This window comes from Pseudomonas fluorescens, assembly GCF_002022275.1.
GTDB lineage: Bacteria > Pseudomonadota > Gammaproteobacteria > Pseudomonadales > Pseudomonadaceae > Aquipseudomonas > Aquipseudomonas fluorescens_AJ.
Genome location: NZ_MSDF01000013.1, coordinates 1 through 57671, shown reverse-complemented (window position 1 = coordinate 57671; position 57671 = coordinate 1). Strand labels below are relative to the sequence as shown.

Annotated in this window: 50 protein-coding genes and 2 tRNA genes (1 of these 52 running past the window's edge); 33 read left to right on the top strand and 19 right to left on the bottom strand. The window is 58.9% G+C overall.

The genetic code is table 11. The features are described from left to right. The 3 genes in view from carB to BFW87_RS06750 are tightly spaced (at most 28 nt apart) and all read left to right on the top strand, a layout consistent with a single transcriptional unit that may run on beyond the window. On the top strand, positions 1 to 2070 hold the 3' portion of the coding sequence (gene carB / locus BFW87_RS06760) for a carbamoyl-phosphate synthase large subunit (RefSeq protein WP_078739152.1). The gene continues 1152 nt to the left of window position 1, outside the view; 2070 of the gene's 3222 nt are visible here — the last part of the coding sequence; the start codon falls outside the window, past its left edge; its stop codon occupies positions 2068 to 2070. Then, entirely contained in the window at positions 2067 to 2543 is a 477-nt protein-coding gene (gene greA, locus BFW87_RS06755) for a transcription elongation factor GreA (RefSeq protein ID WP_078739151.1), read from the top strand. The genes carB and greA overlap by 4 nt, the downstream gene beginning before the upstream one ends. Positions 2544 to 2571: 28 nt before the next feature. Beyond that, on the top strand, positions 2572 to 2976 hold the full coding sequence (locus tag BFW87_RS06750) for an MFS transporter (RefSeq protein ID WP_078739150.1): 405 nt from the start codon (positions 2572 to 2574) through the stop codon (positions 2974 to 2976). Positions 2977 to 2982: 6 nt separating this feature from the next. Here the strand turns inward: BFW87_RS06750 and yhbY are convergent, their stop codons facing one another. After that, positions 2983 to 3291: a ribosome assembly RNA-binding protein YhbY gene (yhbY, locus tag BFW87_RS06745; RefSeq protein WP_043048386.1), complete on the bottom strand. Its 309-nt coding sequence runs from the start codon at positions 3289 to 3291 to the stop codon at positions 2983 to 2985. 106 nt (positions 3292 to 3397) lie between these two features. On the opposite strand from yhbY, the gene rlmE reads away from it, so the two are divergent. The 16 genes from rlmE to BFW87_RS06665 all read left to right on the top strand — a co-directional run bounded on the left by rlmE (position 3398) and on the right by BFW87_RS06665 (position 19610). Further along, positions 3398 to 4051 (top strand): 23S rRNA (uridine(2552)-2'-O)-methyltransferase RlmE, encoded by a 654-nt coding sequence (rlmE, locus tag BFW87_RS06740; protein ID WP_078739149.1) that lies wholly within the window; start codon positions 3398 to 3400, stop codon positions 4049 to 4051. 200 nt (positions 4052 to 4251) lie between these two features. After that, positions 4252 to 6162, top strand: coding sequence for an ATP-dependent zinc metalloprotease FtsH (gene ftsH, locus BFW87_RS06735; protein WP_078739148.1), 1911 nt, complete (start codon positions 4252 to 4254; stop codon positions 6160 to 6162). A gap of 8 nt (positions 6163 to 6170) precedes the next feature. Further along, the gene (gene folP / locus BFW87_RS06730) at positions 6171 to 7022 is read left to right on the top strand and encodes a dihydropteroate synthase (RefSeq protein WP_078739147.1); all 852 of its coding nucleotides are present in this window, start codon (positions 6171 to 6173) and stop codon (positions 7020 to 7022) included. 16 nt (positions 7023 to 7038) lie between these two features. Beyond that, positions 7039 to 8376 (top strand): phosphoglucosamine mutase, encoded by a 1338-nt coding sequence (gene glmM / locus BFW87_RS06725; RefSeq protein ID WP_078739146.1) that lies wholly within the window; start codon positions 7039 to 7041, stop codon positions 8374 to 8376. A gap of 66 nt (positions 8377 to 8442) precedes the next feature. Further along, complete coding sequence (tpiA, locus tag BFW87_RS06720; protein WP_078739145.1) at positions 8443 to 9198, top strand: triose-phosphate isomerase; 756 nt, start codon at positions 8443 to 8445, stop codon at positions 9196 to 9198. Positions 9199 to 9202: 4 nt separating this feature from the next. Continuing rightward, the gene (gene secG / locus BFW87_RS06715) at positions 9203 to 9586 is read left to right on the top strand and encodes a preprotein translocase subunit SecG (RefSeq protein WP_010206600.1); all 384 of its coding nucleotides are present in this window, start codon (positions 9203 to 9205) and stop codon (positions 9584 to 9586) included. A 22-nt stretch (positions 9587 to 9608) separates the two neighbouring features. Further along, positions 9609 to 9694 (top strand) — tRNA-Leu (locus BFW87_RS06710). Positions 9695 to 9790: 96 nt separating this feature from the next. Beyond that, positions 9791 to 9867 (top strand) — tRNA-Met (locus BFW87_RS06705). A 139-nt stretch (positions 9868 to 10006) separates the two neighbouring features. Further along, the gene (rimP, locus tag BFW87_RS06700; protein ID WP_003235029.1) at positions 10007 to 10465 is read left to right on the top strand and encodes a ribosome maturation factor RimP; all 459 of its coding nucleotides are present in this window, start codon (positions 10007 to 10009) and stop codon (positions 10463 to 10465) included. Positions 10466 to 10512: 47 nt separating this feature from the next. After that, positions 10513 to 11994, top strand: a complete 1482-nt coding sequence (nusA, locus tag BFW87_RS06695) for a transcription termination factor NusA (protein ID WP_078739144.1) — start codon at positions 10513 to 10515, stop codon at positions 11992 to 11994. Between the two features lie 27 nt (positions 11995 to 12021). Beyond that, positions 12022 to 14553: a translation initiation factor IF-2 gene (infB, locus tag BFW87_RS06690; protein WP_078739143.1), complete on the top strand. Its 2532-nt coding sequence runs from the start codon at positions 12022 to 12024 to the stop codon at positions 14551 to 14553. 159 nt (positions 14554 to 14712) lie between these two features. Then, entirely contained in the window at positions 14713 to 15108 is a 396-nt protein-coding gene (gene rbfA, locus BFW87_RS06685; protein WP_029298974.1) for a 30S ribosome-binding factor RbfA, read from the top strand. Positions 15109 to 15111: 3 nt separating this feature from the next. After that, positions 15112 to 16029, top strand: a complete 918-nt coding sequence (gene truB, locus BFW87_RS06680) for a tRNA pseudouridine(55) synthase TruB (protein ID WP_078739142.1) — start codon at positions 15112 to 15114, stop codon at positions 16027 to 16029. Positions 16030 to 16144: 115 nt separating this feature from the next. Further along, entirely contained in the window at positions 16145 to 16414 is a 270-nt protein-coding gene (gene rpsO, locus BFW87_RS06675) for a 30S ribosomal protein S15 (RefSeq protein WP_049711494.1), read from the top strand. 194 nt (positions 16415 to 16608) lie between these two features. Beyond that, positions 16609 to 18714, top strand: a complete 2106-nt coding sequence (gene pnp / locus BFW87_RS06670; protein WP_078739141.1) for a polyribonucleotide nucleotidyltransferase — start codon at positions 16609 to 16611, stop codon at positions 18712 to 18714. A 296-nt stretch (positions 18715 to 19010) separates the two neighbouring features. After that, complete coding sequence (locus tag BFW87_RS06665; RefSeq protein ID WP_078739140.1) at positions 19011 to 19610, top strand: BON domain-containing protein; 600 nt, start codon at positions 19011 to 19013, stop codon at positions 19608 to 19610. Positions 19611 to 19917: 307 nt separating this feature from the next. Here the strand turns inward: BFW87_RS06665 and BFW87_RS06660 are convergent, their stop codons facing one another. From BFW87_RS06660 to dksA, 14 genes are all read right to left on the bottom strand, one after another. Continuing rightward, a complete protein-coding gene (locus BFW87_RS06660; RefSeq protein WP_078739139.1) occupies positions 19918 to 22851 on the bottom strand; it encodes a DUF748 domain-containing protein in 2934 nt (977 codons plus the stop codon). 87 nt (positions 22852 to 22938) lie between these two features. After that, complete coding sequence (locus BFW87_RS06655) at positions 22939 to 23955, bottom strand: class I SAM-dependent rRNA methyltransferase (protein ID WP_078739138.1); 1017 nt, start codon at positions 23953 to 23955, stop codon at positions 22939 to 22941. 57 nt (positions 23956 to 24012) lie between these two features. Continuing rightward, positions 24013 to 24882: an oxygenase MpaB family protein gene (locus BFW87_RS06650; protein WP_078739137.1), complete on the bottom strand. Its 870-nt coding sequence runs from the start codon at positions 24880 to 24882 to the stop codon at positions 24013 to 24015. Between the two features lie 16 nt (positions 24883 to 24898). Beyond that, on the bottom strand, positions 24899 to 26836 hold the full coding sequence (acs, locus tag BFW87_RS06645; protein WP_078739136.1) for an acetate--CoA ligase: 1938 nt from the start codon (positions 26834 to 26836) through the stop codon (positions 24899 to 24901). 105 nt (positions 26837 to 26941) lie between these two features. Beyond that, positions 26942 to 28606 carry a glucose-6-phosphate isomerase gene (gene pgi / locus BFW87_RS06640; protein WP_078739135.1) on the bottom strand — a complete coding sequence of 555 codons (1665 nt, stop codon included), beginning with the start codon at positions 28604 to 28606 and terminating at the stop codon, positions 26942 to 26944. Between the two features lie 240 nt (positions 28607 to 28846). After that, positions 28847 to 29698 (bottom strand): pantoate--beta-alanine ligase, encoded by an 852-nt coding sequence (gene panC / locus BFW87_RS06635; protein WP_078739134.1) that lies wholly within the window; start codon positions 29696 to 29698, stop codon positions 28847 to 28849. Continuing rightward, the gene (gene panB, locus BFW87_RS06630; protein ID WP_078739133.1) at positions 29695 to 30495 is read right to left on the bottom strand and encodes a 3-methyl-2-oxobutanoate hydroxymethyltransferase; all 801 of its coding nucleotides are present in this window, start codon (positions 30493 to 30495) and stop codon (positions 29695 to 29697) included. The genes panC and panB overlap by 4 nt, the downstream gene beginning before the upstream one ends. 367 nt (positions 30496 to 30862) lie before the next feature. Then, complete coding sequence (folK, locus tag BFW87_RS06625) at positions 30863 to 31348, bottom strand: 2-amino-4-hydroxy-6-hydroxymethyldihydropteridine diphosphokinase (protein ID WP_078739132.1); 486 nt, start codon at positions 31346 to 31348, stop codon at positions 30863 to 30865. 2 nt (positions 31349 to 31350) lie between these two features. After that, positions 31351 to 32754: a polynucleotide adenylyltransferase PcnB gene (locus tag BFW87_RS06620; RefSeq protein WP_078739131.1), complete on the bottom strand. Its 1404-nt coding sequence runs from the start codon at positions 32752 to 32754 to the stop codon at positions 31351 to 31353. A 710-nt stretch (positions 32755 to 33464) separates the two neighbouring features. Beyond that, complete coding sequence (locus tag BFW87_RS06610) at positions 33465 to 34895, bottom strand: sigma-54-dependent transcriptional regulator (RefSeq protein WP_078739129.1); 1431 nt, start codon at positions 34893 to 34895, stop codon at positions 33465 to 33467. 22 nt (positions 34896 to 34917) lie between these two features. Then, positions 34918 to 37872: a sensor histidine kinase gene (locus BFW87_RS06605; RefSeq protein WP_176159719.1), complete on the bottom strand. Its 2955-nt coding sequence runs from the start codon at positions 37870 to 37872 to the stop codon at positions 34918 to 34920. Continuing rightward, entirely contained in the window at positions 37856 to 38032 is a 177-nt protein-coding gene (locus BFW87_RS31415) for a hypothetical protein (protein WP_003176118.1), read from the bottom strand. Before BFW87_RS31415 ends, BFW87_RS06605 begins: the two co-directional genes overlap by 17 nt. Positions 38033 to 38094: 62 nt before the next feature. Next, positions 38095 to 38982: a tRNA glutamyl-Q(34) synthetase GluQRS gene (gluQRS, locus tag BFW87_RS06600; RefSeq protein WP_078739127.1), complete on the bottom strand. Its 888-nt coding sequence runs from the start codon at positions 38980 to 38982 to the stop codon at positions 38095 to 38097. An 84-nt stretch (positions 38983 to 39066) separates the two neighbouring features. Then, a complete protein-coding gene (gene dksA, locus BFW87_RS06595) occupies positions 39067 to 39507 on the bottom strand; it encodes an RNA polymerase-binding protein DksA (RefSeq protein WP_026083092.1) in 441 nt (146 codons plus the stop codon). A gap of 320 nt (positions 39508 to 39827) precedes the next feature. On the opposite strand from dksA, the gene BFW87_RS06590 reads away from it, so the two are divergent. Together BFW87_RS06590 and sfsA are read left to right on the top strand one after the other, a co-directional pair. Continuing rightward, the gene (locus BFW87_RS06590) at positions 39828 to 41000 is read left to right on the top strand and encodes a pyridoxal phosphate-dependent aminotransferase (protein WP_078739126.1); all 1173 of its coding nucleotides are present in this window, start codon (positions 39828 to 39830) and stop codon (positions 40998 to 41000) included. After that, entirely contained in the window at positions 41000 to 41713 is a 714-nt protein-coding gene (gene sfsA / locus BFW87_RS06585) for a DNA/RNA nuclease SfsA (protein WP_078739125.1), read from the top strand. Before BFW87_RS06590 ends, sfsA begins: the two co-directional genes overlap by 1 nt. Here the strand turns inward: sfsA and BFW87_RS06580 are convergent. After that, positions 41710 to 42027, bottom strand: a complete 318-nt coding sequence (locus BFW87_RS06580) for a Rieske (2Fe-2S) protein (RefSeq protein ID WP_078739124.1) — start codon at positions 42025 to 42027, stop codon at positions 41710 to 41712. The two genes, sfsA and BFW87_RS06580, sit on opposite strands and share 4 nt — an antisense overlap. Before the next feature lie 155 nt (positions 42028 to 42182). Between BFW87_RS06580 and BFW87_RS06575 the strand changes: the two genes are divergently transcribed. From BFW87_RS06575 to BFW87_RS06565, 3 genes are read left to right on the top strand one after another with little or no spacing between them, the layout of a single operon-like run. Next, the gene (locus BFW87_RS06575) at positions 42183 to 43061 is read left to right on the top strand and encodes a heme/hemin ABC transporter substrate-binding protein (RefSeq protein WP_078739123.1); all 879 of its coding nucleotides are present in this window, start codon (positions 42183 to 42185) and stop codon (positions 43059 to 43061) included. Next, the gene (locus BFW87_RS06570; protein WP_078739122.1) at positions 43058 to 44095 is read left to right on the top strand and encodes a FecCD family ABC transporter permease; all 1038 of its coding nucleotides are present in this window, start codon (positions 43058 to 43060) and stop codon (positions 44093 to 44095) included. The genes BFW87_RS06575 and BFW87_RS06570 overlap by 4 nt, the downstream gene beginning before the upstream one ends. Beyond that, positions 44095 to 44862: a heme ABC transporter ATP-binding protein gene (locus BFW87_RS06565; protein ID WP_078739121.1), complete on the top strand. Its 768-nt coding sequence runs from the start codon at positions 44095 to 44097 to the stop codon at positions 44860 to 44862. The genes BFW87_RS06570 and BFW87_RS06565 overlap by 1 nt, the downstream gene beginning before the upstream one ends. Before the next feature lie 244 nt (positions 44863 to 45106). On the opposite strand, the gene BFW87_RS06560 is transcribed toward BFW87_RS06565, so the two are convergent. The 3 genes from BFW87_RS06560 to BFW87_RS06550 all read right to left on the bottom strand — a co-directional run bounded on the left by BFW87_RS06560 (position 45107) and on the right by BFW87_RS06550 (position 47578). After that, on the bottom strand, positions 45107 to 45379 hold the full coding sequence (locus BFW87_RS06560; protein ID WP_078739120.1) for a TfoX/Sxy family protein: 273 nt from the start codon (positions 45377 to 45379) through the stop codon (positions 45107 to 45109). Between the two features lie 204 nt (positions 45380 to 45583). Further along, complete coding sequence (locus tag BFW87_RS06555; RefSeq protein ID WP_078739119.1) at positions 45584 to 45928, bottom strand: pentapeptide repeat-containing protein; 345 nt, start codon at positions 45926 to 45928, stop codon at positions 45584 to 45586. A 93-nt stretch (positions 45929 to 46021) separates the two neighbouring features. Further along, positions 46022 to 47578 carry an AAA family ATPase gene (locus BFW87_RS06550; protein WP_078739118.1) on the bottom strand — a complete coding sequence of 519 codons (1557 nt, stop codon included), beginning with the start codon at positions 47576 to 47578 and terminating at the stop codon, positions 46022 to 46024. Between the two features lie 118 nt (positions 47579 to 47696). Here BFW87_RS06550 and mrcB point away from each other — a divergent pair, with 118 nt between their 5' ends. The 9 genes from mrcB (at position 47697) to msrQ (ending at position 57518) form a co-directional block, all read left to right on the top strand. After that, positions 47697 to 50021 (top strand): penicillin-binding protein 1B, encoded by a 2325-nt coding sequence (mrcB, locus tag BFW87_RS06545; protein WP_078739117.1) that lies wholly within the window; start codon positions 47697 to 47699, stop codon positions 50019 to 50021. A 21-nt stretch (positions 50022 to 50042) separates the two neighbouring features. Beyond that, positions 50043 to 50777: a tetratricopeptide repeat protein gene (locus BFW87_RS06540; protein WP_078739116.1), complete on the top strand. Its 735-nt coding sequence runs from the start codon at positions 50043 to 50045 to the stop codon at positions 50775 to 50777. Further along, complete coding sequence (locus BFW87_RS06535) at positions 50777 to 51106, top strand: YqcC family protein (RefSeq protein ID WP_078739115.1); 330 nt, start codon at positions 50777 to 50779, stop codon at positions 51104 to 51106. The genes BFW87_RS06540 and BFW87_RS06535 overlap by 1 nt, the downstream gene beginning before the upstream one ends. 431 nt (positions 51107 to 51537) lie before the next feature. After that, positions 51538 to 53262 carry an acetolactate synthase 3 large subunit gene (locus BFW87_RS06530; RefSeq protein WP_078739366.1) on the top strand — a complete coding sequence of 575 codons (1725 nt, stop codon included), beginning with the start codon at positions 51538 to 51540 and terminating at the stop codon, positions 53260 to 53262. A gap of 2 nt (positions 53263 to 53264) precedes the next feature. Further along, on the top strand, positions 53265 to 53756 hold the full coding sequence (ilvN, locus tag BFW87_RS06525; RefSeq protein ID WP_003176102.1) for an acetolactate synthase small subunit: 492 nt from the start codon (positions 53265 to 53267) through the stop codon (positions 53754 to 53756). A 46-nt stretch (positions 53757 to 53802) separates the two neighbouring features. After that, positions 53803 to 54819: a ketol-acid reductoisomerase gene (gene ilvC / locus BFW87_RS06520; protein WP_078739114.1), complete on the top strand. Its 1017-nt coding sequence runs from the start codon at positions 53803 to 53805 to the stop codon at positions 54817 to 54819. A 144-nt stretch (positions 54820 to 54963) separates the two neighbouring features. After that, a complete protein-coding gene (pssA, locus tag BFW87_RS06515; protein WP_078739113.1) occupies positions 54964 to 55821 on the top strand; it encodes a CDP-diacylglycerol--serine O-phosphatidyltransferase in 858 nt (285 codons plus the stop codon). A 63-nt stretch (positions 55822 to 55884) separates the two neighbouring features. Next, positions 55885 to 56898 (top strand): protein-methionine-sulfoxide reductase catalytic subunit MsrP, encoded by a 1014-nt coding sequence (gene msrP / locus BFW87_RS06510; RefSeq protein ID WP_078739112.1) that lies wholly within the window; start codon positions 55885 to 55887, stop codon positions 56896 to 56898. Next, positions 56898 to 57518 (top strand): protein-methionine-sulfoxide reductase heme-binding subunit MsrQ, encoded by a 621-nt coding sequence (gene msrQ, locus BFW87_RS06505; RefSeq protein ID WP_078739111.1) that lies wholly within the window; start codon positions 56898 to 56900, stop codon positions 57516 to 57518. Before msrP ends, msrQ begins: the two co-directional genes overlap by 1 nt. Positions 57519 to 57671: the final 153 nt, after the last annotated feature.

The following is a 57671-nucleotide window of genomic DNA, read 5'->3' as shown; positions in this document are numbered from 1 at the left end:
ATGGCCATCGGCCGGACTTTCCAGGAATCCCTGCAGAAAGCCCTGCGTGGCCTGGAAGTGGGCGTTTGTGGTCTGGACGAGAAGCTCGACCTGAGCAACCCGGAAAGCATGAGCATCCTCAAGCGTGAGCTGACCGTGCCGGGCGCCGAGCGTATCTGGTACGTGGCTGACGCCTTCCGCGCCGGACTGTCGGTCGAAGACATCTTCGGCATGAACATGATCGACCCGTGGTTCCTGGTGCAGATCGAAGACCTGATCAAGGAAGAAGAGAAGGTCAAGACCCTTGGTCTGTCCTCTATCGACCGCGACCTGATGTTCCGCCTCAAGCGCAAAGGTTTCTCCGACCAGCGCCTGGCCAAACTGCTGGGTGTGACCGAGAAGAACCTGCGGACTCACCGCCACAAGCTCGACATCTTCCCGGTCTACAAACGTGTTGATACGTGCGCCGCTGAATTCGCTACCGACACCGCCTACATGTACTCGACATATGAGGAAGAGTGCGAAGCTGCTCCGTCCGGTCGCGACAAGATCATGATTCTGGGCGGCGGTCCGAACCGTATCGGCCAAGGCATCGAGTTCGACTACTGCTGCGTACACGCCGCCCTCGCTCTGCGCGAAGACGGGTACGAGACCATCATGGTCAACTGCAACCCGGAAACCGTTTCCACTGACTACGATACCTCCGATCGTCTGTACTTCGAGCCGGTAACCCTGGAAGACGTGCTGGAAATCTGCCGCGTCGAGAAGCCTAAAGGCGTGATCGTTCAGTACGGCGGCCAAACCCCGTTGAAACTGGCTCGTGCACTGGAAGCCGCCGGCGTGCCGATCATCGGCACCAGCCCGGATGCCATCGACCGTGCCGAAGATCGTGAGCGCTTCCAGCAAATGGTTGAGCGCCTGAACTTGCGTCAGCCGCCAAACGCCACCGTGCGCAGCGAAGACGAAGCCATCCGTGCCGCCAGCAAGATCGGCTACCCGCTGGTGGTGCGTCCGTCCTACGTATTGGGCGGCCGCGCGATGGAAATCGTCTACGAAGAAGAAGAGCTCAAGCGTTACCTGCGTGACGCGGTGAAAGTATCCAACGACAGCCCGGTGCTGCTGGATCACTTCCTCAACTGCGCCATCGAAATGGATGTGGACGCAGTCTGCGACGGTACCGACGTGGTGATCGGCGCGATCATGCAGCACATCGAGCAGGCGGGTGTTCACTCCGGTGACTCCGCGTGCTCGCTGCCGCCTTACTCGCTGCCGGCGCACATCCAGGACGAGATGCGCGAACAGGTCAAGAAAATGGCCCTGGAACTGGGCGTGGTCGGCCTGATGAACGTTCAGTTGGCGCTGCAAGGCGAAGACATCTACGTCATCGAAGTCAACCCGCGCGCCTCGCGTACCGTGCCATTTGTTTCCAAGTGCATCGGTGTGTCCCTGGCCATGATCGCGGCCCGCGTGATGGCCGGTAAGACCTTGAAAGAAATCGGCTTCACCAAGGAAATCATTCCGAACTTCTACAGCGTGAAAGAGGCGGTGTTCCCATTCGCCAAATTCCCTGGCGTGGACCCGATCCTGGGTCCGGAAATGAAGTCCACCGGCGAAGTGATGGGCGTGGGCGACACCTTCGGTGAAGCATTCGCCAAGGCCCAGATGGGTGCCAGTGAAGTGCTGCCGACCGGCGGTACCGCGTTCATCAGCGTGCGTGACGATGACAAGCCATTGGTTGCAGGCGTGGCCCGTGATCTGATCAACTTGGGTTTTGAAGTCGTGGCCACCGCCGGGACCGCCAAGCTGATCGAAGCTGCCGGCCTGAAAGTGCGTCGCGTGAACAAGGTGACGGAAGGCCGTCCGCATGTGGTCGACATGATCAAGAATGACGAAGTCACCCTGATCATCAACACCACCGAAGGTCGCCAGTCGATCGCGGATTCGTACTCCATTCGTCGTAACGCCTTGCAGCACAAGATCTACTGCACCACCACCATTGCTGCTGGCGAAGCCATCTGTGAAGCGCTCAAGTTCGGTCCGGAAAAGACCGTGCGTCGCTTGCAGGATCTACACGCAGGATTGAAGGCATGATCAAATACCCAATGACGGTCCAGGGCGCCAAGGCCCTGGAAGAGGAGCACACCCATCTGACCAAGGTCGTCCGTCCGAAGCTGAGCCAGGACATCGGTACGGCCCGCGAGCTGGGTGACTTGAAGGAAAACGCCGAATACCACGCTGCTCGCGAGCAGCAGGGTATGGTCGAGGCGCGGATTCGTGACATCGAAGGCCGGATTCAGAACCAGGTCATCATTGATGTCACGTCCATCCCGCACACCGGCAAAGTGATTTTCGGCACCACCGTGGAAATCGCCAACGTCGAGACCGATGAGCGCGTTGTCTACCACATCGTGGGCGAAGACGAAGCTGACTTCAAACTCGGTAAAATCTCCGTCGGTTCGCCACTGGCCCGTGCCTTGATTGCCAAGGAAGAGGGTGATGTGGTGGCTGTGAAGACGCCCGGCGGCGTGATCGAGTATGAGATTGTTGAAGTACGTCACGTCTGAAAGGCGGCGCCCGCTTCGTGCGGGCGCCATGCTGTGGCAGCTCGCTCAGATGCTCTGGGTGGGCGGCCTGTGGCTGTTGCACATTGGCGTTTTACCGGCGCTGGGCCTGATTGGCCTGGCACCGTTGCTGATCGATGAGATCGATGGTTTGCTCAGTGCGTTGCTGGTGGGATTTGCAGCGGCGTGCGTAGTGCTCCAGGTGCTGGTGCTGGTCAAGGCCGAAGGCTTGGGGAGTTTGTTGAGGGATATTCGCGGCCAACTGCTGTTGATGGCGCTGTATGCATGCGCAATGTTTTGCGTGGTGCATGTGTGGCTGCCGGAAGCGTTGCGCTGGCAGCTATTCAGCTATCTTGTGCTAGGGTTCTCCGGTCTGGTGCTGGTTCTACAGCCGGCGCCCGGGTGGAGTGGCGGGGCGCGCGAAGCACGCCCGTGACCCTTGTTACTTGAAGCGGTGTACGTTCGACAGTTGCTTGTTGACGCTGAAGTTCTTGCGATACAGCAGCGCCATCTTGCCGATGACCTGAACCAGGTCCGCTTTGCCTGCCTTGCACAATTCTGCAACGGCAGCCAGGCGCGCCTCACGGTCAAGGATGTTGACCTTGATCTTGATCAGTTCGTGATCGTTCAGTGCGCGTTCGAATTCGGCTAACACACCTTCAGTCAAACCGTTGTCTGCCACAATCAGAACTGGTTTCAGATGGTGGCCAATGGATTTGTACTGTTTCTTCTGCTCTTGAGTGAGCGGCATAATCTGACCCCTGCGTCTGATCTTGTAAAAAGCGGCGGCCAGTTTACCCGAGCGAGTCCGGGACCGCCCAGTTAATCACGACCCGTTTTATTTTTCGAGGTGGCCCGTGGCCCGTTCCAAAACCAGTCTTAAGTGGCTACAAGAACATTTCAACGACCCTTACGTCAAAAAGGCGCAAAAGGACGGCTACCGTTCCCGGGCCAGTTACAAGCTGCTGGAGATCCAGGACAAGGACAAGTTGATCCGTCCTGGCATGAGCGTTATTGATCTGGGTGCGGCCCCCGGTGGTTGGTCCCAGGTGACCAGTCGTCTGATTGGTGGGCAGGGCCGCTTGATCGCTTCCGACATCCTGGAAATGGACAGTATCCCGGATGTGACCTTTGTTCATGGTGACTTCACCCAGGACACCGTGCTTGCCCAGATCCTTGAGGCCGTGGGAAATTCGCAGGTAGACCTTGTGATTTCCGACATGGCCCCCAATATGAGTGGATTACCGGCCGTTGATATGCCGCGCGCAATGTTCCTCTGTGAGCTGGCGCTGGATTTGGCGGGTCGGGTTTTGCGTCCTGGTGGTGATTTTCTGGTGAAAGTCTTCCAGGGCGAAGGTTTTGACGAGTACCACAAGAACATCCGCAAGTTGTTCGATAAGGTGCAAACGCGCAAGCCTGACTCTTCCCGGGACAGGTCTCGGGAGCAGTACCTGCTGTGCCGCGGCTTTCGCGGCGCTGAAGGCGCAGCGAGCAGTGAAGAGCGCTTTTGAGGAATTCGAAGCGGGCGATAGGTTTTTTTATATCGCTTTCGTCACGAAGCTCTACGAATATTGTGTAGTCAAAGTTTCACAAAGGGTTACAGACGGCGCCTGCCAGAGTTGTAGGTAATGTAGTAAGTTAGGCCGGTGAATATCATGCGAAGCGCGCGCCAGTAGCGGAGCTTGCTTCAGAGGGTAGTTAATTGAACGATATGGCAAAGAATCTGATCCTGTGGTTGATCATCGCGGCTGTCCTGGTGACGGTGATGAACAACTTCTCCAGCCCTAACGAGCCGCAGACCCTCAACTATTCCGACTTCATCCAGCAAGTTAAGGATGGCAAGGTCGAGCGCGTAGCGGTTGATGGCTACGTGATTACCGGCAAACGCAACGATGGCGACAGCTTCAAGACCATTCGTCCGGCAATTCAGGACAACGGTCTGATCGGCGATCTGGTGGATAACCACGTGGTCGTTGAAGGCAAGCAGCCTGAACAGCAGAGCATCTGGACCCAGCTTTTGGTCGCGAGCTTCCCGATCCTGGTGATCATCGCCGTGTTCATGTTCTTCATGCGCCAGATGCAAGGTGGTGCGGGGGGCAAGGGCGGTCCGATGAGCTTCGGCAAGAGCAAGGCGCGCCTGCTCTCCGAGGATCAGGTGAAAACCACGTTGGCTGACGTTGCAGGTTGCGACGAAGCCAAGGAGGAAGTTGGCGAACTGGTCGAGTTCCTGCGTGATCCGGGCAAGTTCCAGCGTCTGGGCGGCCGAATTCCTCGCGGTGTGCTGATGGTCGGTCCTCCGGGTACCGGTAAAACCTTGCTGGCCAAGGCGATTGCCGGCGAAGCCAAGGTGCCGTTCTTCACCATTTCCGGTTCTGACTTCGTGGAAATGTTCGTTGGTGTCGGTGCCAGCCGTGTTCGCGACATGTTCGAGCAAGCCAAGAAACATGCGCCATGCATCATCTTCATCGATGAAATCGACGCCGTCGGCCGCCATCGTGGCGCTGGCATGGGCGGCGGTCATGACGAGCGTGAGCAGACCCTCAACCAGTTGCTGGTAGAGATGGACGGCTTTGAAATGAATGACGGCATCATCGTCATTGCTGCAACTAACCGTCCGGACGTGCTGGACCCTGCGTTGCTGCGTCCAGGCCGTTTCGACCGTCAGGTTGTTGTAGGGCTTCCGGACATCCGTGGTCGTGAGCAGATCCTGAAAGTGCACATGCGCAAAGTGCCAATGGGCGACGATGTGGCTCCTGCCGTGATTGCCCGTGGTACGCCTGGCTTCTCCGGTGCTGACCTGGCCAACCTGGTCAACGAGGCTTCGTTGTTCGCGGCCCGTACCGGCAAGCGCATCGTTGAAATGAAGGAGTTCGAGCTGGCAAAAGACAAGATCATGATGGGTGCCGAGCGCAAATCCATGGTCATGTCCGAGAAAGAGAAGCAGAACACGGCTTATCACGAAGCTGGCCACGCCATTGTGGGCCGCGTCGTGCCTGAGCATGACCCGGTTTACAAAGTGTCGATCATTCCGCGTGGTCGTGCGCTGGGCGTCACCATGTTCCTGCCGGAAGAGGATCGCTACAGCCTCTCCAAACGGGCGCTGATCAGCCAGATCTGCTCGCTGTACGGCGGCCGTATTGCTGAAGAGATGACCCTCGGTTTCGACGGTGTGACCACCGGCGCTTCGAACGACATCATGCGTGCCAGCCAGATTGCGCGGAACATGGTCACCAAGTGGGGCTTGTCGGAAAAACTTGGTCCGTTGATGTATGCCGAGGATGAAGGCGAAGTGTTCCTGGGGCGTGGCGGCGGCGGTCAAAGTGCCAGCTTCTCCGGTGAGACAGCCAAGCTGATCGACTCCGAAGTGCGCAGCATCATTGATCAGTGCTACGGCACGGCCAAGCAGATCCTGACTGACAACCGCGACAAGCTGGACGCCATGGCTGATGCGCTGATGAAGTACGAGACCATTGATGCCGACCAGATCGACGACATCATGGCTGGTCGCGCACCGCGTGAGCCACGCGATTGGGAAGGTGGCTCGGGTACTTCAGGCACTCCGCCTGTTGTTCAGAATGAGCGTCCTGAAACCCCGATTGGCGGCCCGGCAGCTGACATCTAAGGTTTGAAATGACTTCTGTGTTGTCCTCCACCCGGTTGCCTTGCGGCAATCGGGTTCTTGATTTGGCCCATACGCACGTGATGGGCATTCTTAATGTAACCCCTGACTCCTTTTCCGATGGTGGCCGCTTCAGCCAGCAGGATGCCGCGCTGCGTCATGCCGAAGCGATGGTGCTGGCGGGCGCGACCTTGATCGATGTCGGTGGTGAATCGACCCGGCCAGGTGCTCGCGTTGTCTCTCCTCTGGAGGAGTTGGAACGGGTTGCGCCGATAGTCGAGCTAATCGCGCGCGAGTTGGACGTGATCATTTCAGTGGATACCTCCACTCCGGCGGTAATGCGCGAAACGGCGCGTCTCGGTGCGGGTTTGATCAATGATGTGCGCTCCCTGCAGCGCGATGGCGCGCTCGATGCTGCTGCGGCTACCGGCCTGCCGGTCTGTTTGATGCACATGTTGGGAGAGCCTGGCAATATGCAGGATAGCCCGCACTACGACGATCTCGTGGGTGAGGTGAGCGGGTTTCTCGCCGAGCGGATCGCTCAATGTGCTGCGGTGGGCATTGCGCCCGAGCGAATCGTCCTTGATCCCGGTTTTGGCTTTGCCAAGACTCTGCAACACAATTTGAGCTTGTTCAAACATATGGAGGCTTTACATGCCCTTGGTCGGCCCCTGTTGGTCGGGGTTTCGCGCAAGAGCATGATAGGGCTGGCCTTGAATCGCCCTGTGGGTGAGCGGCTGTACGGTGGTCTCGCGCTGGCCGCGCTCGCGGTGACAAAGGGTGCACGTATTTTGCGTGTGCATGACGTTGCGCAGACCGTTGATGTAGTTCGCATGATCGCAGCTGTAGAATCTGCCGAATAAGAATGATGGAGCACTTATGACTAAAAAATACTTTGGCACCGACGGTATCCGTGGTCGGGTTGGCGAGTTTCCAATCACTCCTGATTTCATGCTGAAACTGGGTTGGGCGGCAGGTATGGCGTTCCGTAGCATGGGCGCGTGCCGCATCCTGGTGGGCAAGGACACCCGAATTTCCGGGTACATGTTCGAGTCCGCACTGGAGGCGGGCTTGTCCGCGGCCGGTGCTGATGTGATGTTGCTGGGCCCGATGCCTACGCCTGCAATCGCCTACCTGACGCGTACGTTTCACGCTGAAGCCGGTATTGTGATCAGTGCTTCGCACAACCCCCATGATGACAACGGCATTAAATTCTTCTCGGGTCAGGGCACCAAGCTGCCGGACGAAATCGAGCTGATGATCGAAGAGTTGCTGGATGCGCCGATGACGGTGGTTGAGTCCAGTAAGCTGGGTAAAGTGTCGCGTATCAACGACGCGTCTGGCCGTTACATCGAATTTTGCAAAAGCAGCGTCCCGACCAGTACCAATTTCGCCGGGCTGAAGATTGTTGTCGACTGTGCTCATGGCGCGACCTACAAAGTCGCTCCGAGTGTGTTCAAAGAACTCGGCGCCGATGTGACAGTGCTGTCGGCGCAGCCGAATGGTTTGAATATCAATGATAACTGCGGCTCCACCCACATGGAGCAGCTGCAAGCCGCTGTCCTGGCTGAACATGCGGACCTGGGCATTGCTTTCGACGGTGACGGCGATCGCGTCCTGATGGTGGATCACACGGGGGCCGTGGTGGATGGGGATGACCTGTTGTTCATCATCGCTCGCGACCTGCATGAGCGTGACAAACTGCAAGGCGGCGTCGTCGGCACGCTGATGAGTAACCTGGGACTGGAGTTGGCTCTGGCCGATCTGGGCATTCCTTTCGTTCGCGCGAACGTGGGCGACCGGTATGTGATCGCCGACCTGCTGGAGCGTAACTGGCAGGTGGGTGGTGAAAACTCCGGGCATATCGTGTGCTTCCAGCACACCACCACGGGTGATGCGATTATCGCGGCGCTGCAGGTGTTGCTCTCACTGCGTCGTCGTAGTGAAAGCCTTGCTCAGGCGCGCCAGGCGCTGCGTAAGTGCCCGCAGGTACTGCTCAATGTGCGGTTTGCCGGCGGCGAAAACCCGATTGATCACCCGGCTGTCAAAGAAGCCTGCGAGCGCGTGACCCTGGCAATGGCGGGGCGTGGTCGCGTGTTGTTACGCAAGTCCGGCACAGAGCCATTGGTGCGCGTCATGGTCGAAGGTGATGACGAAATGCAGGTTCGTGGTCATGCCGAACACCTGGCAAAACTGGTAACTGAAGTTTGCTCCTGAATTCGGCTTGCCAGTGATGATGTGGTTGGGTAACATCTGCGCCCACTTTGACCGACGAGGTACAGCATGCGTCGCACTATGGTAGCTGGTAACTGGAAGATGCACGGTACCCGCGCCAGTGTCGCTGAGCTGATCAATGGCCTTCGTCACTTGGCCTTGCCGAGCGGTGTTGATGTTGCAGTGTTCCCGCCTTGCTTGCATATCAACCAAGTGGTTGATGGCTTGAAAGGCAAGTCGATCCAGGTCGGCGCGCAGAACTCTGCGGTGGAGCCGATGCAAGGTGCGTTGACCGGTGAGATTTCGCCGAGTCAGTTGGTAGATGCGGGTTGTTCCTATGTGCTTGTCGGGCACTCCGAGCGTCGTCAGATGATGGGCGAGCGTGATGGGACACTCAATCGCAAATTCGCAGCGGCACAGGCTTGTGGCCTGATTCCCGTGTTGTGCATAGGGGAAACCCTTGAGCAGCGGGAAGCCGGCAAAACCCTTGAAGTTGTCTCGCGTCAGCTGGGCAGCATCATCGAGGAGCTGGGTGTTGGTGCGTTTGCAAAGGCAGTAATTGCTTACGAGCCGGTCTGGGCCATTGGTACCGGGCTGACTGCTACACCGCAACAGGCGCAGGATGTGCACGCAGCCATTCGCGCTCAGTTGGCGGCAGAGAATTCTGAGGTCGCACAAGGTGTGCGGCTTCTATACGGCGGCAGCGTGAAGGCGGCCAATGCGGTCGAACTGTTCGGCATGCCGGATATCGATGGGGGGCTCATTGGTGGAGCTTCCCTGAATGCAGATGAGTTCGGTGCGATTTGTCGCGCCGCGGGAAACTGAAAAAATGCTGGAAACAGTCGTAGTCGTTTTTCATCTGTTGGCTGCCCTGGGCGTAGTTGCCCTGGTTTTGTTGCAACAGGGTAAAGGTGCGGATGCTGGTGCGTCTTTCGGTGCAGGTGCTTCAAATACTGTGTTCGGAAGCCAAGGTTCCTCTACCTTTCTTAGTAAGTTTACTGCTATACTTGCCGCAGGTTTCTTCATAACCAGCTTAGGGTTAGGTTACTTTGCTAAAGAGAAAGCTCATGTGCTGACTCAAGTAGGTTTGCCAAACCCAGCGGTGTTGGAAGTACCAAAAGCAAAACCGGCTTCTGATGATGTCCCGGTGCTTCAAGAGCAAAAGTCGGCTACTCCAGCGACTGACGTACCTCCAGCTCAAGAGCAGAAGTAAGAAGGGTTGTAAGCGCTGTATTGCCGAGGTGGTGGAATTGGTAGACACGCAACCTTGAGGTGGTTGTGCCCATAGGGTGTAGGGGTTCGAGTCCCCTTCTCGGTACCAATTATCAGGAGAGCCCGCTGTTGCGGGCTTTCTTGTAGGTGGAAGGTTACATTGACCCTGTAAGGGATCGGTCGTATACTTCCGCCCCAGCTTTGTCGCGGGGTGGAGCAGTCTGGTAGCTCGTCGGGCTCATAACCCGAAGGTCGTCGGTTCAAATCCGGCCCCCGCAACCAGTTTTACGGAGCCCCTTTTAAGGGGCTTTTTGTTAGCTGGACACTTTCAACGCCGCTGTTCGACGGCGTTTCAAGGATGGGCGTTTCGCCCATTTTTTTATTTTGCACAGCATGCACATACATGCACGAGGGGGTTCAGGTGTCGAGCAAGCTAGAAGAGTTGCAGGCCTTGCTGGCCCCGGTGGTCGTGGCCCTAGGCTATGAATGCTGGGGTATTGAGTTTTCGGCTCAAGGTCGCCACTCAATGTTGCGCGTTTATATCGATAAAGAGGGCGGCGTGCTGGTGGACGATTGTGCCATTGTCAGCCGTCAGATCAGCGGTGTCCTGGATGTTGAAGATCCAATCTCCGTTGAATACACCCTCGAAGTTTCCTCGCCAGGCATGGAACGCCCACTGTTCACTATTGATCAGTTTGCAAAATTTGCCGGTGAACAAGTGAAGATCAAGCTGCGATCCCCGTTCGAAGGGCGACGCAACTTTCAGGGCCTTCTGCGCGGTGTAGAAGAACAGGATGTCGTGGTGCAGGTAGAAGACCATGAGTTCCTGTTGCCGATCGATATGATCGACAAGGCCAACATTATTCCCAGTTTTGACTGAGACGCGGATCCCGCGGATCCAATGGCTTGCGAAAGGCGAGGCGTACGATGAGCAAAGAAGTACTGCTGGTTGTTGAGTCGGTATCCAATGAAAAGGGCGTACCGGCAAACGTGATTTTTGAAGCGCTGGAGCTGGCCCTGGCCACTGCTACCAAAAAGCGTTTTGAAGACGAAGTTGATCTGCGTGTGGAAATCAACCGCCACACCGGTGCCTATGAGACTTTCCGTCGCTGGACGGTCGTCGAAGAAGCCGATCTTGATGATCCGGCCATCGAAACCTGGCCGAGCAAGGTTGCCGAAACGCACCCGGGCGCCAACGTCGGTGATGTTGTCGAAGAAAAGATCGAGTCGATCGAGTTCGGCCGTATTGCTGCACAGACCGCCAAGCAGGTCATCGTGCAGAAGGTTCGCGAAGCTGAACGCGCTCAAGTCGTTGACGCCTATCGCGAACGTCTGGGTGAAATCATCTCCGGCACCGTGAAAAAAGTCACCCGCGACAACGTGATCGTTGACCTGGGCAACAACGCCGAAGCGTTGCTGGCCCGCGAAGACATCATTTCTCGCGAAACCTTCCGTGTTGGCGTGCGTTTGCGTGCGCTGCTCAAGGAAATCCGCACCGAGAACCGCGGCCCTCAGTTGATCCTGTCGCGTACTGCGCCGGAAATGCTGATCGAGCTGTTCCGTATCGAAGTGCCGGAAATCGCTGAAGGCCTGATCGAAGTCATGGCTGCGTCCCGCGACCCGGGTTCGCGCGCCAAGATCGCGGTCCGCTCCAAAGACAAACGCATCGACCCGCAAGGCGCTTGCATTGGCATGCGCGGTTCGCGCGTCCAGGCAGTGTCTGGCGAATTGGGCGGTGAGCGTGTGGATATCGTCCTGTGGGACGACAACCCGGCGCAGTTCGTGATCAACGCCATGTCGCCGGCTGAAGTGGCGGCAATTATCGTTGACGAAGATGCCCATGCAATGGACATCGCCGTTGGCGCAGACAATCTGGCTCAGGCCATTGGTCGTGGTGGTCAGAACGTGCGTCTGGCCAGCCAACTGACCGGCTGGACCCTGAACGTGATGACCGAATCGGACATCCAGGCTAAGCAGCAAGCTGAAACCGGTGACATCCTGCGCAACTTCATCGACGAGCTGGAAGTCGACGAAGACCTGGCGCAGGTGCTGGTAGATGAAGGCTTCACCAGCCTGGAAGAGATTGCCTACGTACCGTTGGAAGAAATGCTCAACATCGACGGCTTTGACGAAGACACCGTCAACGAGCTTCGCGCTCGGGCCAAGGATCGTTTGTTGACTAAAGCCATCGCTACTGAGGAAAAGCTGGCAGACGCCCATCCGGCCGAAGACCTGCTCTCGCTTGAGGGTATGGACAAGGATTTGGCGATGGAACTGGCGGTGCGCGGCGTAATTACCCGCGAAGACCTGGCCGAGCAGTCTATTGACGATCTGCTCGACATCGACGGCATTGACGATGATCGTGCCGGCAAGTTGATCATGGCCGCCCGAGCCCATTGGTTCGAGTAACTAGGCGCGGCCTGAGGAGAGAAGTGCATGACGCAAGTCACGGTGAAACAACTGGCCGATGAGGTCAAAACACCGGTAGAGCGCCTGTTGCAGCAGATGCGTGAGGCAGGTCTGCCGCACACCGCCGCCGATGAAGGTGTGAGCGACAGTGAGAAGCAGTCTTTGCTGACTCACTTGAAGAGCAGCCACAAGGCGAAAGTGGAAGAACCGCGCAAGATTACATTGCAGCGCAAAACCACCAGCACCCTGCGTGTTGCGGGTAGCAAAAGCATCAGCGTTGAAGTACGCAAGAAGAAAGTCTTCGTACAGCGCAGCCCGGAAGAAATCGAAGCCGAGCGCAAACGCGAACTGGAAGAACGTCGCGCAGTAGAAAATGCTGCTCGTCAGAAGGCTGAAGAAGAAGCCAAGCGTCGCGCCGAAGAAGAAGCGCGGAGCCAGCCTGCAACAACGCAAACTGCTGCTTCTGAAGCCGTCGCTGCGCCTAGCGCGCCTGTTGAAGCTGTGCGTGAGGCCGCTCCGGTTGCCGCTGCTCCTGCTCCTGCAGCTGACGCCCGTAAACGCGACGAACCTCGTCGTCCGGACAAGCCACGTGCTGACGATAACAATCGTCGCGGTGGTGGCGGTAGCGGCGATGGCGAGCGTAAAAACGCTCCGCATCGTGCTTCGGTTAAAGAGAAAGCGCCTGCTCCACGCGTTGCCCCACGTACTACCGACGAAGAAAGCGATAGCTTCCGTCGTGGTGGTCGCGGCAAGGCCAAGCTGAAAAAACGCAACGCCCACGGTTTCCAGAGCCCAACCGGCCCTGTCGTGCGTGATGTGCAGATCGGCGAGACCATCTCTGTTGGCGATCTGGCCAATCAGATGTCGGTCAAGGCAGCTGAAATCATCAAGTTCATGTTCAAACTGGGTACCCCAGCGACCATCAACCAGGTGCTTGATCAGGAAACTGCTCAGCTGGTAGCCGAAGAACTGGGCCACAAAGTGACCCTGGTCAGCGACACCGCTCTGGAAGATTCCCTGGCCGAGTCCCTGAAGTTTGAAGGTGAGACGTTCTCTCGTGCGCCAGTTGTGACCGTAATGGGCCACGTTGACCATGGTAAAACGTCGCTGCTCGACTACATCCGTCGTGCCAAGGTAGCTGCTGGCGAAGCCGGCGGTATTACTCAGCACATCGGTGCGTACCACGTTGAAACCGAACGCGGCATGGTCACCTTCCTCGATACCCCTGGCCACGCCGCGTTTACCGCAATGCGTGCCCGTGGTGCCAAGGCGACTGACATCGTGATTCTGGTAGTTGCAGCGGACGACGGCGTGATGCCGCAGACCATTGAAGCTGTCCAGCACGCCAAGGCCGCTGGTGTTCCACTGGTTGTTGCAGTGAACAAAATCGACAAGCCGGGCGCTGATCTTGATCGCATCCGTAGCGAACTGTCGGTTCACGGCGTCACCTCCGAAGAGTGGGGCGGTGATACGCCATTCGTCTCGGTGTCGGCGAAAGTCGGTACTGGTGTAGACGAACTGCTCGAAGCCGTTCTGCTGCAAGCTGAAGTACTCGAACTGAAAGCAACCCCGTCGGCCCCAGGTCGTGGTGTTGTGGTTGAGTCGCGTCTCGACAAAGGTCGTGGCCCGGTTGCAACCGTTCTGGTTCAAGACGGTACCCTGCGCCAAGGCGACATGGTGCTGGTCGGTTCGAACTATGGCCGTGTACGTGCCATGCTTGACGAGAACGGCAAGCCAATCAAGGAAGCCGGTCCTTCCATCCCTGTCGAGATCCTCGGCCTGGACGGTACTCCGGACGCTGGCGACGAGATGAGCGTGCTGTCGGACGAGAAGAAAGCCCGTGAAGTGGCTCTGTTCCGTCAAGGCAAGTTCCGCGAAGTCAAACTGGCTCGCGCTCATGCTGGCAAGCTGGAAAACATCTTCGAGAACATGGGCCAGGCAGAGAAGAAGACGCTTAACATCGTCCTCAAATCTGACGTACGTGGTTCCCTCGAAGCGTTGAACGGCGCCTTGAACGGCCTGGGTAACGACGAAGTGCAAGTGCGTGTTGTCGGTGGCGGTGTCGGTGGTATCACCGAGTCCGACGCCAACCTGGCACTGGCTTCCAACGCTGTACTGTTCGGCTTCAACGTGCGTGCCGATGCTGGCGCACGGAAGATCGTCGAGCAGGAAGGCCTGGACATGCGTTACTACAACGTCATTTACGACATCATCGAAGACGTCAAGAAAGCCCTTACCGGCATGCTTGGCAGCGACGTTCGGGAGAATATCCTGGGTGTGGCCGAGGTGCGTGACGTGTTCCGCTCGCCGAAATTCGGCGCGATCGCCGGTTGCATGGTTATCGAAGGTGTTGTGCACCGTAACCGTCCAATCCGTGTACTGCGCGAAGACATCGTTATCTTCGAAGGCGAGCTGGAATCCCTGCGCCGCTTCAAGGATGACGCTTCCGAAGTACGTGCCGGCATGGAATGCGGTATCGGCGTCAAGAGCTACAACGACGTCAAGGCTGGCGACAAGATCGAAGTTTACGAGAAGGTTCAGGTTGCTCGCAGCCTCTAACTCGCGCACTTCAGGAGCCACACAGCGTGTGGGCATGCAAATGCCCCGCGCCGTGTCAGGACTCTAAACGCAACGCCCGGTCTGGCTTTTGTCAGGCCGGGCGTTTGCCGCTTTCAGACCCCACGGGTTTCACCGTGCGGCAGTAACAGGTAACAAGACATGGCAAAAGAATACAGCCGTACCCAGCGTATCGGCGATCAGATGCAGCGCGAGCTGGCCCAACTGATCCGTCGCGAAGTCAAAGATCCTCGTGTTGGCCTGGTGACTATTACCGCCGTTGAAGTGAGTCGTGACGTGGGTCACGCCAAGATCTTCATCACCGTGATGGGGCAGGACAACAGCGAAGAAATCGCGCAAAGCATCAAGGTGCTCAACTCGGCGGCAGGTTTCCTGCGCATGCAGTTGGCCCGCGAAATGAAGCTGCGCAGTGTTCCCCAGTTGCACTTCCACTATGACGAAAGCGTTGTGCGAGGTGCACACCTGTCGGCACTGATCGAACGCGCCGTGGCTGAAGACAACCAGCACCCGTCCACACCTGAAGACGCCAAGGAGTAAGCGGTGGCTCAGGTCAAACGTATCCGTCGTAATGTCAGCGGCATCATTCTGCTCGACAAGCCCATTGGCTTTACCTCCAATGCCGCGTTGCAGAAGGTTCGCTGGCTGCTCAACGCCGAGAAGGCAGGGCACACCGGCAGCCTCGATCCACTGGCTACCGGCGTCCTGCCGTTGTGCTTTGGCGAGGCCACCAAGTTCTCGCAATACCTGCTCGATTCCGACAAGGGTTACGAAACCCTGATGCAATTGGGCAAGACCACCACCACGGCGGACGCCGAAGGTGATGTTTTGCAGGTTCGCGATGTGACCGTTGGTCGTGCTGATATAGAAGCCGTTTTACCCTCTTTTCGTGGGCAAATCAGTCAGATACCGCCGATGTACTCGGCGCTCAAGCGTGATGGCCAGCCTCTTTACAAGCTGGCACGTGCGGGCGAAGTAGTGGAGCGTGAACCGCGTTCTGTTACTATTGCGCGGCTTGAATTGCTCGCCAGTGAGGGCGACACCGCTCGATTGTCGGTGGACTGCAGCAAAGGCACCTATATTCGTACCCTGGTGGAAGATATCGGTGAGCAACTGGGCTGTGGTGCATACGTTGCAGAGTTGCGACGTACTCAAGCCGGACCTTTCACCCTGGCCCAGACGGTCACGCTGGAAGAGTTGGAAGCCGTACACGCCGAAGGCGGCAATGAAGCGGTTGACCGCTTCCTGATGCCATCGGACAGCGGTTTGCTGGATTGGCCATTGCTGCACTTCTCGGAGCACAGCGCGTTCTACTGGCTTAACGGCCAGCCGGTACGTGCCCCGGATGCCCCGAAGTTCGGCATGGTGCGGGTACAGGATCACAACGGTCGCTTTATCGGTATCGGTGAAGTGAGCGAAGACGGGCGTATAGCGCCGCGTCGACTGATTCGGTCGGAATGACCGAACGAGTGTGGCTGTTAACAGGCACGGTCAACACTCATTTTTAGATACAGGGATTTGTCCCTGGCCTGTTGAAACTGCCCTTTGGGTGGTTTCCTGAAAAAAGGATTGCCTCATGGCTCTCGACGTTCAAGAAAAAGCACAAATCGTAACTGACTATCAGCAAGCTGTTGGTGACACTGGTTCGCCAGAAGTGCAAGTTGCACTGCTGACCCACAACATCAACAAGCTGCAAGGTCACTTCAAGGCCAACGGTAAAGATCACCACTCCCGTCGTGGTCTGATCCGCATGGTAAACCAGCGCCGTAAGCTGCTGGACTACCTGAAAGGCAAGGATCTGGGTCGTTATCAGACTCTGATCGGTCGCCTGGGTCTGCGTCGCTAATAAGCGATTGCGCTAGAGGTTGGTTGTCTGCCGTGTGTCAGTGGGATTCCCGCTGGCCCATGGCAGGCTCCCAGCCTCAAGTTTTATCTGGATACACGTTTTACCCTGGACGAGCGTCGGGCCGATTCCCGGCATTGCCCAAGAATTTCGCAAGAAGACAAGTTCCCCAAGAGCCACAAAGAAGGTAGGACACCGTGAACCCGGTTATCAAAAAATTTCAGTTCGGTCAGTCGACCGTTACCCTCGAGACAGGCCGTATCGCCCGTCAAGCCTCCGGCGCAGTGCTGGTTACCGTTGATGATGACGTCACCGTACTGGTGACCATTGTTGGCGCCAAGACCGCTGACCCAAGCAAAGGCTTCTTCCCTCTTTCCGTTCACTACCAGGAAAAAACTTACGCTGCCGGTAAGATCCCTGGCGGTTTCTTCAAGCGTGAAGGCCGTCCTTCCGAGAAAGAAACCCTGACTTCCCGACTGATCGACCGTCCGATCCGTCCGCTGTTCCCGGAAGGCTTCATGAACGAAGTGCAGGTTGTCTGCACCGTCGTTTCCACCAGCAAGAAAACCGATCCGGACATCGCTGCGATGATCGGTACTTCGGCTGCCCTGGCTATCTCCGGCATTCCTTTTGATGGCCCGATCGGCGCAGCTCGCGTTGCTTTCCACGAAAGCACCGGCTACCTGCTGAACCCGACTTACGAGCAACAGAAAGCATCGAGCCTGGACATGGTCGTTGCCGGTACCTCGGAAGCCGTATTGATGGTTGAATCGGAAGCCAAAGAGCTGACCGAAGACCAGATGCTGGGCGCGGTACTGTTTGCTCACGACGAGTTCCAGGTCGTGATCAACGCTGTTAAAGAACTGGCTGCCGAAGCTGCCAAGCCTACCTGGGCCTGGGCTCCAAAAGCTGAAGCGACTGAACTGCTGGGCGCTATCCGCTCCGAGTTCGGCGCTGCGATCTCCGACGCCTACACCATCACCGTCAAGGCCGACCGTTACGCTCGCCTGGGCGAGCTGAAGGATCAGGTTGTGGCCAAGCTGTCCGGTGAAGAAGGCCAGCCTTCCTCCAGCGACGTCAAAGCTGCCTTCGGTGAAATCGAATACCGCACCGTTCGCGAAAACATCGTTAACGGCAAGCCACGTATCGACGGTCGCGACACTCGCACTGTGCGCCCACTGAACATCGAAGTTGGCGTTCTGCCTAAGACTCACGGTTCGGCGCTGTTCACCCGTGGTGAAACTCAGGCTCTGGTAGTCGCGACCCTGGGTACTGCCCGTGACGCACAACTGCTGGACACCCTGGAAGGCGAGAAAAAAGACCCGTTCATGCTGCACTACAACTTCCCTCCGTTCTCGGTAGGTGAGTGTGGTCGCATGGGTGGCGCTGGTCGTCGCGAAATCGGCCACGGCCGTCTGGCTCGTCGTTCGGTTGCCGCGATGCTGCCTGCCGCTGACGTGTTCCCGTACACCATCCGTGTTGTGTCGGAAATCACCGAGTCCAACGGTTCCAGCTCCATGGCTTCCGTTTGCGGAGCTTCCCTGGCACTGATGGACGCCGGTGTGCCGATGAAGGCGCCGGTTGCCGGTATCGCCATGGGCCTGGTTAAAGAAGGCGAAAAGTTCGCCATCCTGACCGACATCCTGGGTGACGAAGACCACCTGGGCGACATGGACTTCAAAGTAGCCGGTACCTCGAAAGGTGTTACCGCGCTGCAGATGGACATCAAGATCAAGGGCATCACCGAAGAAATCATGGAGATCGCTCTGGGCCAAGCCCTGGAAGCGCGCCTGAACATCCTCGGTCAGATGAACCAGATCATTGGTCAGTCCCGCACTGAACTGTCGGAAAATGCTCCGACCATGATCGCGATGAAAATCGACACCGACAAAATCCGTGATGTTATCGGTAAAGGCGGCGCGACCATCCGTGCGATCTGTGAAGAGACCAAGGCGTCGATCGACATCGAAGACGACGGCTCGATCAAGATCTTCGGCGAAACCAAGGAAGCTGCAGAAGCTGCGCGTCAGCGCGTTCTGGGCATCACCGCTGAAGCCGAGATCGGCAAGATCTACGTCGGTAAAGTTGAGCGCATCGTCGACTTCGGCGCATTCGTCAACATCCTGCCAGGCAAAGACGGTCTGGTGCACATCTCCATGCTGAGCGACGCTCGCGTTGAGAAAGTCACCGACATTCTGAAAGAAGGCCAGGAAGTGGAAGTGCTGGTACTGGACGTGGACAACCGCGGCCGTATCAAGCTGTCCATCAAGGACGTAGCAGCAGCCAAGGCTTCGGGCGTTTAATCACCCGCACGCTGTACGCTGAAAGAGAGGACCCTTCGGGGTCCTTTTTTTATGGGCGCAGGAAAGTGAAGAGAAATCAGGCGTTTAGCCAGCTACAAAAGCCGCAAGTTGCATGCAGGCACGATGGCCTTCATGCAAGTTGCACGATTCCGAAAATCCGCTTAATTTATAAGTTGTTGTTTTATAAGGATAAAACTGTGTTTATGAAATTGGCACAGCACCTGCAATATCCCTGTTAACGCTGCAGCATTCAGGTACACACGCTGCAGACTTTTAATAAAACAGGAGTTACTCGTATGAAGAAGTTCGCTCTCGCTACTGCTACCGCTCTGACTCTGGCCATGGGTGCTAACGTAGCCTTTGCTCAGACTTCCCAAGCCCCTATGACTCTGGCGGCTGGTGAAGCTACCAAGGCTAAGGAAAGCGTTTCGGATACTTGGATCACCACCAAAGTTAAATCCGACCTGCTGACCGAGAAAGGCATTCCTGGTTCGGACATCAAGGTTGAAACCAACAAAGGTGTGGTTTCCCTGTCCTCTACAGTTGCTATCTCTGACTCGCAGAAGGCGACCGCCGTAGCGATCACCAAAAAAATCAAAGGCGTAACTGCTGTTTCCGCTGATGGCCTGCTGGCCGGTGGCGCAGTTAAAGCTGACAACATCGACAAATCCAAGGATGCGACCTCCGACACCTGGATCACCACCAAAGTGAAGGCTGATCTGGTAACCGAAAAAGGCATTCCTGGTACCGACATCAAAGTCGAAACCAACAAAGGTGTAGTGTCCCTGTCGTCTTCGGTTGCTGTAACCGAAGCTCAGAAAACCACCGCGGTGAACATCACCAAGAAAATCAAAGGCGTTAAAGCTGTATCGGCTGATGGCCTGAAAGCACAGTAACGCTGAAGAATTCGTCTGAACGAGACGGCGGCGGCTTAGGGTGAGCTAGATATCCACCCAATGCACCTCTGGAGTTCATGCGACCGACCACACGGATGTGGTCATTACAGGCCCCGGCACTTGTGTCGGGGCCTGTTCTATTGTGGGTTGGAATACATTTGCCGGGCAGATGGAGATTCAATGTGGGAGCTGGCTTGCCTGCGATACAGGCACCTCGGTCTGCCAGACTAACTGCGGTGATGCTTTCGCAGGCAAGCCAGCTCCCACACAAGCCAGCTCACACATTTGGACAGGTGCCGCTCAGGCGTCACTCCGCATCCAGATGCATCGGTGTCACCACCCGACCATCCTTCTCCGCCTGCCCCAGGTTGGCATCAATGAAGTACACCCGGTCATCCTCCAGCTGCCCTTTGTCCACCAGGTAATCCTTGATACCGCTGGCGCGGTCCTGACCCAGTTGACGCAGCAAAACGTCACTGGCCCCCCAGAACTTGATCAACCCATCACGCAGCTTCGCAGTGCGATCATCGCTGTTCAGATCCTTCCACTCTGCCGGGGGCTGTTGTTTCAGGCGGGTGCGGTAGATGCCTTCCAGCAAGGGTGCTTTTTCCTTCTCAGGTACCACGAGCAACGACGCTTGGGCCGGCACCTTGTCGCCACGGCGCTGAAGAATTTTGTAATAGTTGTATTGGTATTCACGTTCGAGGCGTTCTGCGGCGATAAACGGGCCATCGCTGCTGGCCGCCGCCGTGCCTTCGATTTCCAGGCGCAGGGTAGGTCGCTCTTTCAACGCCTTCGCCAGGGTGTTCAGAGCGCCTTCGGCGTCTTTGCTCAGGTCGCTGGACCCCGCGGCGAAGGACACGGTACCCAGATCTTCCGAACCTCCCCCGGTCACGAGCCCGCCAATAAACTTGAACGGCGCCGTGGCTGCGCGCACCACCAAATTGCGCAGGGTCTGCCAGACAATCGGCATGACGCTGAATTGCGGGTTGTTCAGGTCACCCGTCACCGGCAGTTCGATGGAGATCTTGCCGTCGCTGTCTTTGAGCAACGCAATCGCCAGGCGAATCGGCAAGTCGAGTGCATCGGCGCTGTCGACTTTCTCACCCAGTTGCAACTGCTCAACCACCACTTTGTTTTCGGCTTTCAGCTGACCCTTGATAATCACGTAATGCAGGTCGAGGTTGAGACGCCCCTTGCGGATACGGAAGCCGGCAAATTTGCCCGAATACGGCGTCAAGTTTGTCAGCTCGACCCGCTTGAAGCTGGTGGCGATATCCAGGGCGGCCATCGGATCGAACGGGTTCACGCTGCCTTTGATGGTCACTGGCGCATAGCGATCCACCTTGCCCTTGATGTCGACACTGGCGGGTTTTGCCTGGCGACTGTCAATGGTGCCGATCTGCCCGTTGAGCTGTTGAATGGCGGTGGCGAAGTTGGGTGTCAGGCTGAAGTCGGCAAAGTTGGCCGAGCCGTCGTTGATCGCTATCTGCCCGATATGAATGCCCAAGGGCTTGTCTTTGCTCGCCGCTGGCTTGGCTGCCGACTTGGCGCCACTGTCTGCGGGTTGCGGAATCAGCAGGTCGTCGATATTGGTGGTGCGGTCGTCGTTGATCATGAAACGCGCATACGGCTGCAGCAGGTTGACCTTGTCGATCGACAGGCTGTCGCCATGCTGATAGTTCACGCCTTCCAGCACCAGGCGCTGCCATTTGAGGAAGTCGCGGGTCTTGAGCGTGTCCAGCGTATGTAACTGGTCGACCTGAGCACGGCCGGTCACCTGCAGCGCCAGGGGTTCGGTGCTTTTGAGGTTTACATCGAGGTTGCTGCCGAGCATGCCGCTGCGCAGTTCCAGGCGAATAAAGGGGCTGATATAGGACTGAGCGACGCGCAGGTCGATGTCCTGGGTGTTCACTTTGAGTTTGGCGCTGACCGGGTTGAGGTTAACTTCGCCGGTTGCCTGAATCTTGCCCTGCTTGCCCAGGCCGGTATCGACTTTCAGGGTAAAGGGGCTGCCGTTGAGGCTGTCGAAGTTCTGCACGTCGACGTTCAATGGGCCCAGTTCCAGTGCCACGGCGGGTTTGGCCTGACGGTCGGCCAGGTGCACCTGATAGTTGCGCAGTTGCACATCCTTGAGCAGCACTTGCCAAGGCTTACTCGGTGCCGCGGGTTGCGCTTTCGGCGAGTCAGCAGTGGCGGGGGCGGTAGCCGGCTCTGGAGTCTTGGCCGATTTGCTCGGCTGGCTGGCGAACAGTTTCTGCCAGTCCAACTGGCCGTCGGCTTCGCGGGCGGCCCAGGTTTCCAGCTTGTTGCTGCGAATCTTGCCGATCACTACCTGCTGCTTGGCAAGGTCCACGGTGGTTTCGCTGACGTCCAGCCGTTCCAGGCGCACCAGGGGGCGGCCATCCGGCGCCTTGATGGCGAAGGGCGCGATGCTGGCGGCGGTATTGGTCAGGTTCAGCTCGGTTTCTTTGGCCAGGCTGAATTTATAGTCGGTGCTGAAATTCAGCACACCGTCTTCAAGTACCAGCGGCAGGGCGTCGCGTACATAGGGCCACCAGGCTTTCATCTTGCCGTCGGTGACTTTCAGCGTGCCCTCGGACGTGATCGGTACCAGGCTGAAATTGCCTTTCCAGTCGATCTGCCCACCGGCAGGGCCAGCGGCCACCAGGGTCATGTCGGCGTTGTCTTCGGGCAAGGTGCTGAGGTTTTTCAGCTCGAAGTCGAGCTTGTCGTAAAGAAATTCGATGGGTTCGCTGGGGCGCAGATCCTGGAAGTGCACATAACCGCCGGCCAGCTTGATGCTGTCGATGCGCAGCGGGAACGGCTTGGCATTCGGGTCGGCCGGGGTCGGCTCACTGGGCGGCAGCTTGAACAGTTGCGCGAGGTTCAGTTGGCCGGATTTGTCGAACAGCACCTCGGTTTTCGGCTGATCCAGTTGTACGTCGGCGAGGTGCAGCGCACGGGTCCAGAGGCTGTCGATCTGCAGGTTGGCATAGAGGCGCTCAAAACCCACTTGCTCCTTGCCGGGGTCGCCGATTTTCAGGCCCCACACCGTCACTTCCAGGCTGAATGGGTTGAGCTCGATCCGCTCAATGCGCGCAGGTGTGGTGGCGTAATTGGCCAACTGTTGGTTGGCAATGCGAAGGGCGATGCCGGGCAAAATCAGAAAGCCCAGCAAGCTGTACAGGGCAAGCGCAGTCAACAAGGCGCCGATGGCGCGAATCAATCCTTTGGGCATGGGTGACGCCATCTATGTCGAACGAGAGTGCCTTGGAGTATGGCACGGGTTTTCGGTTCCGAAGAACCCGGCCTTTCGAGACAAGTCCTACAGTTGCAGGATCAGGGTCTTCAACGGTGGCTGTTGGTCCTGAGAAGGGAAGTCCGCCCCCGGCGTCATGATTTGCCAATCGCGCACCGGGCGCCCGGCTTTCTCGGCGCAACGCAGCACCTGTTCGCGCCAGTCATCCATGCCTACTTTTGCCAGATTGTTGCAACAGATCAGCACCCCATTGTCGGCGGTGGTGAGCAGCGCTGGCTTGAGCAGGCTCTGATAATCGCGCAGCAAGTCGACGGTGCCGAAGGCACTCTTGGCCCAGGCAGGCGGGTCGAGCAATACCAGGTCATATTGGCGCTGCTCAAGGCGTGGATAGCTTGGCAGCTTTTGGCCACGGCGCTGGGTGATCGGCAGGCCCGCCAATTGGCGAATCGCCGGGAAGTAGTCCGATTGCACGAACTCCATGACCGGCAATTGCGGGTTCAGCAAGCCGTTTTCACGGCCGACGGCCAGGTTGCCCTCGGCGAAGTCCAGGTTGCACACCTCGCTGGCGCCACCGGCTGCCGCGCTCAGGCCGACGCCGCAGGTGTAGGCAAACAGGTTGAGTACACTTTTGCCGGCGCTGTGCTCCTTGACCCAGCCGCGTGTGTTGCGCAGGTCGAGAAACAGCAGCGGGTCTTGCCCGGCATGCCGCCCGCGTACCCGGTAGTTGAGGCCCCACTCATGGCCGACCAGGTCTTCCAGCGCCGCAGGTTCGGCGCGGTACACCGTGTCGTCACGGTCGATACGCGAGTTGCCGCGGGAACGGTCGTTGTACACCAGCAACAATTCCAGGCCGATGAACTGGTTGATCAGTTGATGCAGGTCCAGTAAATCCGCCGTTTCCAGCGATTGGTGAAAGCTCTGCACCAGCAACTGCGGGCCGTAGCGGTCGATGGTCAGGCCGCCGGCGCCTTCCTGGCTGCCATGGAACAGCCGGTAGCAGTCGGTGCCTTGGGCGTGCAGCTCGTTGATCAAATCCTGGCGATGATCGAGGGCGGCGCGCAGCGCCTGATTCAGGGGAGACATGGAGCGCGCCTTGGTAAGTAAATCGGGGCGCGGAGTTTAACAGCTATGGGCGACCGTCTACATCAACCCCATCCGTCGGTGGGCGCGTTGCACCGAACCATTACGCATCGCCCAACGCAGCAGCGGCGCGCTGCGTTTGACCCCGGCGCGGATCAATTGGCGCTGCAGCGGGCTTTGGTATTGTTCGAGCATGGCGCTGGCCCAGTCGGGCAGCAGGTCAATCCCGGCCCTCATCATCAAACTGCCAAAGGGCTTGGCCAACGTGCTGGGTGCGGGCGCCTCGAGCAGCAGGCGCAACACCTCGCGGCTACGGACGTCGCACAACAGTTGCGGACGAATACGCGCCAGATAATCCGAAATTTCCTGCCTTGAACGCGGAACATGCCGCGCGCCCAACTGCTCAGCGACCAACGCGATTTCGCTGTAATAACGGTCCTGATCCCGGCCCGAGAGGTACGGGTTGCAATAGCGCAGATGGGCAGCGAGAAAATTGCTGACTTCCGCTACATGCACCCACGTCAGCAGCTCCGGATCACTCGCCGCATACGGTCGGCCATCCGGCGCATGGCCAACCACTTGCAGGTGAATGGTGCGCACCTTTTCGATCAGCCACTCGGCATCTTTGCGCGAACCGAAAGTGGTGCCGGAAATAAACTGCGAGGTGCGCCGCAAGCGCCCGAGCATGTCCTGGCGAAAGTTCGAGTGGTCCCACACGCCGGCCAGGGCGAGCGGGTGCAAGGCTTGCAGCATCAAGGCACTGATGCCGCCAATGAGCATGCTGCTGAAGTCGCCATGGACTTTCCAACTGACCGAATCCGGCCCGAACAGGCCCGGGTCGCCCTTGGGGTTTTCCAGGTCCAGCTGGCCCAGCGACAAGCCGGTCAGGCTCATCAGCTGGGTTTCGATACGGCTGCGGATAAATTCCATGGCGACGCGGGGTTTCCTATCGGTTCAGGCGTTTGTCGATCAGGCCGTCTACCACGCTCGGGTCAGCCAGGGTCGAGGTATCGCCCAGGCTGTCCAGTTCGTTGCAGGCGATCTTGCGCAAAATCCGCCGCATGATTTTGCCCGAGCGGGTTTTCGGCAGGGCCGGCGCCCATTGGATCAGTTCCGGCTTGGCAAAGCTGCCGATTTCCTTGCTGACCAAGTCCAACAGGTGTTTTTTCAGTTCATCGCTGGGTTCGACGCCGTTCATGGGCGTGACGAAGGCGTAAATACCCTGGCCTTTGACGTCATGGGGGTAACCGACCACGGCAGCTTCGGCGACCTGATCGTGCAGCACCAGGGCGCTTTCCACTTCGGCGGTGCCGATGCGGTGGCCGGACACGTTGATCACGTCATCAATACGCCCGGTGATCCAGTAGTCGCCGTCTTCATCGCGGCGTGCGCCATCCCCGGTGAAGTAGTAGCCGGGGTAGGGTTTGAAATAGGTGTCGATCATCCGTTGCGGGTCGCCATACACGCTGCGAATCTGTCCCGGCCAGCTGGCCTTGATCGCCAGCACGCCGCTGCCGGCGCCCTCCAGCACTTTGCCTTGTTCATCCAGCAACACGGGCTGTACGCCAAACATGGGCTGGGTCGCGCAGCCGGGTTTGATGCGCTGGGCGCTGACCAAGGGGCTGAGCATGATGCCGCCGGTTTCGGTCTGCCACCAGGTGTCCACAATCGGGCAGCGCTGTTCGCCCACCGCGTTGAAGTACCAGTCCCAGGCTTCCGGGTTGATCGGCTCGCCGACGCTGCCGAGCAAGCGCAGGCTGGCGCGGGAGGTGTTCTCCAGCGGGCCGTGACCTTCGCGCATCAAGGCACGCAAAGCGGTGGGCGCGGTGTAGAAAATATTCACCTGATGTTTATCGATGACCTGCCAGAAGCGCGAGCTGTCCGGGTAGCTCGGCACGCCTTCGAACATGAGCGAGGTGGCGCCATTGGCCAGCGGGCCGTAAACGATGTAGCTGTGGCCGGTGACCCAGCCCACGTCAGCGGTGCACCAGAACACTTCACCGTCACGGTAGTCGAGCACGTACTTGAAGGTCATCGCCGCCTGCAGCAGGTAACCGCCGGTGGTGTGCAGCACGCCCTTGGGTTTGCCGGTGCTGCCGGAGGTGTAGAGGATAAACAGCGGGTCTTCGGCGTCCATCGGCTCGGGCGGGCAGTCGTCGCTGGCGGCGTCCACGACCTGTTGATACTTGAGGTCGCGGCCTTCGCTCCAGTTCACCTTGGCGCCCGTGCGCTCAACCACCACAACAGTGCTGACGTTCGGGCAACTGGCCAGCGCCTTGTCGACATTCTGTTTCAACGCCACCGGCTTGCCGCCGCGCACGCCTTCATCGGCAGTGATCACGGTGCGGCAGTCGGCGTCGAGAATGCGATCGCGCAAGGCGTCCGGGGAGAAGCCACCAAACACCACCGAATGCACCGCGCCAATCCGTGTGCAGGCCAGCATCGCGTAGGCAGCCTCCGGGATCATCGGCATGTAGATGCACACGCGATCGCCTTTCTTCACGCCACGGCTTTTCAGCACGTTGGCCAGGCGGCTGACGTTTTGATGAAGTTGGCGGTAGGAGATTTTGGAAGATGTTGAAGGATCATCGCCTTCCCAGATAAAGGCCGGCTGGTCAGCACGCTTTGCCAGATGACGATCGATGCAGTTGTAGCTGACGTTAAGCTGACCACCGGCAAACCATTCGGCGGCGCCTGTGGTGATGTCCGAGTGTTGGACCGTGTGCCAGGGTTTTATCCAGTCCAGAAAATGCTTGGCTTGTTCGGCCCAGAAGGTGTCGGGTTGTTCGATGGACTGGCGATAGAGGCGCCTGTAGTCCTCTTGGCTGAGTTGCGCAGCCCGGCGCACGGCGTCGGCGGTGGGGAAAGTGCTGATATCGAACATGAGCGGTCCTTATTCTTGTGTGGGCGACAAGTCATAAAGATGCACGCAGTGGGGGGAGGGTTCAAGGCCAACGTCCAAACGGACGTTGGCCTTGAGCTACCGGCTTCAGCCGCGGTGACGACCGCGGAAGTAGTTGATCAGGCCCTGGGTCGACGCATCGTCAGCCAAGGTTTCTTCGGCGCCGGTCAGGCGGTTGTACACGCCTTTGCCCAGCTCCTTGCCCAGCTCCACGCCCCATTGGTCGAAGGCGTTGATGCCCCAGATCACGCTCTGCACAAACACTTTGTGTTCATACATCGCAACCAGTGCACCCAGGCGACGCGGGCTGATGCGTTCAACCACAATGGTGTTGCTCGGACGGTTGCCCGGGATCACCTTGTGCGGCGCGAGCTTTTGCACCTCGGCTTCCGCCATGCCCTTCTCGCGCAGCTCGGCTTCGGCTTCGCTGCGGGTCTTGCCGAGCATCAGCGCCTGGCTTTGCGACAGGCAGTTGGCGTACAGCCACTGGTGGTGGTCGGACACCGGGTTGAAGCTGACGATCGGCACAATAAAGTCGGCCGGGATCAGTTGGGTCCCTTGGTGCAGCAATTGGTGGTAGGCGTGCTGACCGTTGCAGCCCACGCCGCCCCAGATCACTGGCCCGGTGTCGGTGGACACGGGTGTACCGTCCTGGCGCACGCTCTTGCCGTTGGATTCCATGTCCAGCTGTTGCAAGTGTTTGGTGATGTTACGCAGGTAGTGGTCGTACGGCAGGATCGCGTGGCTCTGCGCGCCCCAGAAGTTGCCATACCACACGCCCAGCAGGCCCAGCAGCACCGGCATGTTCTGTTCGAACGGGGCGTTCTGGAAATGCTGGTCCATGGTGTAGGCACCGGACAGCAGTTCCTTGAAGTTGGACATGCCGATCGCGAGGGCAATCGGCAAACCGATGGCCGACCACAGCGAGTAACGGCCACCGACCCAGTCCCACATCGGGAAAATGTTTTCTTCGCGGATACCGAAGGCCACAGCCGCCGCGTTGTTACTCGATACGGCGATGAAATGACGGTACAGCTCGGCTTCCGAGCCACCCTGGGCCAGGTACCAGGCGCGGGCGGCCTGGGCGTTTTTCAGGGTTTCGAGGGTGTTGAACGATTTCGACGAGACGATGAACAGCGTGGTCTCGGCGCGCAGTTTCATGGTCAGCTCGTGGAACTCACTGCCGTCGATATTCGCCAGGTAGTGGCAGCGCACGCCTTTGTGGGCGTAGGACAACAGCGCTTCGGAGACCAGCTCCGGGCCGAGGAAGGAGCCACCGATGCCGATGTTCACCACGTCGGTGATCGGCTTCTCGGTGTAGCCGCGCCACAGGCCGTCGTGGATGCGGCCAACCAGGTCAGTGATCTGGTTCAGCACCTTGTGCACGTCCGGCATGATGTTCACGCCGTTCACCGACAGCTTGTCACCCACCGGGCGACGCAAGGCGGTGTGCAGGGCAGGGCGGCCTTCGGACGAGTTGACCGGCTCGCCGGCGTACAGCGAGTTGATCGCGTCTTTAAGCCCGACTTCGTTGGCGAGGCCCACGAGCAAATCGCGGGTTTCGCTGGTGATCAGGTTTTTCGAGTAATCGAGGAAAAGCCCGCAGCTGCTCAACGTGAATTGGGAAAAGCGCTGGGGGTCGGCATTAAAGGCTTCGCGCATGCTGAAATCCTGCATGGCTTGGCGGTGTTGATCGAGCGCTTGCCAGGCGGGCAGAGCGGTAACGTCATGAGGAGTGCGGTAGTACGCCATCGCTGCGGGTTTCCTTTTATTACGGGGACTGCCTTTAGGACACTTTAAAGTCCGGAACGTCCAGTCTTTCATCAAGGGCTGGGTTCCAGACAGCGCTAACCATAGCGCAGGGCAATTACATTAAACCTAGCGTGTCGATATGTCTTGGCTTTGTCTGCGCTGTAGCCGGTACTTTTTTATACCGGCACAGCAGGCGGGGCAACAAGCGCGCTGTTTTAAAGCAGCAAAAGGCGGGAATGGTCAGGCCAGGTTCAGGTGCAGGTTGTCGATCAGGCGGGTTGCGCCCAGGTAGGCGGCCACCAGAATCACTACATCACGATCCTCGGCCGTAGCCGGGCGCAGGTGCACGCCTTGGCGCACTTCCAGATAGTCCATGCGCAAGCCGGCGGCTTCGATGTGTTGGATGTGCTCGGCGCGCAGCTTGGCGAAGTCATGCTCGCCACCTTTGATGGCGCCTGCTATCTGGCTGAGGCTGCGGTACAGCACCGGCGCAATGGCGCGCTGTTCCTCGGTGAGGTAACCGTTGCGCGATGACAGCGCGAGGCCGTCGTCGGCACGCACGGTCGGCTCGCCGATGATCTGGATCGGCATGTTCAGGTCATGCACCATGGCGCGAATCACCGCCAGTTGCTGGTAGTCCTTCTGGCCAAATACGGCCATGTCCGGCTGGACCATGTTGAACAGCTTGCTGACCACCGTGGCCACACCTTCGAAGTGCCCGGGACGGCTGGCGCCGCACAGGCCTTCGGACAGTTGCGGGACCGTGACACGGGTCTGGCCGGTCATGCCGCCGGGGTACATTTCATCGACAGTGGGCGCAAACAACAGGTTGCAACCGGCTTGCAGGAGTTTTTCCTGGTCGGCCGCCAGGGTGCGCGGGTATTTGTCCAGGTCTTCACCGGCGCCGAATTGCAGCGGGTTGACGAAGATGCTCGCCACCACGAAGTCCGATTGCTGGGCAGCCTTGGTCACCAGGGTGGCATGACCGCTGTGCAGGTTGCCCATGGTGGGCACAAAGCCAATACGCTTGCCGGCGCTGCGGGCGTGCGTCACGGCAGCCCGCAGTTCACGTAGGGTTTTTACCGTGTTCATGCAGAAAATCCGTGTTCAGCGCCAGGGAAGGTCACGGCTTTGACTTCAGTGACGTAAGCGCTCAACGCGGCCTGGATGCTGTCCTGGCCTGCCATGAAGTTCTTGACGAATTTCGGTGCGCGCCCGGTCAGCGACAGGCCGAGCATGTCATGGACCACCAGCACTTGACCGTCGGTGTCTGCACCTGCACCAATGCCAATCACCGGCACTTTGACCGCTTGGGTGATTTCGGCCGCCAGCTCGCTCGGCACGCATTCCAGCAGAATCATCGCTGCACCGGCTTGTTCCAGGGCGATGGCATCGGCACGCATCTGACGCGCCTGGGCTTCGTTGCGGCCTTGAACCTTGTAGCCGCCGAGGATGTTCACCGATTGCGGGGTCAGGCCCATGTGTACACACACGGGTACGCCGCGCTCAGCCAGCAAGCGGATCGACTCGGCCAGCCACACGGCGCCTTCGACCTTGATCATGTGCGCACCGGCTTGCATCAGCTTGCCGGCGTTCTGGAAAGTCTGTTCGAGGGTGGCATAACCCATGAACGGCAGGTCAGCAATGATGAACGCGCCGTCGTTGCCGCGCTTGACGCTGGCGGTGTGGTAAGCGAGTTCATCCGTGGTAACAGGCAGGGTGCTGTCATTCCCTTGAAGAACCATGCCCAGGGAGTCGCCTACCAGCAACACTTCGACACCGGCCTGGCAACTGGCGTGGGCGAAAGTGGCGTCGTAGCAGGTCAGCATGGTGATTTTTTCACCTTTGAGCTTGAGGCTCTGCAAGGTGGTCAGGGTAATGTCTGGCATTTAAAGGGTCCTCGTTCAGGCGCTTGGAAACAGCGAGTAACGCGCGTGAGTCTTCGTTTATACAGGCGCACCGTCTTGATAGCAGTGCTTATAAGGCCTGGATTGCGCCCTTTAGCGCCGGGTTGGCGGCAGCGGGACGCCTATAGTCGTGATGAGGACGAGGGAAGTCAATTGGATGTGTTACCGCATTGTTACGAGGGGGGTGTTACCGCTGTTACTGATGCGATTCAGCCGTATTTGATCAGCTATTCACGACAGGATTATTCATCTGTGGGAGCTGGCTTGCCTGCGATGCCGGCGACTCGGTCTATCAGGCAAACCGGGGTGATGCTATCGCGGGCAAGCCCGCTCCCACAGGGGAATTGCGTCAGGCAATGGGCAGGCGTTCCAGGCCGACAAACGGGCACGCGTCCAACTGTTCGCTGAGCGTCTGGCCGTTGGGCAATTTCAGGCTGGCAGGCGCCAGTTCTGCAAGGGGATAAAGCACAAACGCCCGCAGGTGCATTTGATAGTGCGGCACCTTGAGGCGCGGCTCGTCGATCAGGCGATCGCCAAACAGCAGGATATCCAGGTCCAGAGTACGTGGCCCCCAGCGCTCCAGGCGTTCGCGGCCCTGATCGTTCTCAATGGCTTGCAGCGCATCCAGCAGGTCGAGTGGCGCCAGGCTGCTGTCCAGTGCCGCCACCGCGTTGGTGTAACGCGGCTGGCCGGGGAGCAGGGAGTCACTTTGATAAAACGCAGACACCCCGGTGAGGGTGGTGCCCGGCAATTGCGCCAGCGCCTCGACGGCCTTGCGCAATTGCCTGTCCGGGGCAGCCAGGTTGCTGCCCATGCCGATGTAGATACGTTCCACGTTTACTCGCCCACTGCGCCCGAGGCATCGGCGCTGCGCTTACGCTTGCTGCCGGAGCTGCGACGACGTTTTTTCGGGCCGGCACTTTCGCCATCACCTTTGCTGCCGAGGTCGCGAATCATGTCGCGGCGCTGGCTGTCATTGGCGTCCTGGTAATCGGTCCACCACTCGCCCAGGCCGTCGGTCTGCTCGCCGGCGCTTTCGCGCAGCAGCAGGAAGTCGTAGCCGGCACGGAAGCGCGGGTTGTCCAGCAGCAGGTCGGCGCGTTTGCCGCTGCGGCGTGGTAGGCGCTCCTGCATGTCCCAGATCTCGCGAATCGGCATCGTGAAGCGTTTTGGAATGGCGATGCGCTGGCACTGTTCGGCGATCAGCTCGTGCGCTGCTTCCTGCATGGCCGGAATCGGCGGCATGCCGCGGTCTTGCAGGCGCAGTACGCGTTTTGGCAGGGCTGGCCACAACAGGGCGGCAAACAAGAACGCCGGGGTCACCGGTTTGTTCTGTTTGATGCGCAGGTCGGTATTGATCAACGCTTCGCTGATCAGGGTGTGGGTGTACGTCGGGTTGTATTCCAGTGCCTCGGCGCTGGCCGGGAACAGGGGGTCGAACAACTGCAGGTCGACGAGCATTTCGAAGGTATCGGCGGCGTAGCCCGAGAGGAACAGCTTGAGCACTTCTTCGAACAGGCGTGCCGACGGGATTTCCCGCAGCATCGGTGCCAGCTCGCGGATCGGTGCGGCGGTGTGCTTCTCGATGCCGAAATTCAGCTTGGCGGCAAACCGCACGGCTCGCAGCATGCGCACCGGGTCTTCCTGGTAGCGCTGCGTCGGGTCGCCGATAAGACGAATCAGGTTGTTGCGAATATCGTGTACGCCATTGGCGTAGTCGAGGATGCGCTCGCTGACCGGGTCGTAATACAAGGCGTTGATGGTGAAGTCGCGGCGTTGCGCGTCTTCTTCCAGGGTGCCGTAAACGTTGTCACGCAGGATGCGGCCGCTCTCGTTGCGGGAAGACTGATTGGTGTCTTCCTCTTCATCGTTTTGCGGATGGCCGGCGCGGAAGGTCGCGACCTCGATGATTTCGCGACCAAAGTGAATGTGTACCAGCTTGAAGCGACGGCCGATGATCCGCGCGTTGCGGAATTCGGCACGCACTTGCTCAGGCGTGGCACTGGTGGCGACGTCGAAATCCTTCGGCGTAATGTTGAGCAGCATGTCACGTACACAGCCGCCCACCAGATAAGCCTGGTAGCCGGCGTTCTGCAAACGTTCGACGATGTTCACCGCATAACGGCTGAATTGAGCGCGCTGCAATGAATGCTGATTGCTGTTAAGCACTTCAGGCGTGCTGCGAATGTGTTGCGTACGACGCAAGGGGGAACGGAATGACTGGAACAACTTCTTCAGCATGGGATGCACTGTTTGAAGGAATGTTCGGCCATAACGAAGAATGACCGCATGATGGGCGGGGATTCTAGCATTTAGTCAGGGGATGGTGTAGGAACAAGCTGCAGGCCTTGCGCCATAAGCTTAAAACGATGAATTGTTGTTGCCAAATCGCAGAAACTACAAGGGGAGCCGAAGCTCCCCCAGAAGTAGTTGCGTGCTCTTTTTTTATTATTAATTGCGGGCTTCTTGTTTTTGTTGATCGCCCTCGCCATGAAGCTTCACCTTCATGACACTCCCAATCGGGAGCCAAGAGCAAACGGATTGCTTTGGTCGCTGTGTTGCTGATCTACGATCCAACCAGTTCAGGCTCTGCCTTAGGGCAGTTTTTGTTGTTCTCGGCCTGGTTGCGGGGCAAGCCCCAAATGCAACGCCTCTCCAAAAGAATCAGTTAGCTGCGCCTCCGCCGTGTTGTTTTTGTTATGCGTGAGTCGATTCGTCTTATTTTTATTGTCTGGTACAAAGCTTGTTATTGTTTTTGTACTAAGCATATAGCAGGGTGCGTGCCAACTTTTGTGCCGACCAGCAAAAGCGGGGGTTTGGAGGGTTTTCGGCTTTTCGCAAGGCGAAAAAAAGCCGGGGCTTCGTTACCGTAAGCCCCGGCTTTTGTTACGCGAAAATTGCGCGGTAACAGTTTTTTCACATCTGGGGGAGTTACCTGTGGGGGCGCACCCTCAACTCTCGCTGGCAACCCCGGTCTTGCGCCGTGGAATGCCCAGGCGCTGACGCCGTTCCCACAGGCATTTACGGCTCACGCCCAGCTTGCGAGCCAGCTCGGTTTCGGTCATGTGGTCCTGATGCTCCAGGACGAAATGCTGGAAGTAATCTTCCAGTGACAAATCTTCCGTCGGCTCATGGCTGGTATTGCTACCGCCGCCCTGCTGTGGGGCCAGGCCAATGAAGTCATCGTCGTCCAGATCGCTCAGCTCAATGTCGATACCCAGCAGCTCGGCGGAAATCTCCGGGCTCTCCGACAGAATGACCGCACGTTCAACCGCATTCTCAAGCTCGCGCACGTTACCTGGCCACGAGTAATGCCGAATGGCTTGCTCGGCGTCCGGGGCAAATTTCAGGTCGGTGCGGTTGATACGCGCGCTCTGGCGCAGCAGGAACGCGCTCGCGATCTCGTTGACGTCAGCGCCACGCTCACGCAGGGCAGGCAACTTGAGGGCGATCACGTGCAAGCGGTAATACAAGTCTTCACGGAACTGGCCGATCTTGGCCAGGCTCTTCAAGTCCCGGTGGGTGGCCGCGATCAGGCGCACATCGACCTTTTGCGACTGCACCGAGCCGACACGGCGAATCTCGCCTTCCTGAAGCACGCGCAGCAACCGCGCCTGGGCTTCCAGAGGCAGCTCGCCGATTTCGTCGAGGAACAAGGTGCCACCGTCTGCGGCTTCCACCAAACCCGCACGCCCGGCGCTGGCACCGGTAAACGCGCCTTTCTCGTGGCCGAACAGCTCGGACTCGATCAGGGATTCAGGGATGGCCGCGCAGTTCACCGAAATCATCGGTGCCTTGGCGCGCTTGGACAGGTTGTGCAGGGCACGGGCCACCAGTTCTTTACCGGTGCCGGACTCGCCCTGGATCAACACATTGGAGTCAGTCGGTGCGACCTTGCGGATCTTGCTGTACAGGTCCTGCATCGGCGGGCAGGAGCCGATGATGCCGATCTCGCCATTGCTGTTGTCAGCGCCCGGCTTGTCGGCGGCCTTGCCGGCAGGACGCTGCTCGGCAGGCGCAGTGCCGGCCGACTGACGGTCACGCAGGATGCGCGCCACGGCCTGGAGCATCTCGTCGTGGTCGAAAGGCTTGGCGATGTAGTCCACCGCGCCCATCTTCATCGAGTCCACGGCCGAGCGCAGGCTGGCGTAGCTGGTCATGATCAGCACCGGAGTGCCCTGGCCAAGCTTGATCAGCTCGGTGCCGGGTGCGCCAGGCAGGCGCAAGTCACTGACAATCAGGTCGAACGTGGGAATGCTGAATCGCTCTTGGGCTTCCTGCACCGAGCCGGCTTCGCTGACTTGGTACTGATTCCGTTCAAGCAGGCGACGCAAGGCAGAGCGGATAATTGTTTCGTCTTCGACGATCAAAATGTGCGGCATTGATTCAATTCTCTCGACGGTCTCAGTTCACAGCGGACGTCGCTTCGACATGACGCGGCAAGGTCACCCGAATACGGGTGCCGCGTTGGCTTTCGGTGTCAGCCGGGCTGTCGATGGTGATTTGTCCATAATGCTCTTCAACGATGGAATAGACCAGTGCAAGGCCCAGACCGGTACCTTCACCCGGATCCTTGGTGGTGAAGAAGGGTTCGAACAATCGGTCCATGATGTTCTGTGGAATGCCGCTGCCTTCATCCTCAACAATCAGGTCGACCGTGTGCTCGAAAGCCTCGGTCTTGACCCGTACCGCGCCGCCGGCGGGCGTTGCGTCGCGGGAGTTGGACAGCAGGTTGATCAATACCTGGGCCAGGCGTTGTGAGTCGCCGTCCACCCAATGGTCCGGGTCGCACAGGTTGAAGAACTGTACTTCGAAATTGCGCCGGTTCAACGCCAGCAGCCCAATGGCATCCTGCGCCACTTCGGCCAGGCACACTGCTTCGTCCTGATTCTGATGGGCGCCCGCGTGGGCAAAGCTCATCAGCGACTGCACGATGCGCGAAACGCGCTTGGTCTGCTCGAGGATCTGCCCGCTGATTTCGGTGATTTCGCCGTCCTCTTCGCGCTCTTCCCGCAGGTTTTGCGCGAGGCAGGCGATACCGGTGATCGGATTGCCGATTTCATGGGCCACACCCGCTGCCAGGCGGCCAATGCTTGCCAGTCGCTCGGAGTGCACCAGCTTGTCTTCGAGCATCTGGGTTTCGGTCAGGTCTTCCACCAGCAGCACCAGGCCGCTGTTACCGGGGGCCAGTGGCTCGTCGATGGCGGCTTTGTGCAGGTTGAGCCAGCGGGTCTGGCCATCGAGGGCCAAATGTTGTTTGTGCAAATGCTCGTCGGGCAGGTTGATAAAACCTTGCAACAGTTCTTTCCACGGGTCGCCCAGGGTGTTCAGGCGCGAACCCACCACCCGCTGCGCGGCGATGCCGGTGAGTTCTTCCATGGCCTTGTTCCACATCAGGATCTCTTGATCCTTGGCCAGGGAGCACACGCCCATCGGTAATTCCTGCAGGGTTTGGCGGTGGTAGCGGCGCAGGGCGTCGAGTTCGGCGGCGAGGCCGGTGAGGCGTGAGTGGTAATCCTCCAGCCGGCTCTCGATGAAGTGGATATCTTCGGTCACATAGTTTTCGCCGCCAGCCTTATAGGGCAGGAAGGTTTCCACCATGTCCTGGGACACACTTGGCCCCATCAGGCCGGACAGGTTGGCCTCGATACGGTCACGCAGGCGACGCAACGCATAAGGGCGGCGCTCGTCAAAGGGCAGGTAAAGGTCGCGCAGCGCTTGTTCGACTTCCTTTTGCGCGGCTTTTGCACCTAGAGGCTTGGCCAGTTGCGTGGCGAATTCCTGAGGCGAGGCCGCATGCAATTCGCGGCGTTGCGGGCGGCGCACGTTGTCCACCGCGCAAGCTTCAGCGGCGCTGGTTTCTTCCGGGCTGGCGTTGGTGAACAGCGAGATCAGGGTGAACATCAACACGTTGGCGGCCAGGGACGCGATCGCCGCCATGTGCCAGCTGGTGTCGTCCAGCACGTAGATCATGTTCAGCAGCGGGATGTAGAACCCTTGCAGGTTGCCGACCAGCGGCAACAGCATGGTGACAATCCACACCAGAATCCCTGCCAGCAACCCTGCGATAAAGCCACGGCGATTGGCCGTCGGCCAGTACAGCACCGACAACACGCCCGGCAGGAACTGCAACGTGGCGACAAATGCGACGATGCCAAGGTTGGCCAGGTCTTGCCCGGCGCCCAACAACAGATAGAAACCGTAACCGGCCATGATGATCGCAACGATCAGCGCGCGGCGGGTCCATTTCAGCCAGCGGTAGATATTGCCCTCGGCCGGCGGCTGGTACAGCGGCAGCACCAAGTGGTTGAGTGCCATGCCCGACAGGGCCAGGGTGGTCACGATGATCAACCCGCTGGCTGCCGACAGCCCGCCGACATAGGCCAGCATCGCCAGGGCCGGGCTGTTGGCGGCAATGCCGATGCCGAGGGTGAAATATTCAGGGTTAGTGGTGGCGCCGAGCTTCAGGCCTGCCCACAGGATCAGCGGCACCGCCAGGCTCATCAACAACAGGAACAGCGGCAAGCCCCAGCTGGCGCTGACCAGCGAGCGCGGGTTGAGGTTTTCAGTGAAGGTCATGTGGTACATGTGCGGCATCACAATCGCCGAAGCGAAGAACACCAGCAGCAAGGTACGCCAGGGGCCTTCTTGCAGTGGCGTGTGCAATGCGGCGAGGGCGGTCTGGTTTTGCAGCAGCCACAGCTCAAGTTGTTGTGGACCGTCGAACACGCCGTACAGCGCATACAGGCCGACGCCACCGATGGCGATCAGTTTGATCACCGATTCAAAGGCAATCGCGAATACCAGGCCTTCGTGTTTTTCACGGGTGGCGATATGGCGCGAGCCGAAGAAAATAGTGAACAGGGTGATCAGTGCGCAAAACGCCAGGGCCACGCGATGCTGCACGGGCTCTCGGGTCAGGATGCTGATGGAGTCGGCCACGGCCTGGATTTGCAGCGCCAGCAAGGGCAGCACGCCGATCAGCATGAAGATGGTGGTCAGCGCGCCGGCCCAGGTGCTGCGAAAGCGGAAGGCAAACAAGTCCGCCAGGGATGACAGTTGATAGGTGCGGGTGATTTTCAGGATCGGATACAGCAGCACCGGCGCCAGCAGAAAAGCCCCGGAAACACCCAGGTAGCTGGACAGAAAACCATAACCGTACTGGTAGGCCAGGCCCACCGTGCCGTAAAACGCCCATGCGCTGGCATAAACGCCGAGGGACAAGGTGTAGGTCAACGGATGGCGAATGATCGCCCGCGGAATCATTCCGCGCTCACTGATCCAGGCGACGCCGAACAACGCCGCCAGGTAGGCGGCGCTGATCAGCAGCATCTGGGTGAGGCTAAAGCTCATCGGCATCTTTTTGGCTCTGCAGGATGAAGGTCACGACGATCAATATCAGCCACAGCAGATACGGGCGGTACCAGGCGCCCGTGGCGTCGATCCACCAATCCATGATGGCGGGGGAAAACAGGTAGATCCCGACGACCAGCAGCAGGACCAATCGATAGATGTACATGTTGGCCTCTGATTAAAAAACTGCGGCGATGGTAACGGATGGCGGCGAAGCTGCAAGCGCCTTCAGCTCAATTGCGCTTCGGCCAGCGTGAGTGTGCGCGGGATCTTGCCGGCATCCCAGTGCCCGATGCCCCAATCCAGCAGTTCTCGCGGGCTGGCGTATAGCAGTTCATCACCGGGCTGCTGGCCGAGGGCGCGCAAGGCTCTCAATAGCAAAGGCGTGGCCTGGTCAGGTGTCAGCGGTGGGGAACGGTAGGACTTGCCCAACTTGTTACCGTCCGGCTGGATGATCAGCGGCACATGCAGGTAGCGCGGTTGGCGCAGGCCCAGCAGCTCTTGCAAATACAGATGGCGCGGCGTGGAGTCGAGCAGGTCGGCGCCGCGCACGATATCGGTGACGCCTTGCCAGGCGTCGTCGAGCACCACGGCGAGCTGATAGGCATAGAGGCCATCGCGCCGACGAATGACAAAATCGCCTGAGTCGCGCCCCAAGTGTTGTCGGAATTCGCCTTGCACGCGGTCGGTAAAGTGGTACTCAAGCTCCGGAACACGCAAACGAATGGCCGCATCCTGCTGATCGTGACCGGCATTGCGGCACAGGCCGGGGTAAACCCCGTTGTACGGCTCCAGTTGTTTGCGCGAACAGGTGCAGGCGTAGGCCAGGCCGTGGTTGAACAGGTCGTTCAGCACTTTTGCGTAGGCCTCATGCCGCTCGCTTTGTCGGACCAGTTCGCCATCCCACTCGAAGCCATAGCTTTCCAGGGCGTGCAGGATCGCCGCCTGGGCACCAGGTTCTTCGCGGGGTGGGTCGAGGTCTTCCATGCGCATTAGCCAGCAGCCATTGTTGGCGCGGGCATCGAGGTAGGAGGCGAGGGCGGCAACCAGCGAGCCGAAATGCAAATGGCCGCTGGGCGTGGGGGCGAAACGCCCGATATAGGTAGAGGCTGTCATGGGCCGGATACTACTGGAAAATCGGTAAACGCCAGAAACAAAAATGGGGCGTTTGCACGCCCCATTCGGTCAGATAGGCAGGGATTACTTGCCGACCTGTTTTTCCTTGATTTCAGCCAAGGTCTTGCAGTCTACGCAGAGGTCCGCGGTTGGGCGGGCTTCCAGGCGACGGATACCGATCTCGACGCCGCAGGATTCGCACCAGCCGTATTCTTCGTCTTCAATCAGTTGCAGCGTTTTGTCGATTTTCTTGATCAGCTTGCGTTCACGATCACGGGCGCGCAGTTCGAGGGCGAATTCCTCTTCCTGGCTGGCACGGTCTGCCGGGTCCGGGAAGTTGGCGGCTTCGTCCTTCATGTGGTCAACCGTACGGTCGACTTCCTGCATCAAGTCCTGCTTCCACTTTTGCAGGATCTTGGTGAAGTGCTGGCGCATGGGCTTGCCCATGTACTCCTCACCCTTCGCTTCGACGTAAGGTGTGAAGCCACTGAGGCTCTGCTGCTGTTGCTTTGCTTGGGTGGACATGAATAGACCGCCTCTCACTCTTCTAATCCATTGCGCAGGATTGCAACGTCACCGACACCTGCCGGCCCTGCGGCTGCAAGCGGGCGAACTTACCAGATAGATTCGGGGTGCGCCACTCCCGGTTGTCGAGGGGCCATCATGCCGGGGTTGCAAACTGCAACAGCCCGCCATGGCTGGACATGAAACGCCTCGAGTGTTGATTTTAGTCGTTTTGCGCGCGCTTGCCCGGGCCGCTTGAGTGGCCGGGCAGGCAATAGAACATGTTTTACCGCGCGGGTTCGGTAGAATCCTGATTTTGTCCTCATGCTTAAGGAAGGCTAATGGCCCAGCCCTACAGTGCGCGCAGTCGCGCCATCGAACCTTTTCATGTCATGGCGTTGCTGGCGCGCGCCAATGAGCTTCAAGCGGCCGGCCATGACGTGATCCACCTGGAAATCGGCGAGCCGGATTTCACCACGGCCGAGCCGATCATTCAGGCGGGCCAGGCGGCGCTGGCCAATGGCAAGACTCGCTACACCGCGGCCCGCGGCTTGCCCGAGTTGCGTGAGGCCATCAGTGGGTTTTATCAGCAGCGTTACGGCCTGAACGTGGATCCCGAGCGCATCCTGATCACCCCCGGAGGCTCTGGCGCCTTGCTGTTGGCGAGCAGCCTGCTGGTCGATCCGGGCAAACATTGGCTGTTGGCTGACCCGGGCTACCCCTGCAATCGCCACTTCCTGCGGCTGGTGGAGGGCGCGGCGCAACTGGTGCCGGTCGGCCCGGACGTGCGCTATCAGTTGACCGCCGACCTGGTGGCCAGGCACTGGAACGAAGACAGCGTGGGCGCGCTGGTCGCGTCCCCGGCCAACCCCACCGGCACCCTCCTCACGCGTGATGAGTTAGCCGGGTTGTCGAGCGCAATCAAGGCGCGTAATGGCCACATGGTAGTTGACGAGATTTATCACGGCCTCACTTATGGCACCGATGCCGCGAGCGTGCTGGAAGTCGACGACGATGCCTTCGTCTTAAATAGTTTTTCGAAGTATTTCGGCATGACCGGCTGGCGCCTGGGTTGGCTGATCGCGCCACCTGCCGCCGTGGGCGAATTGGAGAAGTTGGCGCAAAACCTCTATATCAGCGCGCCGAGCATGGCTCAGTACGCCGCGTTGGCCTGTTTTACCCCGCAAACCCTGAGTATTCTCGAAGAGCGCCGCGCCGAATTCGGTCGTCGTCGTGACTTCCTGTTGCCGGCCTTGCGCGAGCTGGGTTTCGGCATCGCGGTGGAGCCCGAAGGTGCGTTCTATTTGTACGCGGATATCAGCGCGTTCGGCGGTGATGCCTTCGCGTTCTGCCAGCACTTCCTCGAAACCGAACACGTGGCCTTTACGCCCGGGCTGGATTTCGGGCGCTTTCAGGCGGGCCACCATGTGCGCTTTGCCTACACGCAAAATATCGACCGGCTACAGCAGGCGGTGGAACGCATCGCCCGTGGTTTGCGGAGTTGGCAAGCCTGATGCGTTTTCATCCCCCCCTTGAAGAAGCGCGGCTGATTCGCCGTTACAAGCGTTTTCTCACCGATATCGAAACCGTTACCGGCGAATTGCTGACCATTCACTGCCCGAACACAGGGTCGATGCTCAACTGCATGGTGGAAGGCGGTCAGGTCTGGTTCAGCCGTTCCGATGACCCCAAGCGCAAGCTGCCAGGCACCTGGGAAATTGCCGAGACGCCGCAAGGCCGACTCGCGTGCGTCAACACCGCGCGCGCCAATCAACTGGTCGAGGAAGCGTTACGCGCCGGAGTGATAACCGAGCTCAACGGTTTTACGGCGCTTAAGCGCGAAGTGCCCTATGGCCAGGAAAAAAGCCGCATCGACTTTCGCCTGGATTACCCCCACGGCGCGGCGTATGTGGAGGTCAAGAGTGTGACTTTGGGTTTCGACGGCTCGGCGGTGGCGGCGTTTCCCGACGCGGTGACCCAGCGCGGCGCCAAACATTTGCGCGAGTTGGCGCACTTGGCGCGCGACGGTGTGCGGGCGGTGCAGCTGTATTGCGTGAACCTGTCGGGTATCGAGGCGGTGCGCCCGGCGGTGGAAATCGACGCCGGATACGCCGCCGCCTTGCGTGAAGCCAAGGCGGCGGGTGTGGAAGTGTTGGCCTACGGTGTGCGCGTAACGCCGGAGGAAATTTTCGTCGACCGTCGATTGGAAGTCGTGATGGGCGACTAGAGTTCCACCCACAGCCCCTGTTCGTCTTCGCGGCCGGGCAGGGCGATGAGGCTTTGGCCTGCGCATGGGCCGGCAATGCATTCCCCGCTTTCGATCAGAAACAGCGCGCCATGGGTGGCGCACTGGATCAGGCTGGCGCTGGCGTCAAGGAACTGGTCGGGCTGCCATTCCAGCGGGATGCCGCGATGGGGGCAACGGTTGATATAGAAGTAGGCCACGCCTTCTCGACGCACGGCCAAGAGCTTGCAACCGTCGATCTCGAAACCGCGGCTGCTGTCTGGCGCGAGGGTATCGGAGGGGCAGAGAAACTTCATATCAATCCTTAAGTGCCTTGACGTTCAAATGCAAACAATTATCAAATGCCCGCTTCGCCCATCGCTGACCGGGCGCTCAGTACGATGCCAGGCAGGTTCCATCTGTCACATCGGTGAGTGCTTGAGCGGCCCCGCCCTCGGAAGGAAACCCTGTTATGCGCCTGAGTACCAGCGCTATTGCGCTTGTTGCCTCACTGCTGGTCAACCACGCGGCCCAGGCCTCTGAACTGCCTCAACGCTGGGTGAGTGCCGGTGGGGCGTTGTCGGAATGGGTGACGGCGCTGGGCGGGGAGTCGAAATTGGTGGGGGTCGACACCACCAGCCAGCATCCCGAGTCGCTCAAGGCGTTGCCAAGCATTGGTTATCAGCGGCAGTTGTCGGCTGAAGGCATCCTCAGCCTGCGCCCGCAGGTGCTGGTCGGTACTGAGGAAATGGGCCCGCCGCCGGTGTTGGCGCAGATCCGTGGCGCGGGCGTGCAAGTGGAAATGTTCTCGGCGCAGGCGGATTTGCCGACCTTGAAAGGCAACCTTCAGCACTTGGGCAAGTTGCTCGGTAATGAAGCAAAGGCCAACGAATTGTTTGCCGGATATGAACAGGTGCTGGCGCAGCAAAAGAACTGGGTCGCCAAGGCCCAGGCCACGCAAAAAGCGCCGGGCGTGTTGTTGCTGCTGGGGCATGCCGGTGGCAAGCCGTTGATTGCTGGCAAAGACACCGCCGCCGATTGGCTGTTGCAGCAGGCGGGCGGGCATAACCTGGCTACCCACACCGGTTACAAACCGTTTTCGGTGGAGTCGCTGGCAGGTTTGAGCCCTGATGTATTGGTATTTGCCGATCGTGCATTGACGGGCGACGCGGCGCGGGCAGCCCTGTTCAAGGAAAACCCGATTCTGGCTTCCACGCCGGCCGCGAAGAACGGGCGGGTGTTTGAGCTGGACCCGACGTTGCTGGTCGGTGGGCTTGGGCCGCGCCTGCCGCAAAGCCTGGTCACACTGTCCGCCGGGTTTTACCCGTCCCAGGCTAAACCTGCCCCATGACCACGTCTGTTAAACCGAAAACGCTGTTTATCGGGCTGACGCTGCTGTGCGTAGTGGCGATCTGGTTGTCGTTGGCGCTGGGGCCGGTCAGTCTGCCGCTGATGGATACGCTCAAGGCCGCCTTGCGCCTGATAGGCGTGCCGATTGAGGCTCGGGGGCTGGAGCAGGCCGAGTTGATCCTGGGGCAGATTCGCCTGCCGCGTACGTTGCTGGGCCTAGCCGTCGGCGGCGTGCTGGCGTTGTCGGGGGTGGCGATGCAGGGCTTGTTTCGCAACCCGCTGGCCGACCCGGGACTGGTTGGCGTGTCCAGCGGTGCGGCGTTGGGCGCGGCTATCGCTATCGTCGGAGGTTCGTTTTTTGGCGGTTTGCCGGATGCGTTCGGGCCTTATCTGTTGTCGCTGTGTGCATTTCTCGGCGGTTTGGGCGTTACCGCACTGGTCTATCGGCTTGGGCGGCGTAACGGGCAGACCAATGTTGCGACGATGCTGCTTGCCGGTATCGCCCTGACGGCCCTCGCCAGCTCGGCGGTGGGGCTGTTTACCTATCTGGCGGATGACGCGACGTTGCGCACCCTGACCTTCTGGAACCTGGGCAGCCTCAATGGCGCCAGTTATTCACGGTTGTGGCCTTTGCTGCTGGTGAGTGCAGGCGTCGCGCTTTGGCTGCCACGCCGGGCCATGGCGCTGAATGCATTGTTGCTGGGTGAGTCGGAGGCCAGTCACCTGGGAATTGACGTTGAAGGACTCAAGCGCGAGCTGGTGTTCTGCACCGCGTTGGGCGTGGGCGCGGCAGTGGCGGCGGCGGGGATGATCGGGTTTGTCGGGCTGGTGGTGCCGCATTTGGTGCGGCTGCTAGCGGGGCCGGATCATCGCGTGTTGTTGCCTGCGTCTGTACTGGCGGGCGCGAGTTTGCTGCTGTTCGCTGACTTGGTGGCGCGCCTGGCCTTGGCACCGGCGGAGTTGCCGATCGGCATCGTGACGGCCTTTATTGGCGCGCCGTTTTTTCTCTATCTGTTGTTGCGGGGACGTGCCTGATGCTGCGAGTGGAAGCGTTGCAGATCCGGCGCGGGCGTAAAACGGTGCTGTCGGATGTCACCCTCGACCTTTTGCCGGGTGAAGTACTCGGAGTACTAGGCCCCAATGGCGCGGGCAAAAGTACCATGCTCGGCGCGCTGTGCGGCGACCTTGAGCCGGATCAGGGGAATGTCTGGCTGGATCAGCTTGCGTTGAAAGACTGGAGCGGTTCGCAGCGGGCGCAGCGGCTGGCGGTATTGCCGCAGACGTCGACCCTGGATTTTGCTTTCCGCGTCGAGGAAGTCGTCGGCATGGGCCGCTTGCCCCATCAAACCGGGCGGGTGCGTGATGATGAAATCATCGAGGCGGCATTGCAGGCTGCCGATGTCGGGCACTTAAGGGGTCGCAGCTACCTCGCGTTGTCCGGCGGCGAACGCCAGCGTGTGCACCTTGCGCGAGTGTTGGCGCAGTTATGGCCGGGTGAGGCGGGGCAGACATTGCTGCTGGATGAGCCGACGTCGATGCTCGACCCTTTGCATCAACACACGACCTTGCAAGCCATACGCAGCTTTGCAGATCGAGGGGCCGCGGTGTTGGTAATCCTTCATGACTTGAACCTGGCAGCGCGTTACTGCGACCGGATCCTGTTGCTGGAAGACGGGCGTCCTCATGCGCTGGATACACCGTTGAAGGTGTTTCAGCCGGAGCCGCTCAAGGCTGTGTTTGGTCTGGATGTGTTGGTGCAGCCGCATCCCGAGCGCGGGCATCCGTTGATCATTGCGCGCTGAGCGGCGCTTTCTCGCGGGCAAAAAAAGACCCGGCAAGAGCCGGGTCAAATAACCGTGATTAGCCTGATGAGGAGATAATCTGAGAGTCCGAACCAATGGTCTTTCAGTTATCGGCTGATCTCGCGACCAGTTGTGATAATCATAACGATTCTCATTTGAGAGTCAACAATTGTTTTCGCCTGCTCGGTGAGTTTCTTCAAACGCTTATGCGCAGCGCCCGAAAATACGGGGCTTGGTTGCCGAGTTAATTCTTCTGGCGCGCGCCAAGAGCATCCAGCTGACGGTTCAATGCCTCCTTGCGCTCCGTCGGTATATCGTTCCAGTGCACATCCATCAGTGCGCCTTCAATGGCATACAGCAGTACTTTCGATGCCCGAAACCCGCGCGTGCGCACGGCTCGGTAGGCATCCACCGCGCCCAGGCGGCGCAAGTCGGACGCGCTGTGGATGCCCACCGCGTGCAGCCACTGCGCCGACGTCTTGCCCAGGTTTTTCAGGTGTTGCAGCTCATCGTTCATCAAGCCTCCTTGCGACGGCCGAATGGTGCGGTGGGTATCGTGACCAGGCAAGCCTGAAAAGGAGTGTAGCGCTCAGTAGGAAAAGCGTGGTTCTTTGGTCAGGAATGGCTGAAAAGCTTATAAGAATGCGTCGGGAGAGTTGGCGATAAACAGGCGAGAAACGCCCGGCTCGCTGGGTGTCGGGCCGGGGTTTTGAAGGCGGTGCTATTTAGTGCGATAGCGCAGGCGAGTACCGAAATTGACCGACATCAGAATCTCGTCGGCAGTCAATTCGGGTGAAAAGTAGGTACCGGAGATCTGCGCATGGGCCAGGCTGGCGCCTTCCAGTGAGCAGCCGCGCAAATCCAGGCCACGCAAGTCGGCCGAGCGGAAGTAGGCGTCGGTGAAGTCCACGCCCGTGGCGTTCAGGTCACGCAGGTCTAGCCCTCGGAAGTCGCCACCGCGCATGTCGATGGTGCCGTCTTTGGGGCGTTCTGCGTTGAAGCCGCGGATGTCGTCCTTATGCAGGAGCGCGTAGAGCGGGGTATCAAGAAGCTTGGGCTGACTCATGATGGCGACTCCTGTTGGAATTATGACGCCATTATAGTGCCACTATTGCTTGGCCGTGCACCGTAGATCGGTGACACGGCCAAGAAATATTTCTTACAGGCCGGGCAGACGCTGGCGGATATGAGCCACCAGTGCGTCCAGCGTGCCGCTTTCGTTGGTTTCTACACGCTTGCTCAGCAGCAGTTCTTCGGCGGACAGCGGGTCGCGGTTGGCGTGCTGCGCTTCAATGATGCTCAGCGTCGCGTCAGACGGATCGTTTTTGTCTGCCTGACGCTGCGCCAACCAGCTGGCGATAACGGCTTGCGGTGCATTGCAATCCAGAATCAGGAACGGCGCGCCCGTCGCCTCGGCGATTTTGGCGGCGGCGTCGCGCTGTTCGTGTTTGAGGAAGGTGGCATCCAGCACGACCGGGTAGCCGGCGCGCAGTACGGTGTCGGCGATCTCGTTCAGGCGCGCGTAAGTCGCGGCGCTGGCGTCGACGGCATAGATGCCGGCCTGTGGCGTGTTTTCAACCTGTTGTTCGCCAAACAGACGTTTGCGCTCGACATCCGACCGCAGGCGCACGGCCCCCAGCGCTTCCACCAGACGCATCGCAACGTGGCTTTTGCCGACGGCCGACACGCCGTGGGTAATCGCCAGGAAGCGTGAAGGAATAGTGCTGTAGCTTTCTGCCAGGTTGGCGTAGTTGCGGTACTGGCGCAGGGTGGTGGCGCGTTGTACCGGGTTGGCTTCGCTCGGCATGCTGAACAGTGCCACTTTGGCGCGTACCAGTGCACGGTAGGCTTTATAGAAGTTCAGCACTTCCAGGCCTTGATAGTCGCCGGTCAATTCGAGGTATTGGCTGATGAAGCGCCGCGCCAGGGATTTGAGGCCACGGTCCTCAAGGTCCATCGCCAGGAAGCCGGTGTCGGCATACACGTCGGTGAAACGGAACGGCTCGTTGAATTCGATGCAGTCGAAAATCACGACCTTGCCATCGATCAGCGTGGCGTTGCCCAGGTGAATATCACCATGGCACTCGCGGGTGAAACCGTCGAGCTTGCGTTGTTGGAGCAGCGGCTTGAGGCGTTCGAAACTGCTTTCAGCCCAGGCTTGCAGGGCTTCGAGTTGTGCCAGGTCGGCCTTGTCGCTGAGGAATGGGCGGATCTGTTCGAAGTTCTGGCGTACCGGCGCCATGACCTCGTCCGGGGTGCCAGCCGGGTGTTCTTGCGGGACTTTGGGCGCGGTGAGGTGGAAGTGCGCGATCTGCCTGGCCATCTCATCGATGTGCGCGCTGGTCAATTCGCCGTTGGCCTGCAAGGTGCTGAGCATCTGGCTTTGCGGGAACTGGCGCATTTTCAGCGCGTACTCGATCACTGGGCCGTCGCCGCCCAACTGCGGCGCCTCGGCGGTGCCGGTGATTGGCAACACTTCAAGATACAAATCTTCAGTCAGACGCTGATTGAGGCGCAGCTCCTCGTTGCAGAAGTGCCCGCGATCTTCCAGGGCGGTGAAGTTGAGAAAGCCGAAGTTCATCGGCTTCTTCAATTTATAAGCATAGGGACCGGTCAGGATCACCCAGGAAATATGGGTTTCGATGACTTGGAACGCTTCAACCGGGTGAGGGTATAAAGCCGGGTTTTGCAGGGCAGCGATCAGGGACTGGCTCACGGGCGATCCTTCAAAGTCTGGGGGAAAACATGGCGGGCATTATGGCCGCTACGAGCGGTCGTGCAAACCGCTGTCCGGCTCATGTTGATCATCGATAAAGTGCGTATAATCCGCCGCCATGACTCGAACCCGATCTCCCCGTTCCCGTAAAAAACCTCCTTCCCGTGGCCTGCGCCCGTGGCTGGGCTGGGCGCTCAAGCTCAGCCTCGTGGGCCTTGTGGTGCTCGCAGGCTTTGCGGTGTACCTCGACGCCGTGGTCCAGGAAAAATTCTCCGGCAAGCGCTGGACCATTCCGGCCAAGGTATATGCCCGCCCGCTGGAGCTGTTCAACGGCCAGAAGCTGAGCAAGGAAGACTTCCTTACCGAGCTTGACGCCCTGGGTTATCGCCGCGAACCCGTCAGCAATGGCCCGGGTGCGGCAGCCGTCAGCGGCAATACCGTCGACCTGAATACCCGTGGCTTCCAGTTTTATGAAGGTCTGGAAAAAGCCCAGCCGGTTCGCGTGCGCTTCTCGGGTGACTACGTGGCCGAGCTGTCGTCGCTCAATGGCGCCAAGCTGCCGGTCGTGCGCCTGGAACCGCTGCTGATCGGCGGCATTTACCCGAAAAACCTGGAAGATCGCATCCTGATCAAACTGGATCAGGTTCCGCCGTATCTGCTCGAAACCCTGGTCGCCGTAGAAGATCGCGATTTTTACAGCCATTGGGGCGTTTCGCCGAAGTCGATTGCCCGCGCCATCTGGGTCAACACTTCCGGCGGCAAGATGACGCAGGGCGGCAGTACGCTGACGCAACAATTGGTCAAGAACTTCTACCTGACCAGCGAACGCAGCCTGACCCGAAAGCTCACCGAAGCCATGATGGCGATGCTGCTGGAGCTGCATTACAGCAAGCAGGAAATCCTTGAGGCGTACCTCAATGAGGTGTTCGTCGGCCAGGATGGCCAGCGCGCGGTGCACGGTTTTGGTTTGGCCAGTCAGTTCTTCTTCGGTCAGCCCTTGTCCGAGTTGAAGCTGCACCAGGTCGCGTTGCTGGTGGGTATGGTCAAAGGCCCGTCCTATTACAACCCGCGTCGCAATCCGGAGCGTGCGCTGGAGCGCCGCAACCTGGTGCTCGACGTGCTGGAGCAGCAGGGCGTGGCCACGGCCGAACAAGTCGCTGCCGCGAAGAAAATGCCACTGGGTGTGACAACCCGCGGCAAGCTGGCCGACAGTTCCTTCCCGGGCTTTATCGACCTGGTCAAACGCCAGTTGCGCGAAGACTATCGCGACGAAGACTTGACCGAAGAAGGCCTGCGGATCTTCACCAGCTTCGACCCGATTCTGCAGATGAAAGCCGAAGCGTCCGTCAATGACACCTTCAAGCGTCTGACAGGTCGCAAAGGTGCGGATGAAGTTGAAGCGGCCATGGTTGTGACCAACCCGGAAACCGGCGAAGTCCAGGCCATGATTGGCAGTCGCCAGGCCAGTTTTGCCGGTTTTAACCGTGCGCTGGACGCGGTGCGGCCAATCGGCTCGCTGGTCAAGCCGGCGGTTTACCTGACGGCGTTGGAAAAACCGAGCAAATACACCCTCACCAGTTGGCTGTCGGATGACCCGTTGTCGGTCAAGTTGGCAGATGGCCAGGTGTGGACGCCGAAAAACTTCGAGCGTCGTTCCAACGGTACGATATTCCTGTACCAGGGCCTGGCGCATTCCTACAACATTTCCACGTCGCGCCTCGGGCTTGAAGTCGGCGTGCCGAACGTGTTGAAAACCCTGGGACGCCTGGGCATCAACCGTGAGTTCCCGGCATTCCCATCGATGCTGCTGGGCGCCGGCGCCATGACGCCGATGGAAGTGACCACGATGTACCAGACCATCGCCAACGGTGGCTTCAATACGCCAATGCGCGGCATTCGCAGTGTGCTGACCGCCGAGGGTGAGCCGCTCAAGCGTTATCCGTTCCAGATTCAGCAACGCTTCGACGCAGGCTCCATCTACCTGATCCAGAACGCCATGCAACGCGTGATGCGCGAGGGCACCGGGCGTTCGGTCTATAACGTGCTGCCGGCGAACCTGACGCTGGCGGGTAAAACCGGCACCAGTAACGACTCGCGAGACAGCTGGTTCGCAGGTTTTGGCCAGGACGTGCTGGCGGTGGTGTGGCTGGGCCGTGACGACAACGGCAAGACGCCGTTTACCGGTGCGACCGGCGCGTTGCAGGTGTGGACAAGTTTCATGCGCAAAGCCGACCCGCTGCCGCTTAATATGCCGCTGCCGGACAACGTCGTGCAGGCGTGGATTGATCCGCACACGGGGCAGGGCTCTGAGGCCAATTGCCCGGGCGCGGTGCAGATGCCGTATATTCGCGGCAGCGAGCCGGCTGCCGGCCCCGCATGCGGTGGCGGTGCCCCTGCGAGCGCGGAATCGGTGATGGATTGGGTCAAGGGCTGGATGAATTAAGCTAAGCAAAGAGGGTTTCAAGTGAACAAGTGGTGGATTCCAGCTATTACAGCTCTGGCTTTGCTCAACGGTTGCGCCAGCGTGCAGCGCGGCTCGATTCCCGTGGTGGATTCGAGCACGAACGTTTCGAATAATGACCGTATCTCGGCCAATGGCGGTTTCCGTCAGACCGTGACCACCCGTCCCGCGGCTGCCAAGGCCCAAGCCATCCCGCAGGATTCTGGCGTGGTGGTGATGGTGCCGGGCGGTGGTGCAACCACGTCTGCGCCGATCAGTGCCGAGCCGTGGACGCCGGGCCCAAGCACGTCGGGGCCGGTTGATTCGACGCCGATTCAAACGGCACCGATCAACCAGGGTACTTACACCATGCCGTCGACGCCGAGCGGTATTCCGTCGTCGTCCAACTCGGGCGGTCTGTCGGCTGACGAACAACTGGATGGCCCGGTACTCGCCTTGCTCACCACGGCCCAGCAACAGCAGGCCGGTGGCGACTTGAACGGTGCTTCATCGAGCCTTGAGCGCGCCCAGCGTGTGGCGCCTCGCGAGCCGCAAGTGCTGTATCGCCTGGCCCAAGTGCGCATGGCCCAGGGTGATGCTCCGCAGGCCGAGCAATTTGCCCGTCGCGGCTTGACGTTGGCCAATGGTCGTCCTGACCTGCAAGCCAACCTCTGGGCTTTGATTGGTGATGCACGTGCCGCCCAGGGCGATGCTGCCGGCGCCGCCCAGGCTCGACAAAAAGGCAAGGTTACTTACTGATGGATGCGCGCTTTCCCGCGATTGCCGAACAGTTGTTGCTGATTGAGCGTGAATTGCGTGTTCAAGGCTGGTGGGACGATGTGTCCCCCAGCGTTGAAGCGCTCAGCAGTGTTGAGCCTTTTTCGGTCGACACGCTGGACTTCCACCAGTGGCTGCAATGGATCTTCCTGGTGCGCATGAAGCAGATCCTCGAACAGGACCTGCCGTTGCCCAATGCGTCGGGGATCATGGAGATGGCCGAGATGGTCTACGCCGATCGCCCGCAAGAGAGCCTTGGTTTGCGCAATGCGCTGAAAAAGTTCGACCAATTGATCGTCGACGCTCGTTAATTGCCTGACTGCCGGGTTTTCCGGCAGTCTTGCGCACATTTCTACCGCTTGACGACATTCAGGCGAGTTTTATCCCTCCTCAAAGCCCTTTCTTCTACGTTCTCATGCGCTTAGTTGGAAAAAAGCGCAATTATTGCTTGACTTGAACGGCCTGAAACAGAAGAATCCAAAGTCCGCTGTATCGGGACTGCCAGAAGCAGGCCCGCTCAGCAGATCATGAGGCGCACATCCGCGCCGACCTGTAACACCCGCAACGCGTTACCTCGCGCTGGGTGGGAAAAGCCCGCAACACTTGGGACGATCCCAATACTTGCTCAGTCAGTGCTGACGTAGTCGGCGACCACCGTCGCTCATGCTCTGTTGAGAAGTAAACCTATTAAGACCCGTCGGTTTTCAACGGACGGTATTCTGGCGTTTTAGAGGTGAACAACGTGGAGCTTTTATCTGGCGGTGAGATGCTCGTCCGCTTTTTGCGTGACGAAGGCGTCGACTATATCTACGGGTACCCAGGTGGTGCTCTGCTGCATGTTTACGACGCACTGTTCAAGGAACCCGGTGTTACCCACATCCTGGTTCGCCACGAACAGGCCGCGACCCATATGGCTGACGGTTACGCCCGTGCCACCGGTAAAGCCGGTGTGGTACTGGTAACGTCCGGCCCAGGCGCAACGAATGCCATTACCGGCATCGCGACTGCGTATATGGACTCCATCCCGATGGTGATCATTTCCGGCCAGGTGCCAAGCACCATGGTGGGCACCGATGCATTCCAGGAAACCGACATGATCGGTATTTCCCGGCCGATCGTGAAACACAGCTTCATGATCAAGCATCCCTCGGAAATTCCGGATGTCATGAAAAAGGCGTTCTACCTCGCGCAGTCCGGTCGCCCGGGTCCTGTCGTTGTAGACATCCCGAAAGACATGACCAACCCGGCCGAGAAATTCGAATACGTCTTCCCGAAAAAAGCCAAGCTGCGCTCCTACAGCCCGGCTGTTCGTGGGCACTCGGGGCAAATCCGCAAGGCGGCAGAAATGCTCCTGGCGGCCAAGCGTCCTGTGCTGTACTCGGGTGGCGGCGTGATTCTGGGCGGCGGTTCTGCACCGTTGACCGAACTGGCCAAGCTGCTCAACCTGCCGGTTACCAATACCTTGATGGGCCTCGGCGCATTCCCGGGTACGGACCGTCAGTTCGTCGGCATGCTCGGCATGCACGGCAGCTACACCGCCAACCTGGCCATGCACCACGCCGACGTGATTCTGGCAGTGGGCGCGCGGTTCGACGACCGTGTGATCAACGGCCCGAGCAAATTCTGCCCGAACGCCAAGATCATCCACATCGACATCGACCCGGCGTCCATTTCCAAGACCATCAAGGCCGACGTGCCGATCGTGGGGCCAGTGGAAAGCGTACTGACCGAAATGGTTGCTGCGCTGAAGGACATCGGCGAAGCGCCGAACAAGGAATCGGTTGCCAGCTGGTGGAAGCAGATCGACGAATGGCGCGGTGATCGCGGCTTGTTCCCTTACGACAAGGGCGACGGCAGCATCATCAAGCCACAAACCGTGATCGAAACCCTGTGCGAAGTGACCAAGGGCGATGCCTTTGTGACCTCCGACGTGGGCCAGCACCAGATGTTTGCTGCGCAGTACTACAAGTTCGACAAGCCTAACCGCTGGATCAACTCCGGTGGCCTGGGCACGATGGGCTTTGGTTTTCCTGCGGCCATGGGCGTGAAACTGAGCTTCCCCGAGACCGACGTGGCGTGTGTCACCGGTGAAGGCAGCATTCAGATGAACATCCAGGAACTGTCGACGTGCCTGCAGTACGGCCTTCCGGTGAAGATCGTCTGCCTGAACAACGGCGTACTGGGCATGGTTCGTCAGTGGCAGGACATGAGCTACAACAGCCGTCACTCCCATTCCTACATGGAGTCGCTGCCGGATTTCGTCAAATTGGTTGAAGCCTACGGTCACGTCGGCATGCGTATCACTGATTTGAAAGATCTGAAGCCGAAGATGGAAGAGGCGTTCGCCATGAAGGACCGCCTGGTGTTCCTGGATATTCAGGTGGATACCAGCGAGCACGTCTACCCGATGCAGATCAAAGACGGCTCTATGCGCGACATGTGGCTGAACAAGACGGAGCGTACTTAATCATGCGGCATATTATCTCCCTGCTTCTGGAGAACGAACCCGGCGCTCTGTCTCGTGTTGTCGGCCTGTTTTCGCAACGTAACTACAACATCGAAAGCCTGACCGTCGCCCCGACCGAAGACCCGACCCTGTCGCGCCTGACGTTGACCACTGTAGGCCACGATGAGGTGATCGAGCAGATCACCAAGAACCTCAACAAGCTGATCGAAGTGGTCAAGCTGGTCGACTTGTCGGAAAGTGCCCACATCGAGCGCGAGCTGATGCTGGTAAAAGTCAAGGCCACGGGTGCCCAACGTGCCGAGATCAAGCGCACTACCGATATTTATCGCGGGCAGATCGTTGATGTGAGCGCCAGCGTTTATACCGTTCAACTGACCGGTACGAGCGACAAACTGGACAGCTTCATCCAGTCGATCGGGACGGCCTCGATTCTGGAAACTGTACGCAGTGGTGTCACCGGGATTGCCCGTGGCGACAAAGTACTCAGCATTTAACCCAATTAGTGAATGGCCTCACGGCCTGGATATATAGAGGAACCTCATGAAAGTTTATTACGAAAAAGATTGTGACCTGTCGATCATCCAGGGCAAGAAAGTCGCCATCATCGGCTACGGCTCCCAGGGTCACGCGCAAGCTTGCAACCTGAAAGACTCCGGCGTTGACGTGACTGTTGGTCTGCGTAAAGGCTCGGCCACTGTTGCCAAGGCTGAAGCCCATGGCCTGAAAGTGACTGACGTTGCTTCCGCTGTTGCTGCTGCCGACCTGGTCATGATCCTGACCCCGGACGAGTTCCAGTCCGCGCTGTACAAAAACGAAATCGAGCCGAACATCAAGAAAGGCGCCACCCTGGCCTTCTCCCACGGTTTCGCGATTCACTACAACCAGGTTGTACCGCGTGCCGACCTCGACGTGATCATGATCGCGCCGAAAGCACCGGGCCACACCGTGCGTTCCGAGTTCGTCAAAGGCGGCGGCATTCCTGACCTGATCGCGATCTACCAGGACGCCTCGGGCAACGCCAAAAACGTTGCACTGTCCTACGCAGCAGGCGTGGGTGGCGGTCGTACCGGCATCATCGAAACCACTTTCAAGGACGAGACTGAAACCGACCTGTTCGGCGAGCAAGCTGTTCTGTGTGGCGGTACCGTTGAGCTGGTTAAAGCCGGTTTCGAAACCCTGGTTGAAGCTGGCTACGCGCCGGAAATGGCCTACTTCGAATGCCTGCACGAACTGAAGCTGATCGTTGACCTCATGTACGAAGGCGGTATCGCCAACATGAACTACTCGATCTCCAACAACGCCGAGTACGGCGAGTACGTGACTGGCCCGGAAGTGATCAACGCCGAATCCCGTCAGGCCATGCGCAACGCCCTGAAACGTATTCAGGACGGCGAATACGCCAAAATGTTCATCACCGAAGGCGCTACCGGCTACCCTTCGATGACCGCCAAGCGTCGTAACAACGCCGCTCACGGTATCGAAATCATCGGCGAGCAACTGCGCTCCATGATGCCGTGGATCGGTGCCAACAAGATCGTCGACAAAGCCAAAAACTAAGTCGTACGCATCAACAGAAAACGCGGCTTAGGCCGCGTTTTTTCGTTTGGGGGCGGGTTCTGGTATAAAGCTGCATCGTTTGCGGGCGAACACGCACCGCGAGTATTTGTCGAATTCTTTTCACACCGTTGCAAGGTAAAGTCCATGACCGAACGTCCCGAAGAGCCAAACCAGGCCTCTGACGCCGAAAGCCTGCTGCCGATCGATGAACATGTCGAAGAAGGGCATGACGCGGAAGGTCGCAAGGTCCGGCATCGTGGCATCTATCTTTTGCCCAACCTGTTCACCACGGCGAACCTGTTTGCCGGGTTCTATTCCATCATCAACTCCATGAGCGCCCAAAGTGCTCTGGCAGCGGGTGATGCGGCAAGTGCCAGCAAGTACTTCGGTTTTGCTGCCATCGCGATTTTTGTGGCCATGGTGCTCGACGGACTTGATGGCCGTGTTGCGCGTATGACCAATACCCAAAGTGCCTTTGGTGCCGAGTACGATTCATTGTCGGACATGGTTGCCTTCGGCGTTGCGCCGGCCTTGCTGGCGTTTGCCTGGGCACTGGGGGATATGGGCAAGGTTGGCTGGATGGTCGCCTTCATCTATGTCGCGGGTGCCGCCTTGCGTCTGGCGCGCTTCAATACTCAGGTAGGTACCGCCGACAAGCGTTACTTCATTGGCCTGGCCAGCCCGGCGGCTGCGGGTGTAGTGGCGGGTATTGTGTGGGCGTTCAGTGATTACGGCATCCAGGGTTCGAAGATGTCGTTCCTGGTGGCGTTGATGGTTGCCGCGGCCGGCATGCTGATGGTCAGCAACATCAAGTACAACAGCTTCAAGGAGTTCGACCTCAAGGGGCGCGTGCCTTTCGTGGCGATCCTCGTGGTAGTGCTGGTGTTCGCGGTCGTGTTCAGCGACCCGCCACGTATTCTGCTGCTGGCGTTCCTGATCTACGCCGCGTCGGGGCCGGTTCAATATTTGCTGCATCTGCGCCGCGACAAAACATTGTCTTAATGTAATTTCCCCCATACTCCGCAGTCTATTGGTGCATCAGTCCTCCAATGCTGCGGAGTTGCCATGTTAATCAAATTGCCCAAAGCGTCCGATTGCCACGAATCGGACGTCACGCCTGAATCCTTCTACCTCTCACGCCGCAGCTTGCTCGGTGGTGCGCTTGCCGGTGTTGCAGCCAGTAGCTTGCCGCGCTGGGCCAGTGCTGAAGAGGCTGCCCGCTATGCCGATGTTGAGCCGGGTAACGCGCCGAAATGGTTTGCCGAGAAGCTGCCCGCTACGAAATGGCAGGCTGTCACCGTGAAGGACGAGGCCATCACTCCGTTCAAGGACGCGACCCACTACAACAACTTCTATGAGTTCGGCACAGGCAAAGGTGACCCGGCGACGAATGCGGGCTCCCTCAAGACCGAGCCATGGACTGTTGTGATTGATGGCGAAGTGGGCAAGCCGGGGCGTTATGCACTGGAAGACTTCATGAAGCCTTATCAGCTGGAAGAGCGGATCTACCGTTTACGCTGTGTTGAGGCGTGGTCGATGGTCATTCCGTGGATGGGTTTCCCGATTTCGGCCTTGCTCAAGCAAGTTGAGCCCACGTCCAAAGCCAAGTACATCCGCTTTGAAACCCTGCAAGACCCTAAAACCATGCCGGGTCAGCGCTCAAGCTTTGGTTTGATCGACTGGCCTTATGTAGAGGGTCTGCGTCTGGATGAGGCGATGAACCCTTTGGCGATTCTTGCCGTGGGCATGTATGGACGAGAGTTGCCTAACCAGAACGGCGCGCCGTTGCGTTTGGTGGTGCCTTGGAAGTATGGCTTCAAGAGTGTGAAGTCCATCGTGCGGATCAGTCTCGTCAGTGAACAGCCGAAAACTACTTGGCAGAGTATTGCCGCGGATGAATATGGGTTCTATGCGAACGTGAACCCTACTGTTGATCATCCACGCTGGACTCAGGCGCGTGAGCGTCGCCTGCCGAGTGGCCTGTTCAGCCCCAACGTGCGTGAGACGCAGATGTTCAACGGGTACTCCGATGAGGTTGCTTCTCTCTATACCGGCCTCGATCTGCGGAAGAACTATTGATGCGCTATCCGATCTGGCGCGTTGGCGTCTTTATAGCAGCGGCCATATGGCCATTTTTCTGGCTGTATGAGGCGTGGAGTTCCGTACTCGGGCCTGATCCCGGCAAGGTGCTGATGGATCGGTTGGGGCTGGGGACGCTGATTTTGCTCCTGATCACGCTGTGTATGACCCCGCTGCAAAAGCTCAGCGCTTGGGCGGGGTGGATTGCCGTCCGCAGGCAACTGGGTCTTTGGTGTTTTGCGTATGTGGTTCTGCACCTGGCGGCGTATTGCGTATTTATCCTTGGGCTGGATTGGTCGCAATTTGGTGTGGAGCTGCGTAAGCGGCCGTACATTATTGTAGGCGCCTTGGGTTTCCTGTCTTTATTAGTGCTGGCAGTCACTTCGAATCGTTACAGTCAGCGTCGGCTTGGTAATCGCTGGAAGAAGCTGCACCGTCTGGTCTATGTGATTCTCGGGCTCGGCTTGCTGCATATGTTGTGGATTGTGCGAGCCGATCTGAAGGAGTGGGCTATCTATGCATCTATAGGTGCGCTGCTTCTGGTATTGCGGATCCCCCCGGTGATGCGTCGAATCCCGCGTCTTATCGCGAAAAAACCACTTTCCGCAACAAAAGCGTAATTAGGGGTTGACGGCAGATTCTGGAAGTCTATAATTCGCCCCACTTCCGGCGCAGTCGAAACGGAAAACTCCTTGGTAAACAAAGAGTTACGCAAGATTCGACAGCGAGTTGCTTCAGTTCATCGAAGCCCAGAAGGAGTTGGTAGAGCAGTG

Coding starts and splice junctions, on each gene's coding strand:
- greA (WP_078739151.1), top strand. CDS start 2,067: ATGATCAAATACCCAATGACGGTCCAGGGCGCCAAGGCCCTGGAAGAG.
- BFW87_RS06750 (WP_078739150.1), top strand. CDS start 2,572: ATGCTGTGGCAGCTCGCTCAGATGCTCTGGGTGGGCGGCCTGTGGCTG.
- yhbY (WP_043048386.1), bottom strand. CDS start 3,291: ATGCCGCTCACTCAAGAGCAGAAGAAACAGTACAAATCCATTGGCCAC.
- ftsH (WP_078739148.1), top strand. CDS start 4,252: ATGGCAAAGAATCTGATCCTGTGGTTGATCATCGCGGCTGTCCTGGTG.
- folP (WP_078739147.1), top strand. CDS start 6,171: ATGACTTCTGTGTTGTCCTCCACCCGGTTGCCTTGCGGCAATCGGGTT.
- glmM (WP_078739146.1), top strand. CDS start 7,039: ATGACTAAAAAATACTTTGGCACCGACGGTATCCGTGGTCGGGTTGGC.
- tpiA (WP_078739145.1), top strand. CDS start 8,443: ATGCGTCGCACTATGGTAGCTGGTAACTGGAAGATGCACGGTACCCGC.
- secG (WP_010206600.1), top strand. CDS start 9,203: ATGCTGGAAACAGTCGTAGTCGTTTTTCATCTGTTGGCTGCCCTGGGC.
- nusA (WP_078739144.1), top strand. CDS start 10,513: ATGAGCAAAGAAGTACTGCTGGTTGTTGAGTCGGTATCCAATGAAAAG.
- infB (WP_078739143.1), top strand. CDS start 12,022: ATGACGCAAGTCACGGTGAAACAACTGGCCGATGAGGTCAAAACACCG.
- rbfA (WP_029298974.1), top strand. CDS start 14,713: ATGGCAAAAGAATACAGCCGTACCCAGCGTATCGGCGATCAGATGCAG.
- rpsO (WP_049711494.1), top strand. CDS start 16,145: ATGGCTCTCGACGTTCAAGAAAAAGCACAAATCGTAACTGACTATCAG.
- BFW87_RS06665 (WP_078739140.1), top strand. CDS start 19,011: ATGAAGAAGTTCGCTCTCGCTACTGCTACCGCTCTGACTCTGGCCATG.
- BFW87_RS06660 (WP_078739139.1), bottom strand. CDS start 22,851: ATGCCCAAAGGATTGATTCGCGCCATCGGCGCCTTGTTGACTGCGCTT.
- BFW87_RS06655 (WP_078739138.1), bottom strand. CDS start 23,955: ATGTCTCCCCTGAATCAGGCGCTGCGCGCCGCCCTCGATCATCGCCAG.
- BFW87_RS06650 (WP_078739137.1), bottom strand. CDS start 24,882: ATGGAATTTATCCGCAGCCGTATCGAAACCCAGCTGATGAGCCTGACC.
- acs (WP_078739136.1), bottom strand. CDS start 26,836: ATGTTCGATATCAGCACTTTCCCCACCGCCGACGCCGTGCGCCGGGCT.
- pgi (WP_078739135.1), bottom strand. CDS start 28,606: ATGGCGTACTACCGCACTCCTCATGACGTTACCGCTCTGCCCGCCTGG.
- panC (WP_078739134.1), bottom strand. CDS start 29,698: ATGAACACGGTAAAAACCCTACGTGAACTGCGGGCTGCCGTGACGCAC.
- panB (WP_078739133.1), bottom strand. CDS start 30,495: ATGCCAGACATTACCCTGACCACCTTGCAGAGCCTCAAGCTCAAAGGT.
- BFW87_RS06620 (WP_078739131.1), bottom strand. CDS start 32,754: ATGCTGAAGAAGTTGTTCCAGTCATTCCGTTCCCCCTTGCGTCGTACG.
- BFW87_RS06610 (WP_078739129.1), bottom strand. CDS start 34,895: ATGCCGCACATTTTGATCGTCGAAGACGAAACAATTATCCGCTCTGCC.
- BFW87_RS06605 (WP_176159719.1), bottom strand. CDS start 37,872: ATGCCGATGAGCTTTAGCCTCACCCAGATGCTGCTGATCAGCGCCGCC.
- BFW87_RS31415 (WP_003176118.1), bottom strand. CDS start 38,032: ATGTACATCTATCGATTGGTCCTGCTGCTGGTCGTCGGGATCTACCTG.
- gluQRS (WP_078739127.1), bottom strand. CDS start 38,982: ATGACAGCCTCTACCTATATCGGGCGTTTCGCCCCCACGCCCAGCGGC.
- dksA (WP_026083092.1), bottom strand. CDS start 39,507: ATGTCCACCCAAGCAAAGCAACAGCAGCAGAGCCTCAGTGGCTTCACA.
- BFW87_RS06590 (WP_078739126.1), top strand. CDS start 39,828: ATGGCCCAGCCCTACAGTGCGCGCAGTCGCGCCATCGAACCTTTTCAT.
- sfsA (WP_078739125.1), top strand. CDS start 41,000: ATGCGTTTTCATCCCCCCCTTGAAGAAGCGCGGCTGATTCGCCGTTAC.
- BFW87_RS06580 (WP_078739124.1), bottom strand. CDS start 42,027: ATGAAGTTTCTCTGCCCCTCCGATACCCTCGCGCCAGACAGCAGCCGC.
- BFW87_RS06575 (WP_078739123.1), top strand. CDS start 42,183: ATGCGCCTGAGTACCAGCGCTATTGCGCTTGTTGCCTCACTGCTGGTC.
- BFW87_RS06570 (WP_078739122.1), top strand. CDS start 43,058: ATGACCACGTCTGTTAAACCGAAAACGCTGTTTATCGGGCTGACGCTG.
- BFW87_RS06565 (WP_078739121.1), top strand. CDS start 44,095: ATGCTGCGAGTGGAAGCGTTGCAGATCCGGCGCGGGCGTAAAACGGTG.
- BFW87_RS06560 (WP_078739120.1), bottom strand. CDS start 45,379: ATGAACGATGAGCTGCAACACCTGAAAAACCTGGGCAAGACGTCGGCG.
- BFW87_RS06555 (WP_078739119.1), bottom strand. CDS start 45,928: ATGAGTCAGCCCAAGCTTCTTGATACCCCGCTCTACGCGCTCCTGCAT.
- mrcB (WP_078739117.1), top strand. CDS start 47,697: ATGACTCGAACCCGATCTCCCCGTTCCCGTAAAAAACCTCCTTCCCGT.
- BFW87_RS06535 (WP_078739115.1), top strand. CDS start 50,777: ATGGATGCGCGCTTTCCCGCGATTGCCGAACAGTTGTTGCTGATTGAG.
- ilvN (WP_003176102.1), top strand. CDS start 53,265: ATGCGGCATATTATCTCCCTGCTTCTGGAGAACGAACCCGGCGCTCTG.
- ilvC (WP_078739114.1), top strand. CDS start 53,803: ATGAAAGTTTATTACGAAAAAGATTGTGACCTGTCGATCATCCAGGGC.
- pssA (WP_078739113.1), top strand. CDS start 54,964: ATGACCGAACGTCCCGAAGAGCCAAACCAGGCCTCTGACGCCGAAAGC.
- msrP (WP_078739112.1), top strand. CDS start 55,885: ATGTTAATCAAATTGCCCAAAGCGTCCGATTGCCACGAATCGGACGTC.
- msrQ (WP_078739111.1), top strand. CDS start 56,898: ATGCGCTATCCGATCTGGCGCGTTGGCGTCTTTATAGCAGCGGCCATA.